Here is a 56,996-nt window from a genome sequence, read left to right as displayed (position 1 = left end):
CGGGCGCGTGCCCGACCCGGCGTCCGTGTACGTCTGCGCACCTTCGCGCACCGACCCCTCCGTGGCCCCGCCGGGGCACGAGAACCTGTTCCTGCTCGTCCCCGTGCCCGCCGACCCGGGGCTCGGGCGCGGCGGCGAGGACGGCACGGGCGACGCCGCCGTCGAGGCCGTCGCGGACGCCGCCATCGACCGGGTGGCGGCCTGGGCAGGGGTGCCGGACCTGCGCGAGCGGATCGTGGTGCGGCGCACCGTCGGTCCGGGCGACTTCGCCGCCGACCTCTCGTCCTGGTCCGGCGGCATGCTCGGCCCCGCGCACACGCTGCGCCAGAGCGCGATGTTCCGGGCGGGGAACCGGTCGCGGAAGGTCGCGGGCCTGCTCCACGCGGGCGGCTCCACCATCCCGGGCGTCGGGCTGCCCATGTGCCTCATCAGCGCCGAGCTCGCCGTCAAGCGGGTCCGCGGGGACACGAGTGCCGACCCGCTCCCCGTGACCCGGCCGGCCCTCCACCCCGGGGAGTGATCGCCCTGACTGGGACCTCGTTCCTCTACCTCGGGCTGCTGCTCGGCGCCCTGGCGGGCACTGCGCTCGTCGACCGCAGGGCGCGCCTCGTGCTCTGGTCCGCGCACCCGGGGCGCGCCGCGGCGGTGCTCCTCGCGGGGACGGTGTTCTTCCTCGCCTGGGACGCCGTCGCCATCGCCCACGGCTTCTACTCCCGCGGCGGCGCGGGCACGACGGTCGGCGTCGAGCTCGCACCGCACCTGCCCCTCGAGGAGCTCTTCTTCGTGCTGTTCCTCTGCTACCTCGCCCTCGTGTTGCACGGGCTGGTGCGGCGCGGCCTCGCCCGACCGGGGGTGGGGCGATGACGTACGCCGGACTCGCCGTGGCCGCCGTCGTGGGGGCGCTCGTCGTCGCGCTCGTCGCGACCGTGGTGCGGGGCCTCGGCGCCCGCTGGTGGGCGGCGACGGCGCTCGCCGCGGCCGCGCTCGTGGCGCTCACGGTCGTCTTCGACAGCCTGATGATCGCGGCCGACCTGTTCCGGTACGGCGAGACGGCGCTGCTGGGCGTGCGGCTGTGGCTCACGCCGGTCGAGGACCTCGCCTGGCCGGTCGTCGCGGCGCTGCTGCTGCCCGCGCTGTGGGCGCTGGCCGGGGACGGCGGGCGTGCCGGGGCGCGCGCCGAACAGAGGGGCGAGTGATGACGCGGACGGAGACCGGGGCGACGTCGGGGACGGCGTCCGGAGCGGCCGCGGCGTGGCGCCAGGTGCTGGGCTCGTCGCGGCCCGTGAGCTGGGTGAACACGGCCTACCCGTTCGCGGCCGCGTACCTGATGGCCAGCGGCGCCGGGCGCGTCGGGGTGTCGGAGCTCGTGGTCGGCACCCTCTACTTCCTCGTCCCGTACAACCTGCTGATGTACGGCCTGAACGACGTGTGGGACTACGAGTCGGACCTGCGCAACCCCCGCAAGGGCGGCATCGAGGGCGTCGTGCTGTCGCGCCGCTGGCACCGCCTCACCGTGCGGGCCGCCGTGTTGAGCAACGTCCCGTTCCTCGTCTATCTGGTCGTGGTCGGGTCGGTGGCGTCCACGGCGGTCCTTGCGGTGAGCGTGTTCGCCGTCGTCGCGTACTCCGCGCCGGGGCTGCGGTTCAAGGAGCGGCCGGTGCTCGACTCGGCCACGTCGAGCACGCACTTCGTGAGCCCCGCCGTGTTCGGGCTGGCGCTGGCGGGCGGCACGCTCACCGGGCCCGTGCTCGCCGCCCTGGCCGGGTTCTTCCTCTGGGGCATGGCGTCGCAGGCGTTCGGCGCCGTGCAGGACGTCGAGGCGGACCGGGCGGCCGGGATCGGCTCGGTCGCCACGTGGCTGGGCGCCGCCCGCACCGTGCGCGGGGCGATGGCGCTCTACCTCGCCGCCGGCGTCGTGCTCCTGCTGGGCGGCCCACCCGTCGCGTGGGCCGCCGTCCTGGTCGCGCCGTACGTCGTGAGCATCGCGCCCTACCGCAGCCTCCCCGACCCCCGCTGCGAGGAGGCCCACGCCGGATGGCGGCGATTCCTGTGGCTCAACCTCGTCACCGGGTTCCTCGTCACGCAGCTGCTCATGGCCGTCGCCCTGGGCTGGCTCTGAGGTTGTCGTGCGGCTCAGCCGCGCTCCCACTCCTCGCGCTCGCCGGGGACGGTCGTGAAGAGCGGGTGGGTCCGGACGGCGTCGGCGTCCGCCAGCGCTCCCGCCCGCTCCGGGGTGCGCGCCCGCAGCTTGGCGAGCAGGTGCGCGCGCTCGAACGCGAGCTGCCCCTCGGTCACGGGCAGGGTGGGGACGGGCCGGTCCGCTCGGGGCGCCTCGAGGATGCGGGCGCGGTCGAACGCGTACCCGCGGTCGGTGGCCTCGTCGGCGACGGCGGCGAGGTACGCGCCGACGGCCGCGAGCGGGTCCGGGGTCGCGCGGAAGCGGACCAGCTGGCTGTGGTTGCGGTAGCCGCGCGTGCGGCCCGCGAGCACGGCCTGCGCGAGCAGCGCCTCGCGCCAGCAGGCCGTCAGGCCCTGCCGGTCGAGGTAGTCGGGGGCCAGGGACCACAGACGCACCGGCTCATCGTGGCACGTGGCACGTGCCACGTGGCGCCGAGTGGATCGCGCGGGGTCAGGCCGCGTCGCGCCGCAGCCGCGCCCACCGCAGCGCGAGCCCGGCGGCGAGCACGGCGGCGCCGGTGAGCACCGCGGCGACGGGCAGCGTCGCGCACAGCACCACGCACCCGGCCAGCCCGACGACCTGCAGGGCCCGCGGGTACCGGCGGTGCGGCGCGCTCTGGGTCCACGCGGCGAGGTTCGCCACCGCGTAGTACACGAGCACGCCGAACGACGAGAACCCGATCGCGCCCCGCAGGTCCACCGTGAGCACCAGCGCGACCACGACGACGGCCACGGCCACCTCGGCCCGGTGCGGCACCCGGAACTGGGGGTGCACGGCGGCGAGCGACCGCGGCAGGTCGTCCTCGCGCGCCATCGCGAGCGCGGTGCGGCCCACGCCGGCGACGAGGGCGAGCAGCGCGCCGAGCGACGCGGCCGCCGCTCCGACCTGCACGACGACGCCCGCCCACGGCGTCCCGGCGACCGCCGCGGCCAGTGGCGCCGGGGCCGCCGCCGTCCCCGCGAGGCCGAGCACCGTGAGCAGCATGACCGCCACGACCGCGTAGATCACGACGGCGCCGCCCAGCGCCCCGACGATCGCGCGCGGGATGCTGCGGGCGGGGTCGCGCACCTCCTCGCCGAGCGTCGCGACGCGCGCGTACCCCGCGAAGGCGAAGAACAGCAGGCCCGCAGCCTGCAGCACCCCGTACCAGCCCGCGGTCGTCGTGCCGTCCGTCCCGGCGTCGCGGCCGCTGAGGCGTGCGACGTCGGGGGAGCCGGTGGCGAGCGCGACGGCGACCGTCACGGCCAGGGCGAGCAGCACGACGACGACGATCCACCGGGCGAGCCGCGCGGTGCGGGTGACTCCGCGGTAGTTCACGGCCGCCAGCGCGACGACGGCGAGCGCCGCCACGGGCCGCTCCCACCCGGGCGGGGCGGCGTACGCGGCGAACGTCAGCGCCATCGCCGCGCAGCTCGCCGTCTTCCCGATGACGAACCCCCAGCCGGCGAGGAACCCCCACCACGGCCCCAGGCGCTCGCGGCCGTACACGTAGGTGCCGCCGGACGCCGGGTACTGGGCCGCGAGCTGCGCGGACGACGTCGCGTTCCCGTACGCGACGACCGCCGCGACCGCGAGGGCGAGCAGCAGCGCGGCGCCCGTCCCGGCGGGCAGCACGGCCGCGGCGGCGGGGGAGAACGCGGCGAACACGCCGGCCCCGATCATCGAGGACAGGCCGATCACGACGGCGTCGGCGGTGCCGAGGCGGCGCGCGAGCTGGGTCACGTGTCGATCCTGCCGTGCGGGCCCCCGCGAGGGATCTTGCGCACTGGTTGAACACGTGTTTAGTCTGTTGAACATGCGTTCAGTGGATGCCGTTTCCTCAGGAGATGCCGCCCCCTCAGGGCGTGCCGCTCCCGAGGAGCCGACGACGGACCCGGCAGAGGCCCGCGGGCCGCTCGTGCCCGTGCCCGACGGCACCACGCGCGGCCGGATCCTCGACGCCGCGATGCTCCGCTTCGCGCGCTCCGGGTTCGGCGCGTCCGTGCGCGCGATCGCCGCGGACGCGGGGGTGAGCGCGGCGCTCGTCATCCACCACTTCGGGTCCAAGGACAAGCTGCACCTCGCCTGCGACGAGTACGTGCTCGCCTGGATCCGCGACGTCAAGCGCGACTCCATCGGGCGGGCCGCCGGCGGCAACCTGCTCCAGGTGCTCTCCGCGGCGGACCAGTACGCCCCGCTCGTCGCCTACGTGCTGCGCTCGTTGCAGGCCGGCGGCGCGGTGGGCCGCGAGTTCACCGAGCACATGATCGCCGACGCCGAGGAGTACACCGCCGAGGCGGTGCGCGACGGCGTCGTGACGCCGAGCCGCGACGAGGCCGCGCGGGTGCGCTACCTCGTCTACTCCGCCCTCGGCGCGATGCTCCTGTCGGTCACGCTCGACCCGCCGCACGACCCCGAGGACGTCACCGCCGCGATGCGGCGCTTCATGAACGAGCTGTACCTGCCGATGCTCGAGCTCTTCACCGAGGGCTTCCTCACCACTCGTCGCATGCTCGACGACTATCTCCTGTACGTGCCGGACCCGCCGGAGGGCGCGCAGCCCCCCGCCGACGGAACCCCCCACGACCACGAAGAGGAACCATGACCACCACGGCTTCAGCCACCCAGGCTGCCCGGACCGCGGCCACGCCCGCGGTCGAGATCCACGACCTGCGCAAGTCCTTCGGCTCCGTCCAGGCCCTCGACGGGCTGAACCTGACCGTCGAGCACGGCCAGGTGGCCGGCTTCCTCGGCCCGAACGGCGCCGGGAAGTCCACCACGATCCGCGTGCTGCTGGGCCTGCTGCGCTCCGACTCGGGCAGCGTCCGGATGCTCGGCGGCGACCCCTGGCGGGACGCCGTCGCGCTCCACCGGCGTCTCGCGTACGTCCCCGGCGACGTGTCGCTGTGGCCCAACCTCACCGGCGGCGAGGCCATCGACTACCTCGCCCGCCTGCGCGGCAAGCCCGACAAGAAGCGCAAGGCCGAGCTGCTCGAGCGGTTCGAGCTCGACCCCACCAAGAAGGCCCGCACCTACTCCAAGGGCAACCGCCAGAAGGTCGCGCTCGTCGCGGCGTTCGTCTCGCAGGTCGACCTGCTGGTGCTCGACGAGCCGACATCCGGCCTCGACCCCCTCATGGAGGCTGTGTTCACCGAGCAGGTGCGGCAGGCCAAGGAAGCCGGCACGTCCGTGCTGCTGAGCAGCCACATCCTGTCCGAGGTCGAGAAGGTCTGCGACACCGTGACGATCATCCGCGGCGGCCGCGACGTCGAGTCCGGCACGCTCGACGACCTGCGCCACCTCACGCGCTCGGCCGTCACCGCCGTCGTCGACCGCGACCCGTCCGCGATCGCCACGATGGCGGGCGTGCACGACCTCGCCACGACCGAGAACGGCGTCGGCACCCGCGTCACCTTCGACGTCGACAACGCCGAGATGGGGCGCGTCCTGCCCGCCGTCAGCGCGCTGGGCGTGCACTCGTTCACCGCGCAGCCGCCGTCGCTGGAGGAGCTCTTCATGCGCCACTACGGCGACGAGCTCGCGGCCGACGGCGTCCCGGTCGGCGCCCCCAGCAAGAGCGGCGCCCGGAGCAAGGCGGGTGCGCGATGAGCGCCGTCACCGCCGCCCCGCCGGTGCGCCGGGCCGAACCCGTGCGCGGGGGCTCCACGCTCACCGGGACGTGGAGCCTGGTGCGGTTCATCCTGCGTCGCGACCGGGTGCGCCTGCTGGTCTGGAGCCTCGGCATCCCGCTGCTGTACCTCGGGTCGCTGCCGGAGTACACCACCATGCTGGACGACGCCGAGGGGCAGGCCGTCCGCGCCGCGCTGGTGTCGTCGCCGGCGATGGTCGCCATGACGGGCCCCGGCTACGGCACGGACCACTACACGGTCGGTCCGGCGCTCGCGAACGAGCTCACCCTCTGGGTGGTGATCGCGCTCGCCGTCATGAGCATCCTGCAGGTGGTGCGGCACACCCGCGCCGAGGAGGAGTCCAGCCGGTCCGAGCTGGTGCGCGCCGCCGCGGTCGGGCGGCACGCCGCGGTGGTCGCGGCACTGTTCGTCGTGGTGGTCGTCAACGCCGTCATCGCGGTGCTGTCCGCGGCCGTGCTCGCCGCCAACGACCTCGACGTCACGAACGCGCTCGGCATGACCGTCGGCATCGCCGTCGCGGCGTTGACCTACGGCGCCGTCGCGCTGGTCGCCGCCCAGGTCACCGAGCACTCGCGCGGGTCCACGGGCCTGTCGATGGCCGTGCTCGGCGCGACCTTCACCGTGGGCACCATCGGCAACATGCAGGAGCAGGGCGGCTCTTGGGCGTCCTGGCTCTCGCCCATCGGGTGGGCGCAGCAGATGCGCGCGTTCGTCGACCTGCGGTGGTGGCCGGCGGCCATCGGCGTGGTCGTGATCGTCCTGCTCCTGCTCGCGGCGTCGTCCCTCGCGTCTCGGCGCGACTTCGGGGCCGGGCTCGTGCCCGACCGCCCCGGACGCGCCGACGCCCTGGACAGCCTGCGCTCGCCCACCGCGCTCGCCTGGGTGCAGCAGCGGATGGCGCTGCTGTGGACCGCCCTGGGGCTGGGGATCATGTGGCTCGCGATGGGCACCGTCGCGTCCCAGGTGCCCGAGCTGACCAAGACCCTCCAGGACAACCCGGTCTACGCGTCCGTCCTCGGTGCGGGCGACCCCGTCGCCGGGTTCCTGCGCATCATCGTGCTCTACGCCGCCCTCGGCGCCGCCGTCTACGGCATCGTCGCGATGCTGCGTGCCAAGGCGGAGGAGGACGCCGGCCGCGCCGAGTACGTGCTCGCGACGCCGGTCACGCGGGGTCGATGGCTCGGCGCCACGCTCGCCATCAGCTCGGCCGCCACAGTGGTCGTCCTCGTCGTGGGCGTCGCCGCGGGTGCGGCAGGGGCGGTGTTCACCGGGCTGGACTCGCCGTCCTTCACCGACATCCTCGGCGCCGGCCTGCTGTACCTGCCGGCGCTCGCGGTGTTCGTCGGGTTCGCGGCGGTGGTGTTCGCGTGGGCCCCGCGGGCGGCCACGCTCTCGTGGGTGCTGCTCGAGTGGTCGATCGTCGTCGCGCTGTTCGCAGGCCTGTTCCACATCCCCGAGTGGGCGCAGAAGATCTCGCCGTTCTGGTGGGTGCCGGACTCGCTCTCCGGCGACGTCGACTGGGGCCACGTCGGCGGGCTGTGCGCCGTCGCCGTCGTGCTGCTGGTGCTCGCGTTCGTCGGCTTCCGACGCCGGGACGTCGCGACCAAGTAGCGCTGCTCCGCGAGCTGTCAGGGCCAGGTTCACGTTCTCGTGGCCCTGGCCCTGACGACTGTCTGAAGCCCGGGAGTTGTCAGGGCCACGTGCGGGTATTCGTGGTCCCGGTCCTGACAACTCGCGGCGGCGGGTTAGCGTGGTCGGCCGTGAGCACCCCCACGGACCCCGGCACGACGGCGGACGAGCAGCCCGGCACGGCCTCGGGCACCCAGCTCGCGCACGGCCTGCGCACCCGCCACCTGACGATGATGGGCCTCGGCTCCGCGATCGGGGCGGGCCTGTTCCTGGGCTCGGGCGTCGGCGTCGCGACGGCGGGCCCGGCCGTCCTGGTCAGTTATGCCATCGCGGGTGCGCTCGTCGTCCTCGTGATGCGGATGCTCGCGGAGATGGCCTCCGCGCTGCCCGCGTCGGGCTCGTTCTCCGTCTACGCGGAGGCGGCGCTCGGGCGCTGGGCCGGGTTCCTGCTCGGCTGGCTGTACTGGTTCACGCTGATCATGGTGCTGGGCGTCGAGGTGACGGGCGTCGCGGGCATCGTCAGCGGCTGGTGGCCCGACGTGCCGCAGTGGGCCGTGGCGGCCGCGGTCGTGGTGGTGCTGGGCGGCATCAACCTCGTGGGTGTGCGGCAGTTCGGCGAGTCGGAGTTCTGGTTCGCGGCGATCAAGGTGGCCGCGATCCTCGCGTTCCTCGTCGTGGGCGTGCTCGTCGTGGTCGGCGTCATCCCCGTGACGGGCAGCGTGCTGGGTCACTGGGCCGAGCACGGCGGCTTCGCCCCCGCCGGCTGGGCGGGGATCGCCGCGGGCCTGCTCACCGTCGTCTTCGCGTTCGGCGGCATCGAGATCGTGGCGATCGCCGCGGCCGAGGCCCGCGACCCGCGCACCGCCGTCGCCCGCGCCACCCGCACCATCGTGTGGCGCATCCTGCTGTTCTACGTGGGCTCGGTCGCGATCATCGTCGCGCTGATCCCCTGGGACGACGCCGCGGCCCTCGCCTCACCGTTCGTCTCCGTGCTGCAGCTCGCCGGGTTCGAGGGCGGCGCGCGGCTCATGGAGGTCGTGGTGGTGCTGGCGCTGCTCAGCGCGTTCAACGCGAACGTCTACGGCACCTCGCGGATGCTCTTCTCCCTCGGCCAGCGCCGCGACGCGCCCGCCGCCACGACCAGCGTGTCCCGGCGGGAGGTGCCGTGGGTGGCCGTGCTCGTGTCGGTGTTCTTCGGCGTCGTCGCCGTGCTGCTCAACTGGCTGCTGCCCGCGCAGATCCTCACGATCCTGCTCAACGCCGTCGGCTCCGCGCTGTTCGTCGTGTGGCTGCTCATCACCGTCTCGCAGCTGCGCCTGCGCCCGCGGCTCGAGGCCGACGCCGCCCGCGCCGGCGAGCCCCTGCGGCTGCGGATGTGGGCGTTCCCGTACCTCACGTGGGTCACGCTGGCCGGGCTCGTCGCCCTCGCCGGGCTCATGCTGTCCGACCCGGCCGCGCGCGCCCAGCTCGCCGCCACGGCTGGGCTGGTCGTCGTGATCCTCGCGGTCTACGCCGTCACGCGCCGGGCGCGCTCGGCTCCGTAGGCCCCGACGGCTCCGTCGGGCCTGCGTCCGGCTTCGACGGCTCCGTCGGGCCTGCGTCCGGCTTCGACGGCCGGATGGTGGGCACGTCGCCGACGATCGGGATCGGGCGGCGGTGGAACGGGAAGCCGTACCGGGTCACCAGGCCGGCGAGCGTCGTGACGCGGTTGCGGGGCCCGACGAGCGACATGATGTGCACGAACAGCCACACCAGCCACGCGAACCCGCCCGTGAGCCGCAGCATCCTCGACGTCACGGGCAGGGTGAGCTCGGCGATCGCCGCCCGGCGCCCGATGACCGCCATCGTGCCCTTGTCGTGGTAGCTCAGCGGCTCGGTGGCCCTGTCCTCGAGCAGCGCGAGGATGTTGCGGGCCACCTGCTGGCCGCCCTGGATGGCGGGCTGGGCGAGCTGCGGCAGCCAGTCCGGCGTCTCGGCGATGTCGCCGATCGCGAAGACGCCCGGCCGCTCCTCGACCTGCAGGTCCGGGCCGACGGCGATGCGGCCTCCCTTGCGGCGCGGCAGGTCCCAGTCGTCCACCTCGGGGTGCGGACCCACGCCCGCGGACCACACGGTGAGGTCGGCGCGGATGCGCGTGCCGTCGGTGAGCACGACGGCGTCCGGCCGCACCTCCGCGACGCCGGCCCCCAGGTGCAGCTTCACCCCGCGGTGCCCCAGCTCCTTCGCGGCGTACTCGCGCAGGCTCGGGTGGAACGACTTGAGCAGCTCGGTGCCGCGCTGCACGACGGTGATCTCGAACGCGTCGCCGTGGATCTCGGGGTAGGCCGGCGCGAGACCGGCGGTGCGCAGCTCGGCGAGCGCGCCCGCGACCTCGACCCCGGTGGCGCCGCCGCCCACCACGACGACGCGCAGGCCGTCGTCGGTGTCGGGGGTGAACGCCGATCGCTCCAGCCGGATGAAGAGCTGGTCGCGGATGCGCAGCGCCTGCGACCGCGAGTACATGCCGAGCGCGTTCTCCTTGGCGCCGGGCGTGTCGAAGAAGTTCACGGTGACGCCGTTGGCGAGCACGAGGTAGTCGAAGGAGACCGTCTCGTCGTTGGCGAGCCGGATGGTGCGGGCGTCGTGGTCGACGCCCACCAGGTGCTCGTGCAGCACCCGCAGGTTCTTCTGCTTGAGGCGCAGGCCGCGCAGCCAGTAGGTGACGTCGCCCGGGTTCAGCCCGCCGGTCGCGACCTGGTACAGCAGCGGCTGGAACGTGTTGTACACGCGCCGCTCGACCAGCGTGACCCGGACGGGCGCCTTCGCGAGGGCCTTCACCACCGCGAGACCACCGAACCCTCCGCCGACGACGACGACATGGGGAAGGTCGGTGCGTTCGCTCACAGGACCACGGTAGGTGACCGACGACCCGCCAGCCCGCCACCGGAGGTGTGAGGTGCGCCGTCCGGCCTGGGACGATGGGCCCGTGCCCGATCTCCTCGCCGTCTGCCGCGTCCACGCCCTCCTGCCCGACGCCGGGACCGTGGGCGTCACCGCCATCGACAAGCGCCCCGTCGAGGGGCGGGTCAAGGCCCGCCCGTACGGGCTGTACGCCGACGTCCAGGCGGACCGCGCCAACCACGGCGGACTCGACCAGGCGGTGTACGCGTACTCCCAGGAGGACGCCGAGGCGTGGGCCGCCGAGCTGGGGTACGACGTCACGCCCGGCCTGTTCGGCGAGAACCTGCGTACCCGCGGCCTCGAGGTGAGCCGCGCCGTCGTCGGCGAGCGGTGGCGGGTGGGCTCGGCCCTCCTCGAGGTGACGCAGCCCCGCACGCCCTGCCAGACGTTCGCCCGCCGCCTCGGCTCGCCGCCGCGCTGGGTGCGCCGGTTCACGCAGGCGAACCGGACCGGCACGTACCTCCGCGTCGTCGAGAACGGCGACCTGGGCGCCGGGGACGAGGTGGAGGTCGTGCGCCGGCCGGCGCACGGCGTCACCGTGGCCGACTGGTTCGGCGCCTACAACCGGCTGGACGGCGCGGCCGAGCTCGCCGACGTTGCGAAGACGCTCCTGGTGGCCCACGACGACGGCGAGCTGCGGCTCAGCGACGAGATGCGGGAGCGGGCCGAGCAGGCGCTGCGGGGCTGACCCCGACGTCGGGATCGAGGACGCCGTACCGATGTCCGGCGTACCCCCAGACGGCGAGGGCGAGCGCGGGGCCCCAGAACCAGGCGGGGAAGTACAGGGCCCCGGCCCACCCCATCATCACGATCATGGGGACGGCCGCACCGCAGAGCATGACAGCGACGATCCCGCCGGGCACGATGGCGGCCGCGGGAGGCACCGGACGTCCCGCGCGGCGGCCGAACCAGCGCGGCAGCCGCTCGCCCCACGGCAGGATCAGGCCGAGCGTGAGGACGATGCCGAGCCAGGCGCCGGAGGAGAGCGACAGGCCCTGGATCCGGACCGGGAGGGTCAGGTCCTCCGCGGGGCCCGCGAACTGCGGCCACGGGGTCAGCCAGGTGAGGCGCGCGAGGGCGTACGGGAGCGGTCCGAGCGCCGCGACGACGGTGAACAGCGTCCGGTGCCGGGTCACCCAGGCGGTGGCGGTCCGCAGCGAGCCGCGCTGCCAGGCGCGCACGGCGACGAGCCCGGCCCAGGCCGCCGCGGTCGCGAGGGGCAGCAGCACGGACGGCACGGACCACGGCTCGCGACCGAGCCCCGACGAGAGTTCGCCCCACCAGGTGGCGAACGCGTCGCGGCCGACCACGACGCCGACGACGGCAAGCGCGGCGGCGAGGGCGAGCGGCAGCCGCCATGCCGGGCGGGTGCGGAACACCTGGACGCCCGCCCACAGGGCGAGGAGGGGGACGGCGAACGACACGAGGTAGCCGGCCGCGGGGAGCGTGCCCGACCCCTGCGCGAGGAGGCCGAAGACGACGACCTCGAGGACGCCGACCGGCGCGACGAGGCGACCGGCCGCGCGGGCGGTGGGGCCGGCGAGCGCGGCCGCGGCGACCACCACGCCGAGCAGCGCCGACGCGAGCAGCACCAGGACCAGCGACGCCGCGGGGACGAGCTCCGCGCCGAGCATGCGCCCGTCCGGGAGCAGGGGGTCGAGGTCCGGCCGCGCGACGAACCAGCCGAGCATGGCCGCGGTGGCGCCCGACGCCGTGAGCGCGGCGGCCGCGAGCCTGCGGTCAGGCGGAGCCTCGGTGCGCGGAGGGTGGGTGTGCGGAGGCTGGGTGTGCGGTGGTTCGGCGCGGGGCGGGACGTCCGGCCGAGGGAGGTCTGGGGACGTGGACGGGCTGGTCATCGTGCTGCCTCCGGTCGTGGGTGGGTGTGCTCCCACGCTCCCGCCGGGGCGGTGTCCGGAGCCTCCCCCGGGCGGGGGAACGGGATCCCCCGCGCACGGGAAACGTGGTGCGCCCCCGGGGGTGGGCCGCCTCGCGGGGCGGCGCCGTCGACCGGTTCGTCGAGGGCTCGTGGACGTCGCAGGACACGGGGCGCGGTGGTCGCGCGCTTCCCCTTGTGGAGGTGCGCAGGGACCGCTAGGGTCGAACACATGTTCGAAGACGACGAGGCGAGAACCGCACCGCCCGCGGCCGCCCACCGTCGTCCTCGGGCACCTGGCTCCGGCGCGACCCGTGCCCCGGCCGCGCCGGAGCCCTACCCCTCGCGCGCACCGCTCGTCACGGCGGTGCGCGCGACGGTCCTCGAACGGGAGCTCGCCGGTCTGGTCGGCGGTCTCGTCCATGTCGACGGCCTGGCCGATGTCGGCGGTGCGGCCGACCTCGGGGGCGTCGGCCTGCGCTGGGCGCCGGCACGTGCGGTGCTCGAGCTCGGGTGCGAGGGCGGTGTCGAGCAGGGTGGCGGCGCCGAGCGCGGTGCAGACCACCAGCGCGGTGCAGACCACCAACGCGGTGCGGGCCGTGAGCGGGGTGCGGACCGCGTGCAGGTTTCGGACCGCGGGCGGGTGGCAGGCCACGGGCCGGGCGCAGACCTCGTCGATCGCGCCGAACGGCGTCCGGTCGATGTCGAACGTCGTCCCGTCGACGCCGGTCGAGGCCCGGCGCCGTCCGGCGGTCCGCGGGCGGAGGGTGCCGAGCGTGCTCGCGCCGGTCGTCCGTTGCTCGCGGCGCTCGACGACATGGCCCCCGGGCCGGACCTGGCCGCGCTGCTGGAGTCCGTGGACGAGGCGGACCTGGACGACTTCACGATCCTCGAGGTGCTGGCCGCGTGGGAGCGGGTGGCGTCGTGGGCTCAGGCGGGTTCGGCGCGGGTCCTGGCGGAGATGCTGGAGCGCACCCGCGGGTCGTCGCGGCACGAGTTCGTGGCGGACGCCGTCGCGGCTCGGCTGGGGACCACCCGTCGCGGCGCCGCGCAGCTCGTGACGGTGGCGCACGGGACCGCCCGGCTGCCGGAGGTGGCGGGCGCGCTCGCGGCCGGGGTCGTGGACCGTCGCAAGGCGGAGGCGCTCGTCGAGGCGGGACGGCTCCCGGACGACCTCCGGCGTGAGGCGGTCGCGACCGTGCTCCCCGACGTCGAGCGGCTCACCGTGCCGCAGATCCGCGCGCGGATGCGCCGGGCGGAGATCGCGGTGGACCCGGGCGGCGCCGACGAGCGTCGTCGTGCGGCGCGGGCCGAACGGTTCGTGCGGTTCGAGCCCGTGGACGACGCCATGGCGTACCTCACCGCGTACCTGCCCGCGGACGACGCGGCGCGCGCGTTCGCCGAGGTCGACGACCTGGCGCTGGCGATGCGCCGCGCGCCCGGCGAGTCCCGGCGCCTCGCGGAGTGCCGCGCCGACGCGCTCGTCGCCCTCGTCACTGGTCAGGTCACCTCGGGAAGGATCGCCAACGGCCAGGGCGCCGACGGCCAGGGCGCCGACGGCCAGGGCGCCGACGGCCAGGGCGCCGACGGCCAGGGCCCCGACGGACAGGGCGCTACTGGGCAGGGTGCTACTGGGCAGGGTGCCGCGGGGCAGGTCGCCCCGGGCCGGGTCACCCCGGGTCACGTCGTCGCGGGCTGCGGGGACACGGAGGGCGGGTCGGTGCCCGGGGCGCCGTCCCGTGCGCGACGGCGGGGCACGGTGCGCGTCTCCGTCGCGGCGTCGACGCTGCTCGGCTCCGACGACCTGCCTGCGATCCTCGCCGGCCACGGCCCGATCCCGGCGTCGATGGCTCGCGCCCTCGCGGCCGATCCGGACGCGGTGTGGCAGCGGCTGTTCACCGACCCGGGGAGCGGCGTGCTCACGGACGTGTCCTCGCGGTCGTACCGGCCGAGCGAGGCGTTGCGGGCGGCGGTCGTGGCGCGCGACGTCACGTGCACGTTCCCCGGCTGCCAGGTGCCTGCCGCGTCCTCCGACCTGGACCACGTCGACCCGTTCGACCCGGCATGTACCGGTCCGCAGACCCATGGCGCGAACCTCCACGCGCTGTGCCGCACTCATCACCGCGCCAAGACGGTCGGCGGCTGGGAGGTGTTCCGGGACCCGGCGTCGGGTGCCACGACGTGGACCGCACCGACAGGGCACCAGTTCGGGCGCGACCCCGTGCGGCACGACCCGCGCCATGATCCGGACCAGCACCGCGACCCGGACCAGCAGCGCGACCCGGACCAGCAGCGCGACCCGGGCAGGCGTCGAGCGCCGAGGGACGACGGGCCACCGCCGTTCTGAGTGCCCGCGGGGGCGGCAACGGCCAGCGTCATCCGGCAGGATCGGCGGGCATGGTCGAGGGCCGCCGTCTTCGGGTGCGGTCGTGTTCCGGATCTGTGCACGGAGGGTTCATCGGGCGGCCTGCTCGCCGTCGCGCCGGGCTCCTACGTTCCGGGTCATGAGCGAAGACGCGAACGAGAACTCGATCGGACGCCCGCCTGAAGTGCCGTCGACCGACGTGCCGACGACCGACGTGCCGACGACCGACGTGCGGGATGCAGAGGAGCGGTCCGGCCTGGGCCGCCGTACGTTCATGACCATGACGGGACTGGGCGCGGCGGGCTCGGTGGTGGCGGGTTCCGTCGCCGGGGCCACGTCGGCGGCGGCCGGTGCCGGGGCGGCCGGTGCAGGGGCACCGAAGCTGCGGTTCCGCAAGGACGGCACGTACACGATCGTGCAGTTCAACGACACGCAGGACGACGAGAAGATCGACCGCCGCACGCTGGAGCTGATGCGCGCGGTGCTCGACGACGAGCGGCCGGACCTGGTGATCCTCAACGGCGACAACATCACGGGCGGCTGTGACACCCCGCTCGAGATGCGCCAGGCGATGAACAACGTGGTGCAGCCGATGGAGGAGCGGCAGATCCCCTGGGCGATCACGTTCGGCAACCACGACGAGGACTCGACGCCGACCAGCGGGGTGGACGAGGCGCAGATGCTCGCGTTCTACCGCTCGTACCGGTACAACGTGAACGGCCCGACGGCGAAGGGCGTCACGGGGCAGGGCAACTCGCACCTGCTGATCGACGGCACGGACGGGAAGCCGGCGTTCAACGTGTGGCTGCTCGACTCGGGCCGGTACGCGCCCAGCACCATCGCGGGCCAGAACCTCACCGGCTACCCGACGTGGGACTGGGTGCGCATGGACCAGGTGGACTGGTACTACCGCACGTCGGTCGAGCTGGAGAGGCGCCACCGCCGCGCGATCCCGTCGCTGATGTTCATCCACATCCCCCTGTGGGAGTACCGGTTCATGTGGTTCGGCTCGGTGGACGGCCGCACCGCCGCGGACCACGAGCGCGGCGTCGCGCGCCACCAGATCGTGGGGGAGCGCAACGAGGAGGAGTGCCCCGGCCCGTTCAACTCGGGGCTGTTCTCCGCGATCCAGCACCGCGGCGACGTGCGCGGCGTGTTCTGCGGGCACGACCACGTGAACACGTACTCGGGGAACTACTACGGCGTCCTGCTCGGCTACTCCGGCAACACGGGCTTCGGCACGTACGGGCTGAGCGGCGCGGAGCGCAACCGCCTGCGCGGGGCGCGCGTGTACCGGCTCGACGAGTCGGTGGACGGCGTGCTCGTGGACACGACGATGCGGTTCGCGTCGGAGTTCGGCATCGACCTCACGGCCGACGACCAGTGGATGGAGCCGCTGCCGCTGCCGCGCGGCAAGTAGTTCTCAGCCGCTAGTGCTCAGCGGCGCCGGCCGCGCGTCGGCTCGGACGGGGGCCACTCGCCGTCGTCCGAGCCGTCGTCGGCGGAGTGCAGCAGCTCCTGGAGCTGCACCTGCACGCGGTCGACGCGCGGCACGTCGCGCAGCACCATCCCGGCCTTCTCGGTGGCGTCGGAGACCTGCAGGGTGCCGCAGCCGAGCATCCGGTCCAGGAGGTCCTTCTCGAGCGCGATGTCGTTGATCCGGTAGAGCGGGATGTCGCGGCCCACGCGGGTGACGATCCCGGAGCGCATGGCGATCCGCTTGGTCGTGACGGTCCACGACGTGGTGCGCCACTTCAGCCACGGCACCAGCACCCACACGACGGCGACGACGACCAGCAGGCCGAGCACGACCCAGCGCGCGACGTCGGGCATCTCGACGACGAACGAGAACGCGGCGCCCACCAGCAGCACCAGCAGGAGCAGGAACGGCCAGACCACGGCCTTCGGGTGCTCGTGCAGCTCCATGACGACGTGCTCGCCGTCGATGAGGTCGTCCTCGTTCAGCGCCATGGCGCACATGCTGCCAGACGGCGCACCGCCCTCGGGCTGGTCGGACGTCGGTCGGACCGGGATCAGACGTGCGGCGGCAGGTTCCAGCCCTCGATGGTCCGCAGGTCGTGCCCGTAGCCGAGCTGGCAGATCGCGGCGGTGCCGAGCTCCAGGCGGGAGCCGAACCGCGGGTCGATGCCGAGCCACGCGGTCGCCAGCACGCGCAGCAGGTGCCCGTGTGCGACGGCCAGCACGTTGCCGCCGTCCTGCAGGGTGGCGTCTGCCCGCCCCACGAAGCGCCGGGCGCGCGCGGCGACGTCCTCCAGCAGCTCGCCGGGCCGTCCGTCGCCGTGCTCGGGGTCGGGCGGCAGGACGCGTACGCCGTCGTCGAAGATCTGGAAGTCGTGCCCGAGGAGGGCGGTGACGTCGGCGCTCGACCGGCCGTCGACGGGCCCGTAGTCCCACTCGGCGAGGTCGGGGTCGACGACGGCGTCCGGGTGGCCGGCGATCGCGGCGGTGCGGCGGGCCCGCTCGAGCGGCGACGCGAACACGGCGGCGAACGGGATGCCGGCCAGGGCGCGACCGGCGGTGCGGGCCTGCTCCTCGCCGGCCGGCGTGAGGGGGATGTCGGTGCGGCCGGTGTGCTGGCCGCTGACGCTCCACTCCGTCTCGCCGTGGCGCAGCAGCACCAGCTGGGGGTCCTTGCTCGGCGCGAGAGGCATGCCCCGAGCATCGCGCAGCGGCGCCCGCCGGGCACCCGGAAGGACCCTGTGGACCGGCTGTTCAGCAGCCTCCCAGAGTTCGCTAGAGTGGCGCCGCCGTCACACGACCATCACATCTTCATCACCTGGCAAAACCGGCCGCTCACCGCCACCGCCTGTTCATCGACACCGCCTGTTCATCGACACGGGAGATCGCGTGCTCGTCTTCGTCCTCATCGGCGCCGCAGGGATGCTCCTGCTGCTGATCTCGCTCCTCGTCGGCGAGCTCGTCGACCTCGGCGACGGCATGCTCTCGGGCACGTCGCTCGGCGTGGGCGCGGTGGTCTTCGGCGCCGTGGGCACGATCGTCACGGCGAACGACCTCGCGCCCTGGGTCGCGTACGTGGCGTCCGCCGTCGTCGGGCTGCTGGCCGTCCTCCTCGCGCAGGCGCTCGTGCGGCGGCTGGCGTCGAGCGACGACGGCGTCGCGGTCTCGCTGGTGGGCGCGCACGGCACGGCGACGACCGACGTGACGGCGACGTCGGGCGAGGTCTCCCTCGACGTCCCGAGCGAGCTCGAGCGCCGCCTCGCCCGCTCCGACGAACCGATCGCCGCGGGCTCCCGCGTCGTGGTGCTCGAGCACTCCGGCTCCACCGTGCGTGTCGGGGTCCCCGGCCCGCAGGCCCCCTGACCTCTCCCCCCGACCGGAAGGAGACGCGCTCCGGCGCGCACCATGTTCGACTCGTCCGACAGCAGCTTCATCACCACGATCGCGGTGCTCGCCCTCGTGGTGGCGTTCCTCGCGGTGGGCATCTTCGTCGCCCAGCGCATCCGCCGGGTGCCGCCGAACCAGGCCCTCGTCATCGTCGGCCGCGGGGCCGGCAAGAAGGAGTCCGCGGCCCAGAGCCAGCGGGTCGTCATTGGCGGCCGCACGTTCGTCTGGCCGATCCTGCAGCAGGGCTTCGCGATCTCGCTGGAGCAGCGCCAGATCGGCATCACCGTCGAGGGCGTCGACAAGAACCGCATCAAGATCGCCATCAAGGCGTCGATCAACTTCAAGGTGCGCGGCGACGACGAGGGCGTGCGCCGCGCGGCGCAGCGCTTCCTGTCCCAGCAGGAGATGCTCACCGAGATCATCAAGGAGTCGCTCGAGGGCTCGCTGCGCTCCATCGTCGGCGACATGACGATCGAGCAGATCATCTCCGACCGCAAGGGCCTGTCGGACCGGGTCGTCGAGTCCACGAAGACGGACCTCGCGGAGCAGGGCCTGCAGGTCGACCTGCTCAACATCTCCGACATCTCGACGCCCGGGTCGGAGTACCTCGCCAACCTGGGCCGCGCCGAGGGCGCCCGCGCCCTGCAGGTCGCGGAGGTCTCCGAGGCCGAGGCGCGCCGGGTGTCCGAGTTCGCCGTGATCGAGGCGGCAGAGCAGATCGCCGAGCGGCAGAAGGCGCTCGACCTCAAGAAGGCGGCCATCAAGGCCGACACGGACCGCGCGAACGCCGAGGCGGAGGCTGCGGGCCAGCTCGCACGCGCCGAGCAGGACCGGCTCGTGGCGCAGCAGGAGCGCGAGGCGCTGGCCGAGCAGGCCCGCGTGACGCAGGAGCGCCTCGACATCGAGGTCCGCAAGCCCGCCGAGGCCAAGGCGTACGCCGAGGTCCAGGAGGCCACGGCCCGCCGTGACGCCGCGAACGCGGCCACCGAGGCGGACGCGTTCAAGCGCACCACCATCGCCGAGGCGAACAAGACGGCCGCGATCCAGGACGCCGAGGCGTCCGCCGCCGCGGTGCGCCGCGCCGGCGAGGCCGAGCGCGACCGGCAGATCGCGCTCGCCGAGGGCATCAAGGCCGAGGGGGAGGCGAAGGCCTTCGCGGTCGAGGCCGAGGGCCGCGCCGAAGCCGTCGCGACCGACGCCAAGGCGGAGGCGCTCAAGAAGTACGGCGAGGCCGCCCTCGTCCAGGAGCTCATCGAGCGCCTGCCCGAGATCGTCCGCGCCGCGGCGGAGCCGATCGGCTCCATCCAGGGCATGACGGTGATCTCGACCGACGGCGCGTCCGCGGTGACCAAGACCGTGGCGTCCGTGCTCGGTGAGGGCCAGGGCGTGGTCAAGCAGCTCACCGGCGTGGACATCCAGCAGCTCATCGCGGGCATCGCCGGCGGGCAGCTGCCCACGTCCGACGGCGGCGCGAAGGCCGCGTCGAACGGTGCCGCACCGCTGAACTGACGCGCCGTAGCTCAGAGGCGCCTGCGACGCACGACACGCCCCGCCCCGGGAATCCCTTCCCGCGGCGGGGCGTTCGTGCGTACGTGACCACCACCGAGAACTCCCCGCTGAAGGTCGACGTCTGGTCGGACGTCGCGTGCCCCTGGTGCTACATCGGCAAGCGCCGCTTCGAGTCCGCGCTGCAGCGGATGGCGGAGCGTGACGGCGCCGCCCCCGAGGTGGAGGTCGAGTACCACTCATTCGAGCTCTCGCCCGACACCCCCGTCGACTTCGACGGCACGGCGACCGAGTTCCTCGCGGACCACAAGGGGATCCCCCTGGAGACCGCCCAACAGATGCAGGACCAGGTGACCGCCCTCGCGGCCGCCGAGGGGCTCACCTACCGCATGGACCAGGTGCGGCACACCAAGACCCTCAAGGCCCACGAGCTGCTGCACCTCGCGAAGGCGTTCGGCAAGCAGGAGGAGATGAAGGAGCGCCTGCTGAAGGCGTATTTCACCGAGGGTGAGCACGTCGGCCACGTCGAGGACCTCGCGGATCTCGCCGCGGAGGTCGGGCTGGAGCGCGAGGCCGTGGTCGTCGCGCTCAACGCCGGCACGTACGCCGAGGCCGTCGCCGACGACATCGCCCGCGCCCGCGCGTACGGCATCAACGGCGTCCCGTTCTTCGTGCTCGGGGGCCGCTACGGCGTCTCCGGCGCGCAGGACCCGGACGTCTTCGTCCAGGTGCTCGACCAGGTGCTCGCCGAGGGCGACGCGGCCTGACGGCGCTGCCACGAGGCGCATCTCACACCGCCAGCCCTGGCCGTGAGACGCAGTATCACCGAGAATCGAGGCCAGCCCGCACCGTCGCGGGCGCCGCGGTCTCGGGCCCACCCCGCCCGGCATGCCGCGGCCGTGGTTCCGTTGGAGGAGAAACATGAACGACGCCACCGAGAGCTCGTACCGCTCGATCGCCAACCCGCGCCGCACCACGCTGATGTCCGTCAGCGCGGCCGAGGCGGCCGCCCCCCACCACGGCGGGGACGAACGCCCGCTGCAGCTGCTCGGCCTGCAGATGCTCGGCGACGACGGCGCGGTGTGCGTCGACGGCGTGTGCAGCCTGCCGGAGTGATCGCAGCCCAGAACGCGCGGTAGTCAGTAGGCGCGGTAGTCAGTAGGCGCGGTCGTCGGTAGGCGCGGTCGTCAGTAGGCGCGGTCGTCAGAAGGTGCGGTAGTCCGCGATCGACAGCCGCGGGCCCCGGCGCGGGGCCTGCGGCCGGCGCTCGAGGAACAGCAGTCGCACCACGCGGTGCCGGTGCGGGGCGTAGGGCGCGAGGAGGCGCAGCATCCCCTCGTCGTCGGTCCGCTCGCCGGTGAGCGCCCAGCCGACGGCGCCCGCGAGGTGGAAGTCGCCCACGGAGACGGCATCCGCATCCCCGAAGGCGCGCTGCGCCACCTCCGCCGACGTCCAGCGCCCGACGCCCGGCACCTTCTCGAGCCGCGCCCGCGCCTCGTCGCCGGGCAGCGCGCTCGCGTCCTCGAGCCGTGCCGCCACCTGCGCGCAGCGCACGGCCGTCGCCGCACGACGGGGGTCGACCCCCGCACGGTGCCAGTCCCACGTCGGCACGGCCGCCCACTCCCGCGCGGACGGCACCACCCGCATCCCGTCGGGTGCGGGCCCGGGCGCGGGGGAGCCGTGCCGGGTCACCAGCCACCGCCACGCGCGGTGAGCCGTGACGACCTGCACCTTCTGCTCGAGGACGGCGGGCACCAGCGCCTCCAGCACCCGCCCACTGCGGCACATCCGCAGCCCGGGCGTGCGCCGTGCGGCGTCCCGCGCCTGCGGCGGCGGGATGAACGCGGACGCGTCGTCGTCCTCGCCGAGCAACCGGGGGACCGCGTCGGCGGCCTCGCGCGCGCCGGGCCCCCACTGCTGCACGACGACGGAGCGGTCGCCCGTCGGGACGAAGCGCTGCGTGACAGGCCCGGTGCGCACCAGCGTGGTGCGCCACAGCGCGCCGTCGGGGGAGCGGCGGAACGTCGGGTCCCCGACGCCGTGCTGCAGCGGCGCGAGCGTCAGGGTGAGGTCGAGCGGCCGGTCCGAGACGTGCTCGACCGTGACGTCGGCGGTGGTCGTCGGGAGCGGCGCCATCGTGTCGGTCGCGCCCGGGCCTGTCGCACCCAGGCCTGTCGCACCCGGGCCTGTCGCACCCAGGCCTGTCGCACCCAGGCCTGTCGCGGTCGTGCTGGTCGCGCTCGTGCTAGTCAAAGAGAGTTCCGAGCTCCCAGCCGGTGTCGCTGCGGGCTCCGACCGGCTCCGCGTCCCGCGCCGGCCGTGCGGCGGGGCGCTCGAGAGTCTCGCGCTGCTCCTCGGCCATGACGAGCAGCTCGTCCACGCTCCCGCGTCCCGCGGCCCAGTCCTGCGCGGCGAGGCCGGCGAGCTGGTCGGCCCGCTCGTTGAACGGGTTGCCGACGTGCCCGCGCACCCACCGGAACCGGACGGGTCCCTTGCGGTCGGTGATCGCGTCGTCGATCGACCGGATCAGGTCCAGGTTCTTCACGGGCCCGCCGGACGCCGTGCGCCAGCCCTTGCGCTTCCACCCGTGGATCCACTCGGACGCGCACCGGATCGCGTACTGCGAGTCCGACTCGATGAGGAGCGGTTCGTCCCCCGGGTGCGCCTCGATCGCGCGGAGCAGAGCGGTGAGCTCCGCGATCTGGTTGGTCCCGGACGCGGCGCCGCCGGAGTCGAAGCGGCCGCCCTCGTGGGCGATCCACGCCCAGCCGATCGCGCCCCCGGGATTGCGGAGGCACGAGCCGTCAGTGCTGACAATGATCACGCCGGAGTCCCCCAGTGTCCGAGCCCCTGGTGTCGAGCTCGCGGTCGCCCCTCATGGCCGACCACGGGCTGCGCCCGGCCGACCCCGGACGCCGCCCCTATTGTGCCCCGAGCCGGTGACACTCGAGTGCGCGTCCACACCCCGGCGGGCCGCCGCAGGCTGCGGACGTCCGAAAACTCCGGCGTGCGGCCCCGGAAGTGGCGGCGGCTCCGCCCGGAACCCACGGCCGCCCTCCAGCGGCGATCATGACGGCATGACCGACGGCCCCGCCATGCCCGGCATGCCCGAGCGCGACCAACCTGGAGACGACCAGCCCGCACCCGACCCTGCCTCCCGGCGCCCCGCGGACCTGCGCCGCTGGCGCCGCTACCTCGCCGACGAGCGGGCCGAGGCGGCGACCTACCGCGACCTCGCCAGCCGCCGCACCGGCGAGGAGCGCGCCGTCCTGCTCGCCCTCGCCGACGCGGAGAAGCGGCACGAGCAGCACTGGCTCGACCTGCTGGGCGACGACGTCGGGAAGCCGCTGCGCGGCGACCTGCGGACCCGCATGCTCGGCGTCTTCGCGCGCCGGTTCGGCGGCGTCTTCGTGCTGGCGCTCGCGCAGCGCGCCGAGGCCCGCTCGACGTACGACAGCGAGGAGTTCGCCACCGCCACGATGGCCGCCGACGAGCAGATCCACGAGGAGGTCGTGCGCGCGCTCGCCACCCGGGGCCGCAACCGGATGTCCGGCACGTTCCGCGCCGCCGTCTTCGGCGCCAACGACGGCCTCGTCTCCAACCTCGCCCTCGTGCTCGGCATCGGCGCGTCCGGCGTCTCGTCGCAGACCGTGCTCCTCACCGGAGTTGCCGGCCTCCTGGCCGGCGCGCTCTCCATGGGTGCGGGCGAGTTCGTCTCCGTGCGCTCGCAGCGCGAGCTGCTCGAGGCATCCACCCCGGACCCGAAGAGCGCCGGCGCGCTGCCGCACCTCGACGTCGACGCCAACGAGCTCGCCCTCGTCTACCGTGCCCGCGGCATGGCCGCCGACGAGGCGCAGGGGCGCGCCGACCGGGTGCTCGCCGGGCTGGCCGCGACCGGGACCCTGGCGCCCGAGGTGCTGCACGACGAGAACGCCGAACCCGCCGCCGCTGCTGCTGGTGGGGAGGCCGAGGCGGACGACGACCTCGAGACCCACGGCACCGCGTGGGGCGCCGCGATCTCCAGCTTCTGCTTCTTCGCGTCGGGCGCGCTGATCCCCGTGCTGCCGTACCTGCTCGGCCTCACCGGCGGCCAGGCGATCTTCGTCGCGTCCGCGCTCGTCGGGGTGTCGCTGCTGATCACGGGCGCGATCACCGGTCTGCTCTCCGGCACGTCGCCGTGGTCACGCGCGCTGCGCCAGCTCGCCATCGGCTTCGGCGCGGCCGCCGTCACGTATGCGCTGGGCCTGCTGTTCGGCACCTCCGTCTCCTGACCCGGGCAGGAGCCCGCGGGTGAATTCCGGGGTGCTCTTGTTGCATGACCGTTGCTCGGGCGTCATGGTGTGACGTGAGTCACGGGCTCGTGCTCGTGGCTTCGAGTGGCATCGTTCGCGTGGCATCCGAAGGGGGCCGAGTGGCACGCAGCGTGGACCGAGCGCCGGCGGCAGCACGCCGCCGCTGGTTCGCGCGCGCCGCGGCCGTCGCGGCCGGCCTGCTCGGTGCCGCCGCGCTGAGCGTCGCGGTCGCGGGCACCGCGTCCGCCGACGACGGCGGCCGGGACGACGGCGCGGTCGCGTCGGTCGTCCGCTCCGTCGTCGGGCACGGCGGGGACGGACCGAGCAAGGACGACGCGAAGGGGCCCGCGCGTGCGCACGAGCCCGCGAAGCCCGCCGCCGAGGACGAGGCTCCCCGGGCGCACCCGCTGCGCGACACGGTCGAGAAGGTCGTCGCCCCCGTTCGGGACACCGTCGAACCCGTGCGCCAGGCGGTGCACGACGACGTCGTCGCCCCCGTGGAGAAGGCCGTCGAGCGCGCCACCGGCGCGACGACGAAGCCAGCAATGTCCGAGCCGCCCGCGAACGCCCAGCAGCCCGCGAAGGCGGAGGACCCCGAAGCCGTCGAGGCCGAGAAGGCCGAAGCCGCTGACGCAGAGCCCGCGAAGGACCCGGACGCCGCGAAGTCCGACGCCGCGGAGCCCGTCGCGGCCGCGAAGCCCGCGACGTCGGCGAAGTCCGAGAATGCCGCCGACCCGGCGAAGTCCGGCTCCGCGAAGTCCGGCTCCGCGAAGTCCGACTCCGTGATCGAGCGGGCGGTGGAGCCGCTGGGCGCGGTGACGGCGCCGGTCGGGAAGATCGTCGAAGGTGTCGTCACGCCGCTGGCTCCGGTCGTCGACCCGGTGGCGCACGTCGTCGAGGACGTCACGACCCCCGTCGGTGAGACGCTCGAGCCCCTGACGGGCACGGTCGCGGACGTCTTGTCCCCGGTGGCGGAGGCGGCGTCGCCCGTGCTCGAACCGGTCGGGCAGGTGGTGCACGACGTGACCGCTCCGCTCGCCCCCGTCACGGACGGGCTGGGCGCGGTCGTCGCACCGGTCGTGCGGACGCTGGACCCGGTGCTCGACCCCGTCGTCGGGCTCGTGAAGCCCGTGACCGGCTCGCTGAAGCCCGTGCTCGACCCGGTCCTGGACACCGCCGCTCCCGTCGTCGATGCGCTGAGCCCGGTCGTCGAGCCGGTGGGCGGTGTGCTCGCGCCGGTCGTCGACCCGGTCGCCGAGGCCACTGCTCCCGCCGTCGAGCCGGTGCTCGATGCGGGGCTCGCCCCGGTGCTCGGGCAGGACTCGTCGGCCGCCCCGGTGGCGTCGGCCACGTCTGTCGAGACCAAGCCCGCCGAGGCCGCGCCCGCGCTCAGGGCAGCGGCGTCGTCGGACGCGTCGACCATCCCGTCGACCGACGCCGCGGACGCCACGGCGACCGCCCCGGCACCGGTCCTTGCCACCCCGGCCGACGTCGCCGACGCGACCTCCGCCACCTCCTGGGCCGCGACCTCGACGAACCACGAGCCCGCGCCGGCCGCACCAGCGGCGCCCGCCGTGGCCGCCGCCGGCGCAGGCTCCCTCTCGACCACCCGCGGGTCGTCCGGCGGGGACGCCGCCGCCGACCTCGTGGGCCGCGCGCACGTCAGCGCGCACAGCTGGACGGCCCCGACGGCCGACCGGCTCGACCGCCTCCCGGCGGTCTCTCTCGACATCCCCGTCTCTCCTGCCTGACGTGGCCGCGTCGCGCCCTGGTGCGCGACCGCGACCGCGGGCGGCGTCCGCCACCCGCGCACCACGTCAGTCAGGAGCGGATCATGCATACGTATGTCCGGCGAGCGGTGAGAACCGCGCTCGTCGCGGGCGGCCTCGTGGTCGCCGGGGCCGGGATGGCCCATGCCGCGGACGGTGACGTCGTCGACGTCACCGTCGGAGAAGACACCTCGGTCGACCTCCACCTCAGCGAGGTCTCCGAGGAGACGAACGACGCGTCGCTCGACACGCCGGTCGACCTGCCGAAGGTCGACACGGACGGTGTCGAGGACGTCGTCGACGCCGTCGCCGGCGAGGACGGCGCGGTCGACGACGTCGTGGGCCCGGACGAGGAGTCCGCGACCGCCACGGACGACCTCGTGGACGCCGTCGCCGAGGACGTCCACCAGACCGCGGACGACGTGCAGTCCGGCGACGTCAAGGGCGTCGTCGACGACGTCGCGGGCCAGGGTGGCGTCGTCGACGACGCGATCGAGGACACGCCGGACGCCGCGGGCGGCGGAGGTTCGGGCGGCGGCACGGCCGACCCGGCCACGCCCCCCGACGACGACGGGACGACCGGCGGCGCGAACGCGTCCGTCGGCGAGGTCGGCGCGGCGGTGGACTCGGCCGGCGACGGCGCCTCGGACGGTGCCTCGGACGTGGCCGGCGCCGCTGACGACGTGCTCGGCACGGACTCGGCGGTGCGCGACAGCGTCGAGGGCGTCACGGGCGACGGCGGGGTCGTGGACGACGTCCTCGGCGCCGACGAGCCCGAGAAGGGCCTCTCCGACCAGGTCGTCGAGCACGTGGGCGACGACGTCGACCAGGGCGTGGGGCACCTCGCCGCCGGTGACGTCGACGGCGTGGTGGACGACGTGACCGCCGACGGCGGGGTCGTCGACGACGCGCGGGAGGACCAGGGCGTCGACGCGGCCCTCGACCAGGTCGGCGACACCGTCGACGCGGCGACCGGCGCCGTGCACGATGCCTTCGGCGGGGTCGTCGACGGCATCGTGGGTGACGGCGGCATCGTGGGTGACGGAGGTGTCGTGGACGACGTCCTCGGTGCCGACGAGCCCCAGGACGGCCTTTCCGACGAGCTCGTGGAGCACGTGCGCGAGGACGTCGACACCACGCTCGACGGCGTGACCGCCGGCGACCTGGACGGCGTCGTCGACTCCGTCGGTGGCGACGACGGGCTCGTCGACGACGTGCTCGAGGGTGACACGGCCGTCGGCCTCCCCGGTGGCCTCGGTGACCTCGGCGGTCTGGGTGGTCTCGATGGGCTCGGCGATCTGGGGTCGCTTCCCGGGGCCGATGGCCTCGGCGGGCTGACTGATGTCGTGGGCGCTCTGCCCGAGGTGCCGGGGCTGCCCGGTGCCGGTGACGGCCTGCCCGGTGCCGGTCTCGGTGGCCTCGATGACCTGGGCGGCATCGGGGCGACGGTGGACGGCACGGTGGACGACGCGCTGGGCGCGGTCTCCGACGTGGCCGGGTCCGCTGACGCCGCGCTGGGCACGGGTCCGGTCCTGCAGGGGACCGTCGACGGACTGGTCGGCGATGACGGCCTGGTCGGTGAGGATGGCGTGGTCGACGACGTCGTCGGCGCCGACGAGCCCGAGAACGGCGTGACGGACGAGGTCGTGGAGCACCTCCTCGACGATGTCGACGCCACGCTCGGCGAGGTCGTCACGGGTCACCTGAACGGTGTCGTCGACTCGGTCGTCGCTGATGACGGGGTGCTGGACGACGCGCTGGAGGACGGCGCGGCGGGCAGCATCGTCGGTGACCTCGGTGACCTCGGTGACCTCGGTGACCTCGGTGACCTCGGTGACCTCGGTGACCTCGGCACCGGCGATCTGGGCGACCTGACCGGCGCGCTGCCGGGGCTGGACGGCACGGTGGACGAGCTGATCACCACGGTGGCGGACACGGCCGGTGCGGTGGACGACCTGCTGGGCACCCCGTCGCTGCTGCGGTCGACGGTGACCTCGCTGGCCGGACCTGACGGGCTGGTGGACGACGTCGTCGGCCCGGACGAGGCCAGCTCGGGTGTCACGGACGGCGTGGTCGAGGCGGTCGTGGACGACGTCGACGCGACGCTGGACTCGGTGACGGCCGGCGACCTGCCGGGCGTCGTGGACGACCTGACCGCGGAGGACGGTCTGGTCGACGACGTGCTGGAGGACCAGGGCCTCGACCCGGTGCTGAACGACGTCGTGGACTCCACCGGTGCGGTGGACGACCTGCTGGGGACCGGCGACCTCGTCGAGGACACGGTCGACGGGATCGCCGGCGAGGACGGCGTCCTCGACGACGTGCTGGGTGCCGACGGGCCCCAGGACGGCGTCACGGACGGTCTCGTGGAGGCCGTGGTGGACGACGTCGACTCGACGCTGGGCTCGGTGACGGCCGGCGACCTGCCGGGCGCGATCGACGGTGTCGTCACGGACGACGGCCTCGTCGACGACGTGCTCGAGGACGGCGGCGTCGACACCGCGGTGGACGACGTGGTCGGTCAGGTCTCGGACCTGGCGGGCACCGTCGACGACACGGCCGGCACCGGTTCGCTGGTGCAGGACACGGTGGACGGCGTGCTCGGTGAGGACGGCATCGTGGACGACGTCGTCGGGCCGGATGCACCGCAGGACGGCGTGACCGACGGACTGGTCGATGCCGTGCTGGACGACGCGGGGCAGACCGTCGGCGACCTGACCGAGGGCGACCTCGACGGGGTGGTCGACGGAGTGACCGCCGACGATGGCCTGGTCGACGACGTGCTGGAGGACCGGGGTCTCGACCCGGTGCTCAACGACGTCGTGGACTCCACCGGGGTGGTGGACGACCTGCTGGGGACCGGCGACCTCGTCGAGGACACGGTCGACGGGCTGCTCGGTGAGGGCGGCGTCGTGGACGACGTCGTCGGTGCCGACGAGCCGCAGGAGGGCGTGACCGACGGCGTCGTGGAGGCCGTGGTGGACGACGTCGACTCGACGCTCGACTCGGTGACGGCCGGCGACCTGCCGGGCGTCGTGGACGACCTGACCGCGGAGGACGGTCTGGTCGACGACGTGCTGGAGGACCAGGGCCTCGACCCGGTGCTGAACGACGTCGTGGACTCCACCGGTGCGGTGGACGACCTGCTGGGGACCGGAGACCTCGTCGAGGACACGGTCGACGGGATCGCCGGCGAGGACGGCGTCGTGGACGACGTCATCGGTGCCGACGAGCCGCAGGAGGGCGTGACGGACGAGCTCGTCGAGCACGTCGTGGAGGACGTCAACGACACGGCGAACGACCTGCTCGAGGGCGACCTCGGTGCGGTCACCGACGACCTCCTCGCGGAGGACGGCCTCGTGGACGACGTCCTCGAGGACGGCGCGACGTCCGTCGACCCGACCGATCCCACGGATCCCACGGATCCCACGGATCCCACGGACCCGACGGACCCGACGGACCCGACGGACCCGACGGACCCCGGTGACGGCACGGACGACCCCGGTGACGGCACGGACGGCACGGACCCTGGTGATGGCACCAACCCTGGTGACGGCACGGGGAACGGCACGGATGACGGGACCGGCGACGGGGCTGACGGCTCGACGGACCCGCTGGGTGGTCCGGTCGCGGCGGCGGGCACGCCGGACGGCGTGCTGACGTCGGACGGTCTGGTGCAGGCGTCGGCGGCGGGCACGAGTGCCGCGTTGCCGACGACGGGTGCCGACGTGCGGCTGCTGGGCCTGGCCCTGCTGCTGATGCTGGCGGGCGGCGCGCTGGCGCGGCGCCGTCGGACGGCGGACGCGGTCGCGCACCGCTGACCCTGCCGGAGCCGGCACCGGCTCCGGACGGGGCGGCGCTGCCACGGGGGATCACTGGGGAGTGTCCCGTGGCAGCTCCGCCCCGGCTGGGGTCGGCGCGAGCGCAGCACAGCGCAGGGGGCTGGGCAGCGCCCGCGACATGCCGGCGACCGGGGGGCACGTGGGCGGCCCCGGACGGACGATCACCGGGCTCCTCGGGGGAGGAGCACGGCAGACCCGTCCGGGGCCGCCCGCGGAACACATCGACCCCGCACACCATCGACCCCGCACACCATCGACCCCGCACACCATCGACCCCGCACACCATCGACCCGCACACCATCGACCCCGCGCACGCCTACCCTGGTTGACCGTGCCCCGCCTGATCGCCGACCTCACGCCGTTGCGCGTCTCCCCGGCGTTCCGGCGGCTGTGGTGGGGTCTGGGCGTGTCGAACATCGGCACGCAGGTCACGGTGGTCGCGGTGGGCCTGCAGGTCTACGCGCTCACGGGCAGCACGCTGGCCGTGGGCACGCTCGGCATCGCGGCCCTGGTGCCGCTGGTGGCGCTCGGCCTGTACGGCGGGGCGCTGGTGGACCACTACGACCGGCGGCGGGTGTCGCTGCTCGCGTCGTCGGTGCTGTGGCTGGTGACGGCGGGCATCGCGGCGCAGGCGTGGCTCGACGTCGGGTCGGTGAACCTGCTGTACGGACTGGTGGCGCTGCAGTCGGCGGCGTTCGCCATCAACAACCCGGCGCGCACGTCGATCGTGCCGCGGCTGCTGGAGCCGCAGCTCATGCCGGCGGCCAATGCGCTGCAGACCCTGTCGATGAACGTGGCGCTCACGGGCGGGCCGCTGATCGGCGCGACGCTCGTGGGCTGGGGCGGGTACGGCGTCGCGTACACGCTGGACGTGCTGCTGTTCACGGCGGCGCTGTGGGCCGTGTGGCGGCTGCCGGCGGTGCCGCCGGAGGACGCGCTGGACGCCGCCGACGGGACCGAGACGTCGTCGGCACCGCCCCGGCGGCGGGTGGTCGGGCTGGGCTCGGTGCTCGACGGCCTGCGCTACCTCGCGACGCGGCCCAACGTCCGCACGACGTTCGTCGTCGACCTGGCGGCGATGGTGCTCGCCTTCCCCCGCGTGCTGTGGCCGGCGGCGGGCGCGCTGTACCTGGGCGGCGGGGCGACGACGACGGGCGTCCTCGCCGCCGGGTTCGCTGTCGGCGGCATCCTCGCGAGCGTCTTCTCCGGCGCGCTGGTCCGCGTGCGGTGGCAGGGCCGCATCATCGTGTGGGCGATCACCGCGTGGGGCATGTGCGTGGCGCTGTTCGGCGCGGTCCTCGTGGCCGTCGGCCCCGGGGCGCCCGACGGCGTGCTGTGGGGCGCCGTCGTCCTGGCCGGGGTGGCGCTGCTGCTCGCGGGCGGCTCCGACGCGATCTCGTCGGTGTTTCGCCAGTCGATCCTGCAGACCGCGACGCCCGACCACATGCGCGGGCGCCTGCAGGGCGTGTTCATCGTGGTGGTCGCGGGCGGCCCGCGGCTCGGCGAGATGGTGCTGGGCACCGAGGCCACGTGGTTCGGCGAGGGCTGGGCGGCCGTCGTCGGAGGCCTGGCGTGCATCGCGGTGCTGTGGCTCGTCGTGCGGCTGCAGCCCCGCTTCTGGCGCTACGACGCGCACCACCCGGAGCCCTGAGCCGGCACCCCCGGACGAGCCGTCAGACGGTCGCGGTGTAGGGCCGCCGTCGCCGCATCCCCGGCAGCGCGAGGACGGCGAGGATGGCGCACAGCCAGCCGCCCGACATCGTGACGAGGAAGCCGGCGTGCGAGTCCACGGCGTCGATCGCGACGCCCGCGAGCCACGACCCCAGCGAGACGCCGACGCCGAGCGACGTGCCCACCCAGGTGAGCCCCTCGGTGAGCTGGTGCGGCGCCACCAGCGCCTGCACCAGCGCGTTCCCGTTGACGAGCGTGGGCGCGATGGCGAACCCGGTCACGAACATCACCACCGCCAGCACGGCGATGTGGTGCACGAGGAAGAACATGGAGACGCCGACGGCGATCGCGCAGGCGCCCACCGTGAACCGCGTGGACAGCGGCGACACCCAGTGCCGCGCCCCGTACGCCAGGCCGGAGATCATCGAGCCGAGCGCGAAGCACGCCAGCACCAGCCCGGCCATGCCCTTGACGCCCTGCTCCTCCGCGAACGCGACCGTCGCCACGTCGCTCGAGCCGAACATGACGCCCATCGCGACGAAGACGACGGCCAGCACGGGCATGCCCGCCATCCGGATCGCGGAGCGGTGGTCGAGGGCGACGGCGTCCGGGTGCGCGACCGTCCCCACGTGCTCGCCGTCCGCCGGGACGGCGACGCGCCCCGCGGGCGGCTCCGTGGCGCGCTGGCTGAGGAACCACGCCGCCCCGCCGCCGCCCACGATCGCGGCCACGAGCAGGCCGCCGGAGGGTGCGACCGTCGTCGCGAGGGTGGTCGCGACGACCGGCCCGACGATGAAGACCAGCTCGTCGAGGGCGGCCTCCAGCGAGTACGCGGTGTGCAGCCGCTTCGGGTCGTCCAGGGCGCGCGACCACCGCGCCCGCACGAGCGACCCGTACGAGCCCTGCGACGCCCCGCCGACGGCGGCCAGCACCCACAGCACCCACTCCGGCGCGCCCGCGACCGCCGCCAGGACCAGCCCGAGCAGCCCGATCGTGGTCGCGACGAGCAGGGGCGTCATCACGCGCGCCTGCCCGCGCCGGTCCACGATGCGCGCGATCTGCGGCGACACGATCGCCTGCGCCACCACGAGCACCGCGGAGACGCGGCCTGCCATCGCGTAGGAGCCGTACAAGGTCTGCACCATCAGCACGGTGCTGATGCCGACCATCGACATCGGCAGCCGGGCGACGACGCCCGCGGCCGAGAAGCGGGCGGCGCCGGGCACGCGCAGGACGTCGAGGTACGGGTTGGGGTTCCGGGTCCCCGACGCCGCGTCGGAGCTCTCGGGGACGGGCAGGGTCACCGCCGGATTCTCCCACTCCCCGACGACGTCGGCAGCGTCGTGCGGGCGCTTCCCCCGTCGCGCGCGGCGGCACCGCAGCGCCTACCGTGCCGAGCATGACGACCAGCGTGCGCGCCGAGGCGGCGTACCTCGCCCCGCGCGCCGCCTGGGCGCTCGGCGGCGTCGCGCTCCTCGCCCTCGGGTCGGCGGTGCTGCTCGGCGCGCACGTCGGGGTCGACCCGTTCACGTCCGCCAACATCGGGGTGAGCACGCGCCTCGGCGTCGGGCTCGGCCCCTACCAGCTCGCCGTGAACGCGGTGCTCCTCGTGCCGGTCCTGGTCTGGGGGCGGCGCTACGTGGGCCTCGGCACGGTCATCAACATGGTGATGGTCGGGTTCTTCGTGCAGTGGTTCAGCGCGCTGCTCGGCCCCGTGCTGCCCGACCCGCCGGGCCTGCTGCTGCAGGGCGTGCTGTTCCTGGTCGGGATCGTGCTGTTCACGGCCGGGGCGTCGGCGTACATGACGGCCGGCATCGGCACGGCGCCCTACGACGCGATCGCGCCGATAATCGTCGACCGCACCGGTGTGCGCTACCGCGTCATCCGGGTGGTCCAGGACCTCGCGTTCGTCGGGCTGGCGATCGCGTTCGGCGGGCCGGTCGGCGTGGGCACCGTGATGACGGCGTTCTTCGCCGGCCCGCTCATCGACTTCTTCACCGAGCGGGTCAACAAGCCGCTCCTGCACCGCCTCCTGCCCGACGGCGGCGCGCAGGAGGCCCGGCCGAGCTGAGCGCCGCGCCTGGCGGCGGGGGAGGCGACAGATGTCGGGGTCGGCGTCCAGGATGGGGGCCATGAACGACTCCCCGACCCATGTCACCGTGGTCGACGACCGCGACCAGCAGGTCTTCCTCGCCCGGCTGGACGACGGCCGCACCGCCGGCGGCGCCTACTACGAGCGGACCGACGGCGACGGGTCGGCGGGGGACGGGTCGGCGGGGGTGGTCGTCTTCACGCACACGGAGGTCGACCCGGCGTTCGAGGGGCAGGGGATCGGGTCGCAGCTCGCCGCCGGCGCGCTCGCCCAGGTGCGGGAGGCGGGCGAGAAGATCGTGCCGCTGTGCCCGTTCATCAAGGCCTACGTGCAGCGGCACCCCGAGCACGCCGACCTGCTCGCGCACCCCGCCCGGTGAGGGCCGGGACCTCCGTGTCGCGACGGGGCCCGTCGCGACGCGCTCTCGCGCCCCGTTCCTTCGTGCGCCGCGGCGGGGTCGCCGCGCTCGGCGCCTCGGTCGCGCTCCTGCTCGGCGCGTGCGCGGGGGGCCTCGACCCCGCGTCCACGGGGCTCGACGGTCCCGGCGTCGACCAGCCCGGCGCAGCACAGCCCGGCGCAGAACGGCCCGGAGCCGAGGAGCCCGCCGCGACGTCCGCGCCGACCCCGGACGGCGCGGCGACCGCAGCCTCGGGCACCGCCCTCGCCGCGCTCGACACCCTGCCGGTGAAGGGCCGCGCGCCCAAGACCGGCTACACCCGCGACCAGTTCGGCCCGGCGTGGGCCGACGTCGACCACAACGGCTGCGACACCCGCAACGACATCCTGGCGCGCGACCTGCGGCGCACCGTCACCGACCCGGGCACCCACGACTGCATCGTGCTGAGCGGCGTGCTCGCCGACCCGTACACGGGCCGGACCATCGACTTCCGCCGCGGGCAGACCACGTCCACCGCGGTGCAGATCGACCACGTCGTCGCGCTGTCGGACGCCTGGCAGAAGGGCGCGCAGCAGCTCGACGGCGAGGTGCGACGTCGGCTCGCGAACGACCCGCTGAACCTGCTCGCCGCCGACGGCCCCACCAACGCGGGCAAGGGCGACGGCGACGCCGCGACCTGGCTGCCGCCGAGCAAGGCGTTCCGCTGCCAGTACGTGGCGCGGCAGGTGGCCGTGAAGCAGGCGTACGCGCTGTGGGTCACGCAGGCCGAGCACGACGCCATCGAGTCGGTGCTCGCGCGCTGCCCCGACGAGCCGCTGCCCGCCGGCAGCCTGGCGCCGCGGGTCGACGCGACGTCTGACGAACCCGCTTCGGACGACGCCGCCTCCGAAGACACCGCCTCCGAAGACACCGCGAGCGGGCCGTTCGCGAACTGCACCGAGGCGCGGGCCGCCGGCGCGGCGCCGGTGCACCGCGGCGACCCGGGCTACTCGTCACGGATCGATCGCGACGGGGACGGGGTCGCCTGCGAGTGAGCGGCGGCGGTCGGGGCCGTGGTTGTGTGTACGGCGGCGGTGTGGGCGGCGGCGGTGTGGGCGGCGGCGGTGTGGGCGGCCGTCGGCCGTCCTACCGTGGAGCCTGAGCACGTCGCCCACCCTCCGCACGACCCCCGGGGGCTCGGATGCCGCACACGTACCTCTTCGCGCTGACCGACGGCGGCGGGACGGTGCCGCCCGAGCTCGGCGCCGCGCGACGGCTCGTGGAGCGCGGCCACCGGGTGACGGTCCTGGTGGAGGACTCGATGCTCCCCGAGGCGCGCGCCACCGGAGCCACCGTCGCCCGGTGGGAGCACGGGCCCAACCGCCCGGACCGCGACCCGGCGCACGACCCGCTCCGGGACTGGGAGCGCCGCAGCCCGCTCGCGCAGGCGCGCCTCATGGGGGACCGCGCGATCGCCGGGCCCGCGCCCGGGCACGCGCGCGACGTCGCCGCGGCGATCGACGCCGACCGGCCGGACCTCGTGGTCGCGTCGATCTTCGCCTTCGGCGCGATGATCGCGGCCGAGTCGCGCGGCGTCCCGTTCGACGTCCTCATGCCCAACATCTACGCAGCGCCCACGCCCGGGTCGACGCCGATGGGGATGGGCCTGGCCCCCGCGCGCGGCCCCCTGGGCAGGGCACGGGACGCGGCCGTGCGGCGCTTGAGCGTCGCCGGGCTCGACCGCTACTCGCTGGCGCGGCTCAACGCCCTGCGCGCCGAGCTCGGCGTCGGGCCCGTCGCGCACTCGTGGGAGCTGGTGCACCGCGCGCGGCGCCAGCTGGTCATGACGAGCCCGGCGTTCGACCTGCCCGCGGTGCTCCCCCCGAACGCACGGTACGTCGGCCCGGTTCTCGACGACCCGTCCTGGGCCGACGACGACTGGTCGCCGCCGCCCGGCGACGGCCCGCTCGTCCTGGTCGCCATGTCGTCGACGTTCCAGGACCACGTCGGCGTGCTGCAGCGGGTCGTCGACGGGCTCGCGACGCTGCCCGTGCGCGGCCTCGTCACGACCGGCCCCGCCGTGGCGCCGTCGTCGCTCCGTGCGGCGCCGGACGTCACGGTCGTCGCGGCGGCACCTCACGCGAGGGCGATGCGCGAGGCCGCGGCCGTCGTGACCCACGGCGGGCACGGCACCCTGCTCAAGGCGCTCGCGGCCGACCTGCCGGCCGTCGTCGTCCCGCACGGGCGCGACCAGGCGGACAACGCCGTCCGCGTCACGCTGCGCGGGGCGGCGGTGCGGCTGCCGCGCACGGCGTCGTCGGCGCGGTTCGCGGGCGCGGTCCGTCGGGTGCTCGACGACCCGTCGTACGCGCGCTCGGCGCGCGCCCTCGGGGCCGCGATCCGGCGGGACGCCGAGCACAGCACGCTCGTCGCCGAGCTGGAGGACCTGGACGGGGCCGACCCGACATAGCGCGCGGAGGCTCGTGCGGGCTCGCCTAGATCATCCGTGTCAGCCGGGGAGCGTGTCGCCCTGCGCGGCCTGGATCTCCAGCTCCACCTTGAGGGTGGTGCCGACGATGGCGACGCCGGCGGCGGCCACCTCGTTGTACCGGATGGCGAACGCGTCCCGGCGCAGCTCGGTCGTGGCGCGGAAGGCCGCGCGCACCACGCCCTGGGCGTCGGCGCCGGTGCCCAGATAGGTGAGGTCCAGGTCGACGGGGTGCGCGCGGCCGTGCAGGGTGAGCTCGCCGTGCACGGTCCAGCGGCCGTCCGCGACGGGAGTCAGGCCGGCGGAGCGGTACGTGATGTGCTCGTACCGCTCCACGTCGAGGAAGTCCGGGGACCGCAGGTGGCCGTCGCGGTAGGCGTTGCCGGTGTCGATGGACGCCGCGGCGATCACGGCGGCCACGCCGGAGCGCGAGACGTCGCCGGGGGCGACGTCGATGCGGCCGGCGAGCTCCGTGAACCGGCCCCGCACGCTGGAGATGCCCAGGTGCTGGGCCACGGCCGTCACCGACGAGTGCGCCGGGTCGATCGTCCACGGCCCGGGCGGCGGCAGTTCCGTGCCGCCCTGCCGGGCCAGGGTCACGGTGCCGAGGGCGGCGCGCCCCGCGGCGGTGACGATCGTCGACGTCGCGGCGGGCGCGTAGCCCACCGCGGTGACGATCGCGACGTACGCGCCGGGCGTCAGCGCGGCCTCGCCGCGCACCGCGCCGTCGTCGTCCGCGTCAGCACGCAGCACCTGCGCGCCGGCGGCGTCCGTCAGCGTGACGACGGCGTGCGGCACGGCCCACCCGTCACGCGTCCGGACCGTCGCGGTCAGCATCCCGGTCACCTGCTCGCTCACGCTCACTCTGCGGGGTGGGCGAGGTCGATGTCGTGGCCCTCGACGCCCGCGCCGGTGAGGCTCAGCGCCGTCGCCGCCGGCGGGTAGCCCGTCGCGATGACGGTGTACTCGCCGCCGTCCAGGTCGGCGAACGCGTAGGCGCCGTCCGTCCCGGTCGTGGCCGTGCCGGCGACGTTGCCCGCCGCGTCGACGAGCGTCACGCGGGCGTCCGCCAGCGGGCCGTGCGGGGCGCGCACGACGCCGGTCACCCGGGCGCCCGCCGCGAGCTCCACCTCGACGCGGGTGACGCCGGTGGCGCCCACCTCGACGGGCAGCGCCCGGGGGCGGAAGCCGGCGGCGTTGACCGCGACGGTGACCGGGCCCGGCACGAGCTCCTCGAGCGCGAACGTGCCGTCCTCGGCCGTGGTGACGCTCGCCTGCAGGTCGCCGCGCACGTCGGTGACCAGCACCATCGCGCCCGCGACGGGCTGCTGGTCCGCGCCGCGCACGACGCCGCGCAGGCCGCTGGTGCCGCTGAGCAGCACGTCGTGGGCCAGCGGGACGGAGCCGACGACGATCGTCGACGCCTGCGGCTGGAACCCGTCGGCCGACGCGATGAGCACGTACGTGCCGGCGCCGGGGGCGTCGACGGAGTACGCGCCGTCGGACCGCGCGATGGCCAGGCCGAGCTGGCGCCCGCCCAGCGAGATGAGGGTGAGGGCCGCCTGTGGCAGCGGCGCGCCCTCGGCCCCGCGGACACTGCCGTGCACGGAGACACTGCCGTGCACGGAGACACCACCGTGCACGGTGACGCCCGGGCCGTCGCCGTCGCCGACGGGCGCGACGTCCGCCGTCGATGCGGCCCGCCGGGCCGTCGGCTCGGCACCGACCGCGACGAGCTCCGGGACGTACTGCTCGGTGTCCGCGTCGGCCTCCGCCTCCGACGCCGCCTCCTCGGCGGCGGACTGCGCCATCGCGCCCTTGGTCTGCAGCGGGACCTCCTTGATGAAGACCACGAGCAGGAAGGCGACGAGGGCGGCGCACGCGCCGATGAGGAAGACGTCCGCGATGCCGTGCCCGTACGCGCTCTCGAGGATGCCGCGCAGCGGCTCGGGCACCTGGTCCATGTCCGGGATCTCGCCGGAGCCGCCGGCGGCGCCCTGGGCCGCGCCGGCGGCCTTCGGGCCGAGCGTCGCGAGCCCGTCCGCGACGTAGTCGGGGATCCGGTGCGCGAGGACGGCGCCGAGCGCGGAGACGCCGATGGCGCCGCCGAGCGAGCGGAAGAAGGTGACGAGGGAGCTGGCGGAGCCGAGGTCCGTGGGGGCCACCTGGTTCTGCGTGCAGAGCACGAGGTTCTGCATCATCATGCCGACGCCGATGCCCATCACGGCCATGAAGACGGCGACGTGCCAGTACTCGGTGTCGTAGCGGATGGTGCTCAGCAGCCCGAGCCCGGCGGTCAGCAGCAGGGCACCGGAGACGAGCCAGCCCTTCCACCGGCCGGTGCGGGTGATGATGAGGCCCGACGCCGTCGACGAGACGAACAGGCCGCCGATCATCGGGATGGTCATGACGCCGGCCATCGTGGGGGACTGGTCGCGCGCCAGCTGGAAGTACTGGCTGAAGAAAATGGTGCCGGCGAACATCGCCACGCCCACGAAGAGCGACGCCACGGAGGACAGCGCCACCGTGCGGTTGCGGAACAGCCGCATGGGGATGATCGGCTGGGAGACCTTCGACTCGACCAGCACGAACAGCAGCACGAGGACGAGCGCGCCGCCCGTCATCGCGTACGTCTGCCAGGAGTTCCAGTCGTACTTGTCGCCCGCGAACGTGACCCACAGGAGCAGCAGGCAGACGGCGGCGGTGGAGAGGAACGCGCCGCCCCAGTCGATCTTCACGTTGTCGCGCTTCACGACCGGCAGGTGCAGGGTCTTCTGCAGCACGACCAGCGCGACGAGCGCGAACGGCACGCCCACGTAGAAGCACCAGCGCCAGCCGAGCCAGTCGGTGTCCGTGATGACGCCGCCGAGCAGCGGGCCGCCCACGGTCGCGACGGCGAACGTGGCGCCGAGGTACCCGGAGTACCGGCCGCGCTCGCGCGGGGCGATCATCGTCGCCATGACGATCTGCGCCAGCGCCGACAGGCCGCCGGTGCCGATGCCCTGGAACACGCGGCAGACGATGAGCCACTCGGCGGACTGGGCGAGCCCGGCGGCCGCGGAGGCGAGCACGAAGATCACCAGCGCGACCTGGACCAGCACCTTCTTGCTGAACAGGTCGGCGAGCTTGCCCCACAGCGGGGTGGTGGCCGTCATCGACAGCAGCGACGCCGTGACCACCCAGGTGTAGGCCGACTGGCCGCCGCCGAGCTCGGCGATGACCTCCGGCAGGGCGTTCGAGACGATCGTCGAGGACAGGATCGCGACGAACATGCCCAGCATGAGGCCCGACAAGGCCTCCAGGATCTGCCGGTGGCTCATCGAGACCCCGGGCTGGTGGTCGGTGCGCCCACCGCGCTTGGCGTGCGCGGGCGCCGCCGTCGTGGTCGATGCCATGAAGGTCCTCTCAGGATGCTGCGGTCCGAGGATGCTCGGGCTCGCGGGTCGTGCTCGGGGCGGGAGTCAGGCCCGGGCGGGGACGGCGCCGCGGGGCGCCGTCGGGCAGTCGGCGAAGCTGCCGTGCAGGCGGGCCATGAGCCCGACGAGCCGGTCGATCTCCTCGCCGTCCCAGTCGTCCATCCGCTCGGCGAACAGGCGGGACGTGCGCGCGACGATCTGCTCGAGCTTCTCCAGCCCGGTGGGGGTGAGGCTGGCGATCCACGACCGCCCGTCGTCGGGGTCGCGCGTGCGTTCGACCCAGCCCTGGTCGACGGCGTGGGACACGTGCCGGCTGGTGACGGACAGGTCGATCCAGAGCTGGTCGGCGAGCGCGGTCAGGCGCATCGGCCCCCGGCGGCGCAGCGTCGACAGCACGGCGGTCGGCCCGACCGGGCAGTCGTGCGGCAGGTTCCGCACGATGGTGCGCTTGACGACGCCGACGGCCCGCAGCTGTCGCTGGAGCTCCTCGTACCGTGCGTGCTCAGGCATGCTCGCCCACTCCCTGATCGGTTGCGGGGAGCAAACATAAAAACGTTGCCTGCTGAAATCAAATTCCGACCGCGATGCGGACGCCGCCCGTACGGGCGGTACTCAGGAAGGGGTCAGGCGTCGCCGAGCGCGCCGTCCACGAGCTCCTTGGCGGAGGCCTGCACCTCGGCGAGGTGGTCGGCCGACACGAACGACTCGGCGTAGATCTTGTACACGTCCTCCGTGCCCGACGGGCGGGCGGCGAACCACGCGTCGGAGGTGGTCACCTTGAGGCCGCCGATGGTGGCGCCGTTGCCGGGCGCCTCCGTGAGCGTCGCGGTGATGTCCTGCCCGGCGAGGGTCGTCGAGGTCACCTCGTCAGGGGAGAGGGCGGACAGGCGCGCCTTCTGCTCGCGCGACGCGGGCGCGTCCACGCGGGCGTACCAGGACTCGCCGTGGCGGGCGACGAGGTCGGCGTGGTGCTCCGACGGGGTGCGGCCGGTGGTCGCGATGATCTCCGACGCGAGCAGGGCCAGCAGCAGGCCGTCCTTGTCGGTGGACCACACGCGGCCGTCGCGGCGCAGGAACGACGCCCCCGCCGACTCCTCGCCGCCGAACCCGACCTCGCCGTCCAGCAGGCCGGGCACGAACCACTTGAAGCCCACCGGCACCTCGACCAGGCGCCGGCCCAGGCCGGCCGCGACCCGGTCGATCAGCGCCGACGACACGAGCGTCTTGCCGATCGCGGCACCCTCGGGCCAGCCGGGGCGCGCGCCGCCGTACAGATACTCGATCGCGACGGCCAGGTAGTGGTTCGGGTTCATGAGGCCCGCGTCGGGGGTGACGATGCCGTGCCGGTCGGAGTCCGCGTCGTTGCCGGTCGCGACGTCGAACGGCGCGTCGCCCTGCATGCGCTCCACCAGCGACGCCATCGCGTACGGGGAGCTGCAGTCCATGCGGATCTTGCCGTCCCAGTCGAGCGTCATGAACGACCAGCGCGGGTCCACCTGCGGGTTCACCACGGTGAGGTCGAGGTCGTACCGCTCGCCGATCGCGCCCCAGTACTCCACCGACGCGCCGCCCAACGGGTCCGCGCCGATGCGCACGCCGGCGGAACGGATCGCGTCGAGGTCGACGACGTTCGGCAGGTCGTCGACGTACGTCGTGAGGAAGTCGTGCTTGTGCGTGGTGTCGGCCGCGAGCGCGTCCTCGAGCGCGACGCGGCGCACCGACCCGAGCCCGCCGGTGCGGAGGATCTCGTTGGCGCGGTCCGCGATCCAGCCCGTGGCCTCGGACCCGGCGGGGCCGCCGTGCGGCGGGTTGTACTTGAAGCCGCCGTCGCGCGGCGGGTTGTGCGACGGCGTGACGACGATGCCGTCCGCGAGCCCCGGGCCCGTGGTGCGCACGCCGTCGCCCGTCGTCGCGCCGTTGTGGATGAGGATCGACTGCGACACCGCCGGCGTGGGCGTGAACGAGTCGCGCGCGTCCACCATGACGGTGACGCCCGCGGCCGCCAGCACCTCCAGCGCCGTCTGCCACGCCGGCAGCGACAGCGCGTGCGTGTCGCGGCCGATGAACAGCGGCCCGTCCGTGCCCTGCGACGCCCGGTACTCCACGATCGCCTGCGTGATCGCCGCGATGTGCGCCTCGTTGAACGCCGTGTCCAGGCTGGAGCCCCGGTGGCCGGACGTGCCGAACACCACCTGCTGGGCCGGGTCCGCGACGTCGGGCACAAGGTCGTAGTACGCGCCCACCACCTGGTCGACGTCGATGAGGTCGCTGTCCTGGGCCGGCATCCCCGCGCGTTCGTGCATGGGGTCGATCCTGCCAGCCACCGGATGATTCGCCCAGGCTGAACGCGGCGGCTACTTCGTCGCGGCGGCCTTCGCCGTGTCGATGATCTCGCCCGGGGTGCCGCACGTCTCCATCGCGAACGACGGGGACTCGTCGGACATGAAGATGTACGCGTTCGGGTCGGTGGGGTCCGCCGGGGCCGCCATCTCCTGGTACACGTCGTAGATCTGCGCCTCCGAGTAGCCCTGCGCCGACAGCTCGAGCACCCCGTTCACGTACGGGACGCAGAGCGCCTCCTTCAGCGCCTGGCTCATGTGGCCCTCGGGCGGGACCGAGGCGAGCGTGCGGATCGTGAAGAACTGGAAGGCGAGGATCGTCAGCGTGGCCACCGCGGCGACGGCGGCGGCCCACGCGGTCACCTTCGCGGCCCTCGTGCTGCGCGGCGGTGGGGTAGGCGTGGTGTCCTCGGACATGCGTGGTCCCTCTCGGTCGTGAGTCGGTCGACGGTGACGACGCACCGGGCGCGACGCTGCGCGGGGGTGCGTGGACGAGGCAACTGTCCAGCGCGGCCAGCTCGGTGGCAACGCACCCCGCGGGGAGCGTGGCGATCCTGACGTCGTGACCGCCGGTACCGTGACCCGGTGCACCTGGACCCGCCCCGACGGCGCGTGGCCGCGGCGACCCGAGCCGCCCTGTGACCGCGCTCGTGGCCCCGGCAGGGGACGAGCCGAGCGTGCGGGCCGTGGCCCGCGAGGCGGTGGCCGTGCTGCGGTCGGGTGCGGGTCGATCGGGCGCCGCGCGGTCGGACGCCGCGTGGTTCGACGCCGCGTGGTTCGACGACCTGCGCGACCTGCACCGCCGCCGTCGGCACATGGTGCGGACGGCACGTGAGCCAGAGCCGCTGCCCGAGCCGTCGCCCGCCGAGCGGAGCGCGCGCCGCCGCTCGACGGCGTACCGGGCCGTGTGGGGCACGGTGCTCGGTGTCGGGCTCCTGGCGGTGCTGGTGCTGGCGCCGATGTTCGCCCCGCCGGGACGCAAGAACGCCTTCATCCAGCCGGAGGACGCCGCCTCGCTCGCGCTGGTCGCGGCGTGGGTGGCGGTCCCCGCGCTGCTCGTCGGCCTCGCGCTGCGCGTGCCGGACCGGGAGGCCGCCGTCGTCGGCGAGACGTTCGCCGTGACCGTCGGCGGGCTGGCGGCCGCGCTCCTGATCTACCGCGCGGCGGTCGGCACGGGCGACGGCCGGGGCTTCACCGCGGCCGACCTGGCGTGGTGGGTCCCCGCGACCGCGGCGGCCGTGGCGCTCGCGGCCGGGATCGCGCTGCGCTGCGACCGGGCGCGTCGTCGCGGGCCGGCCGCGCCGCCACGTCGGCCGCAGCGCGCGTCGGGGACGAACACGCGGGTCGAACGCGAGCTGCGCCGCACGGCCGAGCGGCTGGCGGCGCGCCCGGTCCCGGACGACGTCGAGGCGGCGTGGCAGCGCCGGCTCGCGGTGCTCGGGCGGCGCGCCGTCGACCCGGAGACCCTGGTGCAGGCGCGGGCGACGACGCCCGTCGGGTGGCTCGTCTCCGTCTGCCACGACGCGCACACGGACCTGGCGCACGTGCTCGCGGGACGCTGAGGACGACGGAGGCGTCGTCGTCTAGCGTGTGCGCATGCCACAGGAAGGACCGGCATGAGCCTCCCGTACGCCGACGCCCAGGAGTGGGCGCGCGACCAGTCGCTGGCGAACGTGCCGCGGCTGGCGCGGCTCGAGGCGTTCGCGTTCCAGCACCACCGGGACGTCGTGGCGACGTTCGGCGCGCACGGCGCGGACCTGGCGGCGCGCTGGTCGCCGCCGCCGTCCCGGGTGCGGCGGGCGGGGACCGCGCTGCTCGGGGTGCTGACGGTGATCGCGCTGGCGTCGCCGGTGCTGGGGGTGGCCGTGTACATGACCGACCCGGTCAGCTTCCCGACCGCGGGGGAGGTGTCCGCCGGCGTCGCGGTGCCGTTCGCCTCGGCGTGCTTCGTCGTGGCCGCCCTCGTGCAGGTCGTCCTGTGGGTGCTGTGGTTCCGCGGCGGCGCGAGGTGGTCGCCGGAGCTGCTGGGCATCGCCGGGGTGTCCGGCGTGCTGGCCGCCTGCGCGGCGATCGCCCTGCCGCAGATCGCGCGGGAGGGCGGGGTCGAGGCGCCCGCGTACGGGGCGGTGATCGCGACCCTGCTCCTGGCGGCGGGGCTCGTCGTCGCGATCCTCGCGCGGCGTCACGTGCGGCCGGACGAGGTGGAGGACCCGGGCCCGCCCGCCCCGCCCTCGCTGTCCGACCGGGAGGCCGCGCGGCGGGCGGTCGCCGCCCTGCCGCCCGCGGAGCAGGACCGGGCTCGCGCGGACCGTGACGCAGCCCTGCGCGTCCTCGCCGAGCGTGGCCTGCTGGACGACGACGAGCTCGGCCGCGCTCTCGGAGCCGACCTCGGCACGCTCTTCGCCCTCGACCCGATCCGGCCGGGCTGACCCGCTGGACGTGAGCATGCTGGACGTGAGCATGCTGGACGTGAGCATGCTGGACGTGGATGGAGCCCCCCGCCCGGTGAGGGGGCGGGGGGCTCCTGCGGCTCACGTTACCGCGGCCACACTCTTTGGTATACCTCTCACGCGGAGCGGGGGCGGCTGGGCCGCGACTCGTTCCACACGCGGTCGAGGGCGGTCACGACGTACGTGTAGCTCTCGCCCGGCGTGGCGGTGACGTCCGTGAAGTACTGCTCGACGTCCCCCGACGAGCGCACGGTCGCGAGGAGGTTGCGCGCGTCCTCGACGTCGACGGAGACGCCGCTCCCGGCGGCCCGGTAGACGGCGAACGACGTGGCCGCCGTCCGGCGCGGGCCGGTGTCGAGCCACTTGAGGGCCACTCCGTCGGCCCCTGCCGTCGCCTCCGCGAGGACCGGCACGCGCACGGGAGTGGCGGGCAGGTGCGCCATCGCGGGGACCAGCGCGGGGTGGCTGTAGTGGTCCGCGCGGACGCGGGACATGGAGCCCTTCGGGTCCGCCGGCACGTGCACGGCCGAGAAGTACACGTTGCCGTGGACGGGGGTGCCCGCGGCGTCCAGCTCCGCGCAGTAGGTGAGGTGGTTCGACAGCTCGGCGGGGTCGGTGAACACCCCCGAGGTGACCTTGTAGAGCGCCTCGCCCACGTACAGGTGGGTGCCGGACTGCGCCGCCACGTCGGCCCACCACGGCACAAGCTTGCGGTAGTCGGCGACGGCGAGCCCGAACTGCCAGTAGATCTGCGGGTTGATGTAGTCGAGCCAGCCCTCGAGCACCCACTTGCGGGTGTCGGCGAACTGGCCGTCGTAGCTCTGCGACCCGGCGGTGTCCGAGCCGGCGGGGTCCGTGGCCTTGTTGCGCCAGATGCCGAACGGGCTGATGCCGAACTTGACCCAGGGCTTGAGCTCCTTGATCCGCCCCGAGATCGTCTGCACGAAGGTGTCGACGTTGTGCCGCCGCCACTCCTCGATGGTCGCGAAGCCGTCGCCGTGCGCGGCGTACGTGCCGGCGTCGGGCAGGGTCTGCCCGGCCACCGGGTAGGGGTAGAAGTAGTCGTCGAAGTGCACGCCGTCGATGTCGTAGTGCTCGACGCTGTGCAGGATCGCCGCGTAGATGTGCTCGCGCGCCTCCGGCAGGCCCGGGTCGAAGTAGAGCTTGCCGCCGAACGGCCACACCCAGTCGGGGTGCTGCCGGGCGGGGTGGGTGGGGACGAGCTTCGTGGGGTCCGTCTGCATCGACACGCGGTACGGGTTGTACCAGGCGTGCAGCTCGAGGTTGCGGGCGTGCGTCTCGGAGACGGCGAACCCGAGCGGGTCGAAGCCGGGGTCGCCGCCCTGCGTGCCGGTGAGGTACTGCGACCACGGCTCGTACGGGCTGGGCCAGAAGGCGTCCGCCGTCGGGCGCACCTGGACGAAGACGGCGTTGAGGTTCATGTCCGCGGCGACGTCGAGCCAGTGCAGGTACTCGGCCTTGAGCTCGTCGGCGCTCAGGCCGGTGCGCGACGGCCAGTCGATGTTCACGACGGACGAGATCCACATCGCGCGCAGCTCGCGCTTGCGCACGGCGCTGCCGGCGGCGTCGACGGCCGCAGCGGCGCCGGCCTCCGCGGCGTCCGCGGGCGTCATCGAGCCGACGGCGACCGACAGCGTCGAGCCGGCGATCCCCGCGGCGGCGAGGGTGAGGAAGCCGCGCCGGTCGAGGGCGGCGGCGCGGGAGACGGACGGGTGCGTCATTGCAGGTCCTCCGGGTCAGGGGCTCGGTAAGAGAGTTTCACGCTCGGACTTGCTGGTGAAGACGAGTGTCCCGGATGTCGCACCGCGCGCGCCACCCCACGGGGCGTGCTTACCGTGCGTCCTGGGCAACGATGCCCACGGCTTGAGGGGGCCACATGCGCACCGTGCGACGCATCATCACGACCGGGATCACGGCGGGGGTCGCCGGCGTCCTGGCGCTCACCACCGGGGTGGCGGGAGCAGGGGCGGCATCCGCCGCCGTCCGGCCGCTGCCCGACAGGACCTACGGGCTCTCGTCCTACTACGGGCCGCGCTGCATGCCGATCCGCGGGGCGTCCACGTACCACCTGGGCCAGGACATGAGTGCGTCCAAGGGGGTCGACGTGAGGTCCGTCGCCGCCGGCACGGTCGTGAAGGCCGGCTCCGCGCCGGGCTTCGGGCAGGTGGTCGTCGTGCGGTCGAGCGTCGACGGCGGCAAGGTCTACTCCGTCTACGGCCACGTCATCGACGGGGACCGGTACGTCAAGGCCGGCAAGACCGTGAAGCGCGGCCAGCACATCGCCGACGTCGGCAGCTCCGGCACCTCGACGGCGCCGCACCTCCACCTGGAGATCTGGAAGGGCGCGTACAAGGGGTCCGGCAAGACCGCGGACCCCTACTACTGGATGAAGAACCACGGGGCGTCGCTCACCGCGGGCGCGACGTGGGCCGCCAAGCGCGTCGTGCCGACGTCGTGCACCTACTGGACGACCACCAGCGTGAACCTCCGCTCCGGCCCGAGCACCGCCTACCGGGTCCTCACGACCGTCAAGGTCAACCGCAAGCTCACCGCCAAGCCCGGCGCGAGCTCGGGCGTCTGGCGCAAGGTGACGTACAGCGGCACGACCGGCTGGATGCACGCCGACTACGTGTCGCCCACGCTCACGTCGCTGGGCACCCGCTACGTCCAGGTCAACGGCCTGCGCCTGCGGGCGAAGCCGAGCACGAGCGCCGCGATCCTCGGCTCCATGAACAAGGGCAAGGCGGTCAAGAAGATCTGGCCGGCGTCGAACGGCTGGGTGAAGGTCTACGTCGACGGCAAGCAGGGCTTCGTCGCCACGAGGTACCTCGGGACGACCAAGCCCTGACCTGCCGCGGAGACGTCAGGCGGCGTGCGGGTCGGTCGAGTGCGGGTCGGAGGCGTTGAGGCGCGCGACCGTCGCCTCGTACGCGCCCGACGTCTCCGCGAACCGCAGGAACTTCACGCCCTCGACCAGGATCTCGTGCGCGTCGGGGCGGGTCGCGAGCAGCTCGACCGTCTCGTCCGCGAACGCGTCGAGCGGCATGGCGATCGGGCTGTCCTCCTGTCCTGGCATGAGCGCCGTCCGCACGGCGGGCGGCACGATCTCGATCACCTGGACGCCCGCGGGCTCGAGCTGCAGCCGGATGCCCTCGCTGAGGCGGTGGATCGCGGCCTTGGTCGCGTTGTAGGTGGGCGTCACCGCGAGCGGCACGTGCGCCAGCCCGGACGAGACGGTGACGAACGCGGCGCCCGCGCCCGACCCCGCGCGGGCGCGCAGCTGCGGCAGGAACGCCGCCGCGAGGCGGATCGGGCCGAGCAGGTTGGTCGCGACCGTCCGCTCGGCGACGGCGAGGAAGTCCGGCGACGTCCAGTCCTCGGCCTGCATGATCCCCGCCATCGCGACGACGACGTCGAGGTCCGGGTGCCGGGCGAGGACCTCGTCCCGGGCCGCGTCGATGCTCGCGGGGTCCGCCGTGTCGATGCGGACGGCGTCGATCCCGGGGTGGGCGGCCACGATCTCGTCGAGCAGGGCGGTGCGGCGGCCGCCCACGATCACGGTGCTGCCGCGGGCCTGCAGGCGCAGGGCCAAGGCGAGGCCGATGCCGCTCGTCGCGCCGGGGATGAAGACGGTGCTGCGGGTGATGTCCATGCCGTCCACCGTGCGTCGAGCGCCGCCGGGGCGGGAGAGGAGCGGTCATCGGGGGACCGGCGGTCCCTGGCTGCGGTCTGGTCGTGCCGGCGGCGACGGCGGACGATGGGCGCATGGCTCATGAAGGACGCACGGCTCCTGAAGGACGCACGGCTCCTGAAGGACGCACGGCTCCTGAAGGACGCACGGCTCCTGAAGGACGCATGGACCGTGCCGCCGACCGTCGAGAGCTCGCCGAGTTCCTCCGCCGCCGCCGCGAGGCGGTGCAGCCCGCCGACGTGGGCCTCCCCGCCGGCGCGCGACGCCGCACCGCCGGCCTGCGGCGGGAGGAGGTCGCGGCGCTCGCGGCGATGTCCGCGGACTACTACACGCGGCTCGAGCAGCAGCGCGGCCCGCAGCCGAGCGAGCAGATGCTCGCGTCGCTCGCGCGGGCCCTGCGGCTCACCGACGACGAGCGGGACTATCTGTTCCGCGTCGCCGGCCGCGGCGCGCCCGACCGCGTGACGATGTCGTCGCACGTGTCGCCCGCGCTGCTGCGCGTGCTCGACCGCCTGTCCGACACGCCCGCCCTCGTGCTCTCCGCCCTCGGCGAGACGCTGGTCGCGAACGACCTCGCCGTCGCCCTCCTCGGCGACCGGTCCGCGCTGACGGGCTGGGCGCGCAGCGACGTCTACCGCTGGTTCACCGACCCGGGCGAGCGGCTGCTGTATCCCGAGGACGACCGCGACCGGCAGGGGAGATCCCTCGTCTCCACCCTGCGCGCGGCGCACGGGATGCTCGGCCCGCGCTCGCGGGCGGGGGAGCTGGTGCGGGAGCTGCGCGGGCGCAGCCCGGAGTTCGCCGAGCTCTGGGACCGGCACGAGGTGCACCAGCGCTTCGCGGACCACAAGACCCTGCTGCACCCGGAGGTCGGCCCCGTCGAGCTGGACTGCCAGGTGCTGTTCACCGAGGACCAGACGCAGGCGCTGCTGGTGCTCACCGCCCCGCCCCGCTCCGAGGCGGAGGAGAAGCTCGCGCTGCTCGCCGTCCTCGGCCGGCAGGCGATGGCGCGCTGACGGGTCACGCACCCGGGCTCGACGCCGAACAGGCGGTTGTGCACCTTCTCGTGGCGTATGAGGTGCGCAACCGCCTGTTCGGCGCTCGGGCGAGGGGCTTGGTCAGGCCAGGTAGTCCTCGACGAGCCGTGCGGCGATGCCGGTGTACGACGCGGGCGTGAGCTCCGCGAGGCGGGCGGCGACGTCGTCGGGCAGGCCGAGGCCGGCGACGAACTCGCGCATCCGGGCGGCGTCGACGCGCTGGCCGCGGGTGAGCTCCTTGAGGCGCTCGTACGGGTTCTCCATGCCCTCGACGCCGGCGACGGAGGCGGCGCGCATCGCGGACTGGACGGGCTCGCCGAGCACCTCCCAGTTGTGGTCGAGGTCGTCGGCCATGAGCGCGGCGTTGACGTTGAGCGCCTTGAGGCCGCGGCGCACGTTGTCGATGGCGAGCAGCGAGTGGCCGAACGCCGGGCCGATGTTGCGCTGCGTGGTGGAGTCGGTGAGGTCGCGCTGCAGGCGGGAGGTCACGAGCGTCGCCGACAGGGTGTCGAGCAGCGAGCAGGAGATCTCGAGGTTCGCCTCGGCGTTCTCGAACCGGATCGGGTTGACCTTGTGCGGCATCGTCGACGACCCGGTGGCGCCCGCCACGGGGATCTGCGTGAAGAAGCCCAGCGAGATGTACGTCCACACGTCGGTCGCGAGGTTGTGCAGGATCCGGTTGAAGCGGGCGACGTCGGCGTAGACCTCCGCCTGCCAGTCGTGCGACTCGATCTGCGTGGTCAGCGGGTTCCACACCAGGCCCAGGTGCTCCACGAACGCCTTCGACACCGCCGGCCAGTCCGCGCCCGGGACGGCGACGACGTGCGCGCCGTAGGTGCCGGTGGCGCCGTTGAGCTTGCCCAGGTACTCGGCGCCCTCGATGCGGCGCAGCTGGCGGCGCAGACGGTGCGCGAGGACGGCGAGCTCCTTGCCCATCGTCGTCGGCGTGGCCGGCTGCCCGTGCGTGCGGCTCAGCATCGGGACCTCGGCGTGCTCGCGGGCCATGCCGGCGAGCTGGTCGGTCAGCGCGGTCGCGGCGGGCAGCCACACGTCGCGCACGCCGCCCTGCACCATGAGCGCGTACGACAGGTTGTTGATGTCCTCGGACGTGCACGCGAAGTGCACGAGCTCGCTCGCGGCGGGCAGGCTCGTCGCCTCGCCCAGGGCCTCGGGGGCCGCGGCGATGCGGCGCTTGATGAAGTACTCGACGGCCTTGACGTCGTGCACCGTCTCCCGCTCGATGGCGGCCAGCTCGGCGATCTCGTCCGCCCCGAACGTGGCCGGGATGGCGCGCAGGTAGGCGATCTCGGCGTCGGTCAGCGTCGGCGCGCCGGGGACGACGGCGCCGGGGGTCTCGGCCGTGCCGTTGCACAGCGTGACCAGCCACTCGACCTCGACGTGGATGCGCGCCCGGTTGAGCGCGGCCTCGCTGAGGTGGTCCACCAGAGGCGCGACGGCGCCGCGGTAGCGGCCGTCGAGCGGCCCGAGGGCGATCGGCGGGGTGACGTCCGCGAGGTTGACGCGGTCGGTCGCGGGGGTCGGGACGTCGGACGGCGAGGTCTGCGGCGCGGGGGAGGTCACGGCCCACATTCTCCCACGGGCCCCGTGCGATGTTGTGAGCGGAGGATTGGCCCTGTCTCGGCCCGAAACAGGGCCAATCCTCCGCTCACAACGCGGTCGAGGTCAGCCGAGGAGCGGGTAGTCCCCCCGGATCGTGCCACGTGGGTCGCGGGCGCGCTTGAGGTCGCGCAGCCGGGCGAGGGCGGCGTCGTCGTACGCGGCCGCCGCGCTCTCGCCCGGGGCGAGGAACGTGGCCGGCTTGCGCAGCGTGGCGTTCCCGGCGAGCTCGGCGGGCAGCGCCTCGAGGCGGTGGCCGACGGCGGCCGCGATCCCCGGCTCGAACGCCAGCCCGAACGCGTACAGCAGGAACGGCTCGTCGATCGCTCCCAGCGCTCCCGCGCCGTCCCCGGGCGTGGCGAGCGCGCCGCCCAGGTGCCGCAGCTGGAGCACGAGCAGTGGCGCGACCGAGGTGGTGAACAGGCGCTCCACGGCCTCGTCGTCGATGCCGCGCAGCAGCTCGGCGCGGCCCTTCCCCGCGGCGGGGTCGGTGGGGTCGGCGGTGATGTCGCCGACGTCCGCCAGCGCGACCGGGCCGATCGCGGCGTCGACTCCCGGCCCCAGGATGCCGGGGACGGCGTCGAACGGCCGCAGCAGCTCGCGCGCCCCGGCGGCGTCGCCGAGGTGGGCGGCGTGCACGACGACGACGGCCGGCGCGCCCGGCGCCTCCACCCGCGACAGCCACACGCTGAGCTCCGGCGGGGCCGCCGTCGTGACCTCGCGGAAGACGGCGAGCACCTCCGCGGCGCGCTCGGCCGGCCACGCGAGCTTGCCGCCCGAGAACGCGGGCACCGGCTCCAGGTCGATCTCCATCGCGGTCACGACGGCGAGGTCGCCGCCCCCGCCGCGCAGCGCCCAGAACAGCTCCGGGTCCGTGGCTGCGGTGACGGTGACCTGCGCGCCCGACGGGTCGACGACGTCGAACGACCGCACGTGGTCGGCCGCCAGGCCGTGCACCCGGCTGAACCAGCCGAGCCCGCCGCCGAGCGTGTAGCCGACGGCGCCCACGCCGGGGGCGCTGCCGAGGAGCGTCGTGAGGCCGTGCGGGGCGGCCGCGGCCTGCACCGCGCCCCACGACGCGCCCGCGCCCAGGCGGGCCGTGCGGCGCAGCGGGTCCACCCGGACGTCGTCGAGGTGGCCCGTGCGCAGCAGGACCGTACCCGCCACGTCGCCGGTCGCGCCGTGCCCGGTGGCCTGGGCGGCGACCGTGAGCCCGGCGGCCGCGGCACGGCGCACCGTCGCGGCGGCGTCGGCGGAGTCGGCGGCCTCCACCACCGCCGCGACGGGCTGGCGCACCGCGAGGTTCCACGGCGTCGACGCCCGGTCGAACCCGTCGTCTCCGGGCAGCAGCAGCCGGCCGGTCAGATCGGCGGAGAGGGCCGCGGCCAGGCTGCGGACGGCGGTGTCGTGCGAGGTCAGGGAGGTCATGCGGGGCTCCTCGGTGATGGGCCGGTGTCGTACCCGCGTGGTGGGGTGGGCACCGGCAGCGTGCGCTGTCCCCTCTCTGACACGGCGCGGCGAAGGAGTGTGACCGATGAGCACGGATCAGTTCACGGCAGGCCAGCTCATGGCGGACCAGTTCGAGACGTTCCGCCCGCACCTGCGCACGGTCGCCTACCGCGTGCTGGGCTCCACCGCCGACGCCGAGGACGCCGTGCAGGACGCGTGGGTGCGCGCGCACGCCGCGGGCACGGCCGGGGTGGAGAACCTCGGCGGCTGGCTCACGACGATCGTCGGCCGCGTGGCCCTCAACCTCCTGCGCTCGCGGTCCACCCGCCGCGAGACGCCGTGGGGCGGCGTGCCGGGGGACGGACCCGACTGGGGCGGGCACCTGCCCGACCTGCTCGTCGCGCCGGTCGACGAGCTGGACGACCCGGAGCGGCGGGCGGTGGAGTCGGACGAGGTCGGCGCCGCGCTGATGGTGGTGCTGGACACCCTGGCGCCCGCCGAGCGCGTCGCCTTCGTGCTGCACGACCAGTTCAGCGTGCCGTTCGAGGAGATCGCGCCGCTCGTGGACCGGTCGCTCCCCGCGACGCGCCAGCTCGCCAGCCGCGCGCGGCGCAAGGTGCGCGACGCCGTGCCTGCGCAGGACGACGTCGCGCGGCGTCGCGAGGTCGTGGCCGCGTACCTGGCGGCCTCCCAGGCGGGCGACCTGGAGGGGCTCGTGGAGCTCCTCGACCCGGAGGTCACGCTGCGCCTCGACTATGGGCCGGGGGAGCTGTCGCGGGTGCTGCGCGGCGCGGCGGCGGTGGCGGGGCAGGCGCGCCTGCACTTCGGCACCGCGCGGTTCTCGCGACTCGCCCTGGTGGGCGGGTCGCCCGGGCTGGTCACGGTGGTCGAGGACGGCACGGTCTACGCCGTGCTCGCCTTCACCGTGCGCGGCGGCCGGGTGGTGGGCATCGACATCCTGTCCGACCGCGCGAGGCTGAACGGCGCGCTGTCTCTCTAGACGACATCGCTTGAGAGGACGTCGCTTGAGTGGACGTCGCTTGAGACGACATCGCTTGAGTGGACGTCGCTGGAGTGGACGTCGCTGGAGAGGACGTCCCCGCCGCGCCCCGCGGCCGGGACGCTGCCCCCAGCCGGTGTTCGTCCACAGGCGGCGGTCGCTCGACCGTGGACGGCGCGTCCGTCCGCCTAGCGTCCCGGGCATGACCTCGCCGCCCTCCCCGTGCCCGCCCGTCCCGCCGGCCCCGTCCGTCCCGAACGCCACCCTCGGCATCACGCCGGCCGCCGAGGCGAGGATGCTGGCGGTGAGGGCCTGCGGCGACGTCGACGATGCCGCGGCGGACGCACGGCACAGCCTCGCCGTCTCCTGGGAGTCCGACGCGGCGGACCGGTTCCGGCAGGAGGTCGCGGACCTGCTGACCGGGCTCGGCGCCGACCGGCAGCTCGTCGAGGAGGCGGCGGCGGTGCTGGCGCGGTGAGCGAGCGACTTCCCCCGGCCGAGACGCTGTCCGTCACCGGCGGTCGCGGGCTCGCGCGGGTGGACGCCGACGCCGTGCAGGGCGCCGCGCTGCTCCTCGACGACGTCGCCGACCAGCTGCGGCGGGCGTCCACGAGGTGCCTCGCCGCCCGGACGGCCCTGCACCGGCAGCAGTGGGAGCAGGACCCGGCGGGCGGCCTGTTCCCCGCGGCGTCCACGGCGCACGAGGACGCCGTCGCCTCCGCGGCCGCCGCCCGGCTGGGCGACGTGGCGGCCCGCCTGCGCCACCGGGCGTCGGGCGCCGACCGCTGCGCGCGCCGGCTGCGGATCGCCGCCGGCCTCTACCGTGCGGCCGAGAGCCTGGCGGAGCACGCCGCCGGTGCGGGGCTGAGATGGATCACCCTGGGCCTCGGCGCAGCGGTGGGGGCGCTGACGGTCCCCCTGCAGGTCGTCGCGGCGGGGAAGCGGTACGTGGACCGGTTCGGCCTGCCGTTCGGGGGCCCGGTCGCGGACCGGCTCGCTCCCGTCGTGGCCCCCGTCGTCGAGCCGATCGTGGATCCCCTCGTCGACCGGGTCCGCGGCACGTCCGCCGAGGAGGGCACCGAGGCGGGGCTGCTCGGCGTGCAGGCCAGTACCCCGCCTGCCCCGCGCGCCGCGGAGGTGATCGGCGGTCACGACGGCACCTGGGCGAACTTCTGGAGGGTGATCGCGCCTCAGGCCGACGACCTGGTCGGGGGCTTCGCCAGCGGCTACTCGCTCGCCGTCCCGTGGCGGTGGCGCGACCTCGAGCGGTTCCGAGACGGCGGCCCCGGCGCGCTCGTCGACGGCGTCACCCGGGGCGCCGGCGGGCTCGCGGACCTCGTCGACGCGATGCTGCCGGCGTCCGAGGTGCGGGTGCTGGCGCTCACGGACGCCGACCTGGCAGGGCCGCCGCCGGCCTGGGCGGACGCGCCGTCGGGCACCGTCTCCGAGGCGCTCGCCCGCCTGGGCGACCTCTATCCGGACGGCAGCGGGGTGGTCGGGCGTCCGGCGGCGGGGGCGCCCGAGGGCACGCTCGCGGTGGAGCGCGTGACCCACGACGACGGAACGACGACGTGGACCGTGCTGATCCCCGGCACGCAGGACATGCTGGGCACGTCGAACCCGTTCGACGCCGCCACCGACCTGCAGCTCATGGCCCACGAGAGTGCCGACGTGTCCGCGGCGGTGGAGCAGGCGCTCGACGACGCCGGCGCCGCGGACGACGAGCCCGTGGTGCTGGTCGGGCACAGCCTGGGCGGCATCGCGGCGACGGCGCTCGCGGCGTCGCCGGCCTTCCGGGCGAAGCACCCGGTGGGCGGCGTCGTGACCGCGGGCTCGCCGACGGCCACGTTCGCCACCCCGGCCGGGGTCCCCGTGCTGCACCTGGAGAACGACGAGGAGCTCGTGTCGGCGACCGACGGGCGTGCCGCCGCCGGGAACCCGGCGACCGCCGACCGCGTCACGGTGGCGCGGCGGCTGCTGGACTCGACGGACCCGGTCGACCTCACCGCGTCGGGCTCGATCTCGCTGGCGCACGGGATCCCCACGCACCTGCGGACCCTCGAGGCGGTGGAGCGGTCCGGCAACGTGCCGACGGCGGGCGTGACGCGACGGCTGGAGCGGTTGCTCGGCGGCGCGCGGGCCAGCACGCGCCTGTTCGCGGCCCGCCGGGTCGGGGAGAACGGCGCCGGGGAGAGCGGCGCCGGGGAGAGCACGCCGGTCGTGCTGGCGCCGGGGACGACGTCGTCTGGGACGACGTCGCCCCCGCCGGGAGTCCCGACGGGGGCGACGCTGCACTGAGATGCTGCACCAAGGGGCTGCATCGAGACGAGCGGTGCGGGCTCAGCCCTTCTTGGGCGCGAACGCCCCGATGATCGCCTGCAGCACCGCGAGGATGAGGGCGATCCAGATGAACCACCAGAAGCCGCCGCTCACGTCGACGCCCCAGTCGCCGAACCAACCCTGGTCGGTGACCCAGGTGGTGAGCCACAGGACGAAGGCGTTGATGACGAGGTAGAAGAGCCCCAGCGTGAGGATCAGGAGCGGGATCGAGATGATGCTGACGATCGGCTTCACGAAGCTGCTGATGATCGTGAAGACCAGCGCGACGCCGAGGATCGACAGGACGTAGGTCAGCAGGTTGTCGCCGTCGTACGCGGGCTTGATCTCGAGGTTGGTGAAGATCAGGTCGCTCAGCCACAACGCCACAGCCGTGACAAGGGTGCGGACGATGAAGTTCATGCGGCCATCGTGGCACGTCAGGGCCCGGACCTGGGGGAGGGTGGAGGCGAGGTGGCATCCTTGACCGCTGTGACATCCCCCGCCGACTCGCCGCTCGTCCAGAAATCCGCCGTCCCGCTGCGCGCCGCCGTCGCCGCGCTGCCCCCGTACGTGCCGGGCGCCCGCCCCGCGGAGGGGGCGAAGCTGTGGAAGCTGTCGTCGAACGAGAACCCGTACCCGCCGCTGCCGTCCGTCCTCGAGGCGATCACGAAGGCCGCGGAGGAGACCAACCGCTACCCCGACATGTACGCCACGGAGCTGGTCGAGGCGCTCGCCGCCCACGTGGGCGTGCCGGCCGAGCAGGTCGTGGTGGGCAACGGCTCGGTGGCCGTGCTCGGGCACGTGCTGCAGGCGGTCGTGGAGCACGGTGACGAGGTCGTGTTCCCGTGGCGCTCGTTCGAGGCGTACCCGATCGTGGTCGCCGTCGCGGGCGGCACGGCCGTCACCGTCCCCGTGGCCGCCGACGGGCGGCTCGACCTGCCCGCCATGGCCGCCGCCGTCACGCCGCGCACCCGCGTCGTCATGGTCTGCACGCCCAACAACCCCACCGGGCCGGTCGTGCACGCCGACGAGCTGGAGGCCTTCCTCGCCGCGGTCCCGCGCGACGTGCTGGTGATCGTCGACGAGGCCTACCTCGAGTTCGTGCGCGACCCGCAGGCTCCCGACGGCGTGGACCTGCTGCGCCGGCACGCGAACGTCGTCCTGCTGCGCACGCTGTCGAAGGCGTACGGCCTGGCGGGCCTGCGCGTCGGGTACGCCGTCGCGGAGCCGCGCCTGGCCGCCGGGATCCGGGCGGTGTCCACGCCGTTCGGCGTGAACCACATCGCCCAGCGGGCCGCCCTCGCGTCCTTGGAGCACGTCGCGCAGGAGGAGCTGCGCGTGCGGGTCGACGCCCTGGTCGCTGAACGCGACCGCGTCACCGCGGCGCTGCGCGCGCAGGGCTGGGACCTGCCCGAGACGCACGCCAACTTCGTCTGGTTCCCGCTGGGCGAGGAGACCATGGCCCGCGCCGCCGAGGCGACCGCGGCCGGCGTCCTCGTGCGCCCGTTCGCCGGCGACGGCCTGCGCGTCAGCATCGGTGAGGTCGAGGCGAACGACGCGTTCCTCGCCGTCGCCGCCACCTGGCGCCCCTGATCTCGTTGTGAGCGGGCGTTTGGCCCTGTTTCGGTCCGAAACAGGGC

At 74.5% G+C, this 56,996-nt stretch carries 50 protein-coding genes (1 of these 50 only partly in view); 31 read left to right on the top strand and 19 right to left on the bottom strand.

All coding sequences use genetic code 11. The annotated features are described in order from the left end of the window. The 4 genes in view from crtI to ACWF41_RS01045 are tightly spaced (each overlapping or abutting the next) and all read left to right on the top strand, a layout consistent with a single transcriptional unit that may run on beyond the window. Positions 1-520: the 3' portion of a phytoene desaturase family protein gene (crtI, locus tag ACWF41_RS01060; RefSeq protein WP_380319260.1), read on the top strand. It extends 1,094 nt beyond the left edge of the window; the window shows 520 of its 1,614 coding nt (coding positions 1,095-1,614); the start codon falls outside the window, past its left edge; it ends in the stop codon at positions 518-520. Then, positions 517-864, top strand: a complete 348-nt coding sequence (locus ACWF41_RS01055; protein ID WP_380319218.1) for a lycopene cyclase domain-containing protein — start codon at positions 517-519, stop codon at positions 862-864. Before crtI ends, ACWF41_RS01055 begins: the two co-directional genes overlap by 4 nt. Beyond that, positions 861-1,196, top strand: coding sequence for a lycopene cyclase domain-containing protein (locus tag ACWF41_RS01050; RefSeq protein WP_380319215.1), 336 nt, complete (start codon positions 861-863; stop codon positions 1,194-1,196). The genes ACWF41_RS01055 and ACWF41_RS01050 overlap by 4 nt, the downstream gene beginning before the upstream one ends. Then, positions 1,196-2,119 carry a prenyltransferase gene (locus tag ACWF41_RS01045; RefSeq protein ID WP_380319212.1) on the top strand — a complete coding sequence of 308 codons (924 nt, stop codon included), beginning with the start codon at positions 1,196-1,198 and terminating at the stop codon, positions 2,117-2,119. Before ACWF41_RS01050 ends, ACWF41_RS01045 begins: the two co-directional genes overlap by 1 nt. A gap of 14 nt (positions 2,120-2,133) precedes the next feature. On the opposite strand, the gene ACWF41_RS01040 is transcribed toward ACWF41_RS01045, so the two are convergent. Both ACWF41_RS01040 and ACWF41_RS01035 read right to left on the bottom strand, forming a co-directional pair. Continuing rightward, entirely contained in the window at positions 2,134-2,574 is a 441-nt protein-coding gene (locus ACWF41_RS01040; RefSeq protein WP_380319209.1) for a pyrimidine dimer DNA glycosylase/endonuclease V, read from the bottom strand. A 55-nt stretch (positions 2,575-2,629) separates the two neighbouring features. Then, on the bottom strand, positions 2,630-3,901 hold the full coding sequence (locus ACWF41_RS01035; RefSeq protein ID WP_380319206.1) for an APC family permease: 1,272 nt from the start codon (positions 3,899-3,901) through the stop codon (positions 2,630-2,632). Between the two features lie 181 nt (positions 3,902-4,082). Between ACWF41_RS01035 and ACWF41_RS01030 the strand changes: the two genes are divergently transcribed. The 4 genes from ACWF41_RS01030 (at position 4,083) to ACWF41_RS01015 (ending at position 8,981) form a co-directional block, all read left to right on the top strand. Next, entirely contained in the window at positions 4,083-4,763 is a 681-nt protein-coding gene (locus ACWF41_RS01030) for a TetR/AcrR family transcriptional regulator (protein ID WP_380319203.1), read from the top strand. Beyond that, on the top strand, positions 4,760-5,767 hold the full coding sequence (locus tag ACWF41_RS01025) for an ABC transporter ATP-binding protein (RefSeq protein ID WP_380319200.1): 1,008 nt from the start codon (positions 4,760-4,762) through the stop codon (positions 5,765-5,767). Before ACWF41_RS01030 ends, ACWF41_RS01025 begins: the two co-directional genes overlap by 4 nt. Next, complete coding sequence (locus tag ACWF41_RS01020) at positions 5,764-7,419, top strand: ABC transporter permease (RefSeq protein WP_380319197.1); 1,656 nt, start codon at positions 5,764-5,766, stop codon at positions 7,417-7,419. Before ACWF41_RS01025 ends, ACWF41_RS01020 begins: the two co-directional genes overlap by 4 nt. A gap of 149 nt (positions 7,420-7,568) precedes the next feature. After that, on the top strand, positions 7,569-8,981 hold the full coding sequence (locus ACWF41_RS01015; protein WP_380319194.1) for an amino acid permease: 1,413 nt from the start codon (positions 7,569-7,571) through the stop codon (positions 8,979-8,981). Here the strand turns inward: ACWF41_RS01015 and ACWF41_RS01010 are convergent. After that, positions 8,953-10,320 (bottom strand): NAD(P)/FAD-dependent oxidoreductase, encoded by a 1,368-nt coding sequence (locus ACWF41_RS01010; RefSeq protein ID WP_380319191.1) that lies wholly within the window; start codon positions 10,318-10,320, stop codon positions 8,953-8,955. The two genes, ACWF41_RS01015 and ACWF41_RS01010, sit on opposite strands and share 29 nt — an antisense overlap. A gap of 82 nt (positions 10,321-10,402) precedes the next feature. Between ACWF41_RS01010 and ACWF41_RS01005 the strand changes: the two genes are divergently transcribed. Next, on the top strand, positions 10,403-11,065 hold the full coding sequence (locus tag ACWF41_RS01005) for an MOSC domain-containing protein (RefSeq protein WP_380319188.1): 663 nt from the start codon (positions 10,403-10,405) through the stop codon (positions 11,063-11,065). On the opposite strand, the gene ACWF41_RS01000 is transcribed toward ACWF41_RS01005, so the two are convergent. Continuing rightward, positions 11,019-12,233: a hypothetical protein gene (locus tag ACWF41_RS01000; protein WP_380319185.1), complete on the bottom strand. Its 1,215-nt coding sequence runs from the start codon at positions 12,231-12,233 to the stop codon at positions 11,019-11,021. The genes ACWF41_RS01005 and ACWF41_RS01000 overlap by 47 nt on opposite strands. Positions 12,234-13,046: 813 nt before the next feature. Here ACWF41_RS01000 and ACWF41_RS00995 point away from each other — a divergent pair. Both ACWF41_RS00995 and ACWF41_RS00990 read left to right on the top strand, forming a co-directional pair. Continuing rightward, positions 13,047-14,597: an HNH endonuclease signature motif containing protein gene (locus tag ACWF41_RS00995; RefSeq protein WP_380317441.1), complete on the top strand. Its 1,551-nt coding sequence runs from the start codon at positions 13,047-13,049 to the stop codon at positions 14,595-14,597. Positions 14,598-14,754: 157 nt separating this feature from the next. Then, a complete protein-coding gene (locus ACWF41_RS00990; protein ID WP_380317444.1) occupies positions 14,755-16,035 on the top strand; it encodes a metallophosphoesterase family protein in 1,281 nt (426 codons plus the stop codon). Between the two features lie 17 nt (positions 16,036-16,052). On the opposite strand, the gene ACWF41_RS00985 is transcribed toward ACWF41_RS00990, so the two are convergent. Beyond that, positions 16,053-16,586 carry a PH domain-containing protein gene (locus ACWF41_RS00985; protein WP_380317447.1) on the bottom strand — a complete coding sequence of 178 codons (534 nt, stop codon included), beginning with the start codon at positions 16,584-16,586 and terminating at the stop codon, positions 16,053-16,055. A 62-nt stretch (positions 16,587-16,648) separates the two neighbouring features. After that, positions 16,649-17,287 (bottom strand): histidine phosphatase family protein, encoded by a 639-nt coding sequence (locus ACWF41_RS00980; RefSeq protein WP_380317450.1) that lies wholly within the window; start codon positions 17,285-17,287, stop codon positions 16,649-16,651. Between the two features lie 196 nt (positions 17,288-17,483). Here ACWF41_RS00980 and ACWF41_RS00975 point away from each other — a divergent pair, with 196 nt between their 5' ends. The 4 genes from ACWF41_RS00975 to ACWF41_RS00960 all read left to right on the top strand — a co-directional run bounded on the left by ACWF41_RS00975 (position 17,484) and on the right by ACWF41_RS00960 (position 20,603). Further along, complete coding sequence (locus ACWF41_RS00975) at positions 17,484-17,957, top strand: NfeD family protein (RefSeq protein ID WP_380317452.1); 474 nt, start codon at positions 17,484-17,486, stop codon at positions 17,955-17,957. A gap of 42 nt (positions 17,958-17,999) precedes the next feature. Further along, positions 18,000-19,490 (top strand): flotillin family protein, encoded by a 1,491-nt coding sequence (locus ACWF41_RS00970; RefSeq protein ID WP_380317455.1) that lies wholly within the window; start codon positions 18,000-18,002, stop codon positions 19,488-19,490. An 83-nt stretch (positions 19,491-19,573) separates the two neighbouring features. Then, positions 19,574-20,254, top strand: a complete 681-nt coding sequence (locus ACWF41_RS00965) for a DsbA family oxidoreductase (protein WP_380317458.1) — start codon at positions 19,574-19,576, stop codon at positions 20,252-20,254. A gap of 154 nt (positions 20,255-20,408) precedes the next feature. Next, positions 20,409-20,603 carry a hypothetical protein gene (locus ACWF41_RS00960; RefSeq protein ID WP_380317460.1) on the top strand — a complete coding sequence of 65 codons (195 nt, stop codon included), beginning with the start codon at positions 20,409-20,411 and terminating at the stop codon, positions 20,601-20,603. Positions 20,604-20,690: 87 nt separating this feature from the next. Here the strand turns inward: ACWF41_RS00960 and ACWF41_RS00955 are convergent, their stop codons facing one another. Beyond that, positions 20,691-21,623 carry a DNA-3-methyladenine glycosylase family protein gene (locus tag ACWF41_RS00955; RefSeq protein ID WP_380317463.1) on the bottom strand — a complete coding sequence of 311 codons (933 nt, stop codon included), beginning with the start codon at positions 21,621-21,623 and terminating at the stop codon, positions 20,691-20,693. A 109-nt stretch (positions 21,624-21,732) separates the two neighbouring features. Beyond that, on the bottom strand, positions 21,733-22,311 hold the full coding sequence (locus tag ACWF41_RS00950; protein WP_380317466.1) for a ribonuclease H family protein: 579 nt from the start codon (positions 22,309-22,311) through the stop codon (positions 21,733-21,735). A 253-nt stretch (positions 22,312-22,564) separates the two neighbouring features. On the opposite strand from ACWF41_RS00950, the gene ACWF41_RS00945 reads away from it, so the two are divergent. The 4 genes from ACWF41_RS00945 to ACWF41_RS00930 all read left to right on the top strand — a co-directional run bounded on the left by ACWF41_RS00945 (position 22,565) and on the right by ACWF41_RS00930 (position 31,041). Then, on the top strand, positions 22,565-23,758 hold the full coding sequence (locus ACWF41_RS00945) for a VIT1/CCC1 transporter family protein (RefSeq protein ID WP_380317469.1): 1,194 nt from the start codon (positions 22,565-22,567) through the stop codon (positions 23,756-23,758). A 140-nt stretch (positions 23,759-23,898) separates the two neighbouring features. Continuing rightward, positions 23,899-25,530 (top strand): hypothetical protein, encoded by a 1,632-nt coding sequence (locus ACWF41_RS00940; protein WP_380317471.1) that lies wholly within the window; start codon positions 23,899-23,901, stop codon positions 25,528-25,530. Between the two features lie 107 nt (positions 25,531-25,637). Beyond that, positions 25,638-29,369 carry a hypothetical protein gene (locus ACWF41_RS00935; protein WP_380346788.1) on the top strand — a complete coding sequence of 1,244 codons (3,732 nt, stop codon included), beginning with the start codon at positions 25,638-25,640 and terminating at the stop codon, positions 29,367-29,369. A gap of 352 nt (positions 29,370-29,721) precedes the next feature. Then, the gene (locus tag ACWF41_RS00930) at positions 29,722-31,041 is read left to right on the top strand and encodes an MFS transporter (protein ID WP_380317480.1); all 1,320 of its coding nucleotides are present in this window, start codon (positions 29,722-29,724) and stop codon (positions 31,039-31,041) included. Positions 31,042-31,063: 22 nt separating this feature from the next. On the opposite strand, the gene ACWF41_RS00925 is transcribed toward ACWF41_RS00930, so the two are convergent. Next, positions 31,064-32,365 (bottom strand): MFS transporter, encoded by a 1,302-nt coding sequence (locus tag ACWF41_RS00925; RefSeq protein WP_380317483.1) that lies wholly within the window; start codon positions 32,363-32,365, stop codon positions 31,064-31,066. A gap of 95 nt (positions 32,366-32,460) precedes the next feature. Here ACWF41_RS00925 and ACWF41_RS00920 point away from each other — a divergent pair, with 95 nt between their 5' ends. The 4 genes from ACWF41_RS00920 (at position 32,461) to ACWF41_RS00905 (ending at position 35,999) form a co-directional block, all read left to right on the top strand. Beyond that, positions 32,461-33,132, top strand: a complete 672-nt coding sequence (locus ACWF41_RS00920) for a YczE/YyaS/YitT family protein (protein WP_380317486.1) — start codon at positions 32,461-32,463, stop codon at positions 33,130-33,132. A gap of 61 nt (positions 33,133-33,193) precedes the next feature. Further along, a complete protein-coding gene (locus ACWF41_RS00915; RefSeq protein WP_380317489.1) occupies positions 33,194-33,532 on the top strand; it encodes a GNAT family N-acetyltransferase in 339 nt (112 codons plus the stop codon). Positions 33,533-33,594: 62 nt separating this feature from the next. Next, the gene (locus tag ACWF41_RS00910) at positions 33,595-34,584 is read left to right on the top strand and encodes a GmrSD restriction endonuclease domain-containing protein (protein ID WP_380317492.1); all 990 of its coding nucleotides are present in this window, start codon (positions 33,595-33,597) and stop codon (positions 34,582-34,584) included. A 146-nt stretch (positions 34,585-34,730) separates the two neighbouring features. Continuing rightward, on the top strand, positions 34,731-35,999 hold the full coding sequence (locus ACWF41_RS00905; protein ID WP_380317495.1) for a glycosyltransferase: 1,269 nt from the start codon (positions 34,731-34,733) through the stop codon (positions 35,997-35,999). Between the two features lie 39 nt (positions 36,000-36,038). Here ACWF41_RS00905 and ACWF41_RS00900 read toward each other — a convergent pair whose 3' ends face one another. The 5 genes from ACWF41_RS00900 to ACWF41_RS00880 all read right to left on the bottom strand — a co-directional run bounded on the left by ACWF41_RS00900 (position 36,039) and on the right by ACWF41_RS00880 (position 42,189). Further along, entirely contained in the window at positions 36,039-36,875 is an 837-nt protein-coding gene (locus ACWF41_RS00900; RefSeq protein WP_380317498.1) for a YceI family protein, read from the bottom strand. Between the two features lie 2 nt (positions 36,876-36,877). Then, positions 36,878-39,412 (bottom strand): MFS transporter, encoded by a 2,535-nt coding sequence (locus ACWF41_RS00895; protein ID WP_380317501.1) that lies wholly within the window; start codon positions 39,410-39,412, stop codon positions 36,878-36,880. Positions 39,413-39,478: 66 nt separating this feature from the next. Continuing rightward, positions 39,479-39,943 (bottom strand): MarR family winged helix-turn-helix transcriptional regulator, encoded by a 465-nt coding sequence (locus tag ACWF41_RS00890; protein WP_380317504.1) that lies wholly within the window; start codon positions 39,941-39,943, stop codon positions 39,479-39,481. Between the two features lie 113 nt (positions 39,944-40,056). After that, positions 40,057-41,736, bottom strand: a complete 1,680-nt coding sequence (gene pgm / locus ACWF41_RS00885) for a phosphoglucomutase (alpha-D-glucose-1,6-bisphosphate-dependent) (RefSeq protein ID WP_380317507.1) — start codon at positions 41,734-41,736, stop codon at positions 40,057-40,059. 51 nt (positions 41,737-41,787) lie between these two features. Then, positions 41,788-42,189: a hypothetical protein gene (locus ACWF41_RS00880; protein WP_380317510.1), complete on the bottom strand. Its 402-nt coding sequence runs from the start codon at positions 42,187-42,189 to the stop codon at positions 41,788-41,790. 221 nt (positions 42,190-42,410) lie between these two features. Between ACWF41_RS00880 and ACWF41_RS00875 the strand changes: the two genes are divergently transcribed. After that, the gene (locus tag ACWF41_RS00875) at positions 42,411-43,334 is read left to right on the top strand and encodes a hypothetical protein (RefSeq protein WP_380317513.1); all 924 of its coding nucleotides are present in this window, start codon (positions 42,411-42,413) and stop codon (positions 43,332-43,334) included. Between the two features lie 54 nt (positions 43,335-43,388). Further along, the gene (locus tag ACWF41_RS00870) at positions 43,389-44,201 is read left to right on the top strand and encodes a hypothetical protein (protein WP_380317516.1); all 813 of its coding nucleotides are present in this window, start codon (positions 43,389-43,391) and stop codon (positions 44,199-44,201) included. A 137-nt stretch (positions 44,202-44,338) separates the two neighbouring features. Here the strand turns inward: ACWF41_RS00870 and ACWF41_RS00865 are convergent, their stop codons facing one another. Next, positions 44,339-45,964 carry a glycoside hydrolase family 10 protein gene (locus ACWF41_RS00865; protein ID WP_380317519.1) on the bottom strand — a complete coding sequence of 542 codons (1,626 nt, stop codon included), beginning with the start codon at positions 45,962-45,964 and terminating at the stop codon, positions 44,339-44,341. Between the two features lie 155 nt (positions 45,965-46,119). Between ACWF41_RS00865 and ACWF41_RS00860 the strand changes: the two genes are divergently transcribed. Further along, positions 46,120-47,091 (top strand): SH3 domain-containing protein, encoded by a 972-nt coding sequence (locus tag ACWF41_RS00860; protein ID WP_380317522.1) that lies wholly within the window; start codon positions 46,120-46,122, stop codon positions 47,089-47,091. A gap of 15 nt (positions 47,092-47,106) precedes the next feature. On the opposite strand, the gene ACWF41_RS00855 is transcribed toward ACWF41_RS00860, so the two are convergent. Further along, positions 47,107-47,895: an SDR family oxidoreductase gene (locus tag ACWF41_RS00855; protein WP_380317525.1), complete on the bottom strand. Its 789-nt coding sequence runs from the start codon at positions 47,893-47,895 to the stop codon at positions 47,107-47,109. Positions 47,896-48,098: 203 nt separating this feature from the next. Here ACWF41_RS00855 and ACWF41_RS00850 point away from each other — a divergent pair, with 203 nt between their 5' ends. Further along, the gene (locus ACWF41_RS00850) at positions 48,099-48,950 is read left to right on the top strand and encodes a helix-turn-helix transcriptional regulator (RefSeq protein ID WP_380317528.1); all 852 of its coding nucleotides are present in this window, start codon (positions 48,099-48,101) and stop codon (positions 48,948-48,950) included. Positions 48,951-49,052: 102 nt separating this feature from the next. Here the strand turns inward: ACWF41_RS00850 and purB are convergent, their stop codons facing one another. Both purB and ACWF41_RS00840 read right to left on the bottom strand, forming a co-directional pair. After that, complete coding sequence (gene purB, locus ACWF41_RS00845) at positions 49,053-50,561, bottom strand: adenylosuccinate lyase (protein ID WP_380317531.1); 1,509 nt, start codon at positions 50,559-50,561, stop codon at positions 49,053-49,055. A gap of 93 nt (positions 50,562-50,654) precedes the next feature. After that, positions 50,655-52,016 carry an FAD-binding oxidoreductase gene (locus ACWF41_RS00840; protein WP_380326155.1) on the bottom strand — a complete coding sequence of 454 codons (1,362 nt, stop codon included), beginning with the start codon at positions 52,014-52,016 and terminating at the stop codon, positions 50,655-50,657. Positions 52,017-52,122: 106 nt separating this feature from the next. Here ACWF41_RS00840 and ACWF41_RS00835 point away from each other — a divergent pair, with 106 nt between their 5' ends. From ACWF41_RS00835 to ACWF41_RS00825, 3 genes are all read left to right on the top strand, one after another. Then, positions 52,123-53,037: a sigma-70 family RNA polymerase sigma factor gene (locus ACWF41_RS00835; protein WP_380326158.1), complete on the top strand. Its 915-nt coding sequence runs from the start codon at positions 52,123-52,125 to the stop codon at positions 53,035-53,037. 202 nt (positions 53,038-53,239) lie between these two features. After that, positions 53,240-53,515: a hypothetical protein gene (locus tag ACWF41_RS00830; protein WP_380326161.1), complete on the top strand. Its 276-nt coding sequence runs from the start codon at positions 53,240-53,242 to the stop codon at positions 53,513-53,515. Continuing rightward, complete coding sequence (locus tag ACWF41_RS00825) at positions 53,512-55,335, top strand: hypothetical protein (protein ID WP_380326164.1); 1,824 nt, start codon at positions 53,512-53,514, stop codon at positions 55,333-55,335. The genes ACWF41_RS00830 and ACWF41_RS00825 overlap by 4 nt, the downstream gene beginning before the upstream one ends. A 42-nt stretch (positions 55,336-55,377) precedes the next feature. Here ACWF41_RS00825 and ACWF41_RS00820 read toward each other — a convergent pair whose 3' ends face one another. Continuing rightward, complete coding sequence (locus tag ACWF41_RS00820; protein ID WP_380326167.1) at positions 55,378-55,776, bottom strand: phage holin family protein; 399 nt, start codon at positions 55,774-55,776, stop codon at positions 55,378-55,380. A 60-nt stretch (positions 55,777-55,836) separates the two neighbouring features. Here ACWF41_RS00820 and hisC point away from each other — a divergent pair, with 60 nt between their 5' ends. After that, a complete protein-coding gene (gene hisC, locus ACWF41_RS00815; RefSeq protein ID WP_380326170.1) occupies positions 55,837-56,949 on the top strand; it encodes a histidinol-phosphate transaminase in 1,113 nt (370 codons plus the stop codon). Positions 56,950-56,996 lie beyond the last annotated feature (47 nt).

This window comes from Isoptericola sp. NPDC055063 (genome assembly GCF_053608125.1).
This window is presented reverse-complemented; position numbering and strand designations above follow the sequence as displayed.

Bases quoted from the DNA above. Each gene is read 5' to 3' on its own strand.
- ACWF41_RS01050 (WP_380319215.1), top strand. From the start codon at position 861: ATGACGTACGCCGGACTCGCCGTGGCCGCCGTCGTGGGGGCGCTCGTC.
- ACWF41_RS01045 (WP_380319212.1), top strand. From the start codon at position 1,196: ATGACGCGGACGGAGACCGGGGCGACGTCGGGGACGGCGTCCGGAGCG.
- ACWF41_RS01025 (WP_380319200.1), top strand. From the start codon at position 4,760: ATGACCACCACGGCTTCAGCCACCCAGGCTGCCCGGACCGCGGCCACG.
- ACWF41_RS01020 (WP_380319197.1), top strand. From the start codon at position 5,764: ATGAGCGCCGTCACCGCCGCCCCGCCGGTGCGCCGGGCCGAACCCGTG.
- ACWF41_RS01000 (WP_380319185.1), bottom strand. From the start codon at position 12,233: ATGACCAGCCCGTCCACGTCCCCAGACCTCCCTCGGCCGGACGTCCCG.
- ACWF41_RS00990 (WP_380317444.1), top strand. From the start codon at position 14,755: ATGAGCGAAGACGCGAACGAGAACTCGATCGGACGCCCGCCTGAAGTG.
- ACWF41_RS00985 (WP_380317447.1), bottom strand. From the start codon at position 16,586: ATGGCGCTGAACGAGGACGACCTCATCGACGGCGAGCACGTCGTCATG.
- ACWF41_RS00980 (WP_380317450.1), bottom strand. From the start codon at position 17,287: ATGCCTCTCGCGCCGAGCAAGGACCCCCAGCTGGTGCTGCTGCGCCAC.
- ACWF41_RS00970 (WP_380317455.1), top strand. From the start codon at position 18,000: ATGTTCGACTCGTCCGACAGCAGCTTCATCACCACGATCGCGGTGCTC.
- ACWF41_RS00960 (WP_380317460.1), top strand. From the start codon at position 20,409: ATGAACGACGCCACCGAGAGCTCGTACCGCTCGATCGCCAACCCGCGC.
- ACWF41_RS00955 (WP_380317463.1), bottom strand. From the start codon at position 21,623: ATGGCGCCGCTCCCGACGACCACCGCCGACGTCACGGTCGAGCACGTC.
- ACWF41_RS00945 (WP_380317469.1), top strand. From the start codon at position 22,565: ATGACCGACGGCCCCGCCATGCCCGGCATGCCCGAGCGCGACCAACCT.
- ACWF41_RS00920 (WP_380317486.1), top strand. From the start codon at position 32,461: ATGACGACCAGCGTGCGCGCCGAGGCGGCGTACCTCGCCCCGCGCGCC.
- ACWF41_RS00915 (WP_380317489.1), top strand. From the start codon at position 33,194: ATGAACGACTCCCCGACCCATGTCACCGTGGTCGACGACCGCGACCAG.
- ACWF41_RS00905 (WP_380317495.1), top strand. From the start codon at position 34,731: ATGCCGCACACGTACCTCTTCGCGCTGACCGACGGCGGCGGGACGGTG.
- ACWF41_RS00895 (WP_380317501.1), bottom strand. From the start codon at position 39,412: ATGGCATCGACCACGACGGCGGCGCCCGCGCACGCCAAGCGCGGTGGG.
- ACWF41_RS00890 (WP_380317504.1), bottom strand. From the start codon at position 39,943: ATGCCTGAGCACGCACGGTACGAGGAGCTCCAGCGACAGCTGCGGGCC.
- pgm (WP_380317507.1), bottom strand. From the start codon at position 41,736: ATGCACGAACGCGCGGGGATGCCGGCCCAGGACAGCGACCTCATCGAC.
- ACWF41_RS00880 (WP_380317510.1), bottom strand. From the start codon at position 42,189: ATGTCCGAGGACACCACGCCTACCCCACCGCCGCGCAGCACGAGGGCC.
- ACWF41_RS00870 (WP_380317516.1), top strand. From the start codon at position 43,389: ATGAGCCTCCCGTACGCCGACGCCCAGGAGTGGGCGCGCGACCAGTCG.
- ACWF41_RS00865 (WP_380317519.1), bottom strand. From the start codon at position 45,964: ATGACGCACCCGTCCGTCTCCCGCGCCGCCGCCCTCGACCGGCGCGGC.
- ACWF41_RS00860 (WP_380317522.1), top strand. From the start codon at position 46,120: ATGCGCACCGTGCGACGCATCATCACGACCGGGATCACGGCGGGGGTC.
- ACWF41_RS00855 (WP_380317525.1), bottom strand. From the start codon at position 47,895: ATGGACATCACCCGCAGCACCGTCTTCATCCCCGGCGCGACGAGCGGC.
- ACWF41_RS00850 (WP_380317528.1), top strand. From the start codon at position 48,099: ATGGACCGTGCCGCCGACCGTCGAGAGCTCGCCGAGTTCCTCCGCCGC.
- purB (WP_380317531.1), bottom strand. From the start codon at position 50,561: ATGTGGGCCGTGACCTCCCCCGCGCCGCAGACCTCGCCGTCCGACGTC.
- ACWF41_RS00840 (WP_380326155.1), bottom strand. From the start codon at position 52,016: ATGACCTCCCTGACCTCGCACGACACCGCCGTCCGCAGCCTGGCCGCG.
- ACWF41_RS00835 (WP_380326158.1), top strand. From the start codon at position 52,123: ATGAGCACGGATCAGTTCACGGCAGGCCAGCTCATGGCGGACCAGTTC.
- ACWF41_RS00830 (WP_380326161.1), top strand. From the start codon at position 53,240: ATGACCTCGCCGCCCTCCCCGTGCCCGCCCGTCCCGCCGGCCCCGTCC.
- ACWF41_RS00820 (WP_380326167.1), bottom strand. From the start codon at position 55,776: ATGAACTTCATCGTCCGCACCCTTGTCACGGCTGTGGCGTTGTGGCTG.